The following is a 57,671-nucleotide window of genomic DNA, read 5'->3' on the forward strand; positions in this document are numbered from 1 at the left end:
GGCCCAGTTGGTGGTGCCCATCGCCGCGCCGATCTGGCTGGGCGGGCCGCAGTAGGCCGTCTTGCCGCCGGGCGCGACCAGCAGCAGCTGATCGCAGACGTCGAGGTAGGACACCGAGTGCGTCACGACCAACACGACGCGGCCGGCGTCGGCCAGCTGGCGCAGCATCATCATCACCTGGCGGTCCAGCGCCGGGTCCAGGCCGGTGGTGGGTTCGTCGAGGAGCAGCAGCGACGGGCCGGTGAGCAATTCCAGGGCCACCGACGCGCGCTTGCGCTGGCCGCCGGAGAGCTTGTCGACGCGGGTGTCGGCGTGCTTGGTCAGCTCGAGTTCCTCGAGCACCTGCGCGACGACCTGTTCGCGGTCGGCCTTGCTGGTGTCCGGTGGCAGCCGCAACTCGGCGGCATAGCCCAGCGCCTGGTTGACGGTCAGCTGACGGTGCACGACGTCGTCTTGGGGGACCATCCCGATCCGGCTGCGCAGCGAGGCGTACTCCGTATGGATGTTGTGGCCCTCGAACGTGGCCGAGCCGGAGCTGGGGGTGCTGTATCCGGCGATCAGCCGCGACAGCGTGCTCTTCCCGGCACCGGACCCGCCGATGATCGCGGTCAACGTGCCGGGCCGCGCGGTCAACGAGATGTGGTCCAGCAGTTGTTTGCCGTTGTCGACGACGTACTGCACGTCGCGCACCTGCAGGACGCCCGAACGCGTGGCGACCTCGCCCAGCGTGACCAGGGTGCCGTCGCGCACGACCAAATCGACGTTGCCGATGGTGACCACGTCGTCGTCGCTCAAAATCGCCGACCCCACCCGGGTGCCGTTGACGAACGTCCCGTTGATGCTGTTGTCTCGGATCTCGAGCCCCAGCGGTGTGGGCACCAGCGTGGCGTGTTGACGCGACGCCAGGACGTCGGGCACGACGATGTCGTTGTCCGGGGCGCGCCCGATCGTCAGCGCGCCCGCCGTCCCCGCCGCCGACGACGAACGCGGTGAGAGCAGCCTCACAAACCGCGTCGCGAGATTCGACACGTCGGTGGTCTTGGCGTCGATCACGGTGGACTCGGCGGGCGGGGTCGCGTCCCGGGCCGCGTGGACGACGGTGAGTTCCTCGGGCGGTGTCGCGCGCGGGCGTGGCGGCCTGCCGGGATACTTTGGCGGCCTGAGCATTTGGGGCTGCGGTTGCCTGCGCGGCGGCGGGGGCAGCGGCTGCGAGGTGGTGGTCGGTGGGTCGGGCAGCGCGGACCAGGCGATCGTGGGTGGGCCGGATTGCGGCGTCGGCCGCGGCTGCGCTGGGCGGCCGGCCCGGGCCTGCTGCGGACCGACGGCGAAGGTCAGCCGCGGTCCCCGGGGATTGCCGACGTGAATGCTCTGCCCGTCGTGGATATCGACGACCGGCATCCGGTAGCCATTGACGTAGGTCCCGTTCAGCGAGCCGTTGTCGATGGCCAGCCAGCGGCCCTGATCGAAACGCAGGATCAGATGCGCACGGGATATCCGCGGGTCGGCGATGCGCAGATCGGCGTGCTGATCGCGTCCGACGATCACCTCTTGGCCTGCGGCGAAGGTTCTTTGCGACCCGTCGTGCCGAATTGTCAGGACAGGAGGGGCGGGTCGACTCACTACTCAAGTAGGGTCGACTCACTACTCAAGTATCGGTGCGCCGAGTCGGTCCTCCCCATGGGACTCGCCTGTGACTTCGCTTTGTTTGCGTTCGCAGGCTCATAGCTGGTTCATAGTGTCCAGCGGCATTTCGCCTATCCGCGTCCGGCAGGATGCAACGGGGAGCTGTGCCGACGTGCGCACCAATGCCGACACACGAGGGGGCAACCACATGGACGAGCTGAAGCGCCCGACCCGGCGCCTGGGCAGCGGCCGGCGGCTGCTGACAAACCCGCGCCTGGCGCGCGAGGCGCTGCGCGCCAGGTTCGATTCAGCGACCGTCGCACACTTGTTTCGTCATGTCGCCCGGTCAATTCGACTCCGAACCCGGCACCCGCCGAGGACCAGGTCGGCGGGTCGCGCCCGGCGATGGCCAACGGTACGTCCTTCGCGGGCTACACCGTCCTGCGGCCATTGGGCGCCGGCGGGATGGCCGAGGTCTACCTGGCGTTGCATCCGAGGCTGCCGCGTCGCGACGTGATCAAAGTCCTCGCCGAAGCCGTCACCGCCGACAGCGAATTCCGTGAAAGGTTCAACAGGGAAGCCGATTTGGCCGCCACGCTGTGGCACCCGCACATTGTCGGCGTGCACGATCGTGGCGAATTCGACGGTCGGCTGTGGATCTCGATGGATTACGTCGAGGGCACCGACGCGTCCCGGCTGGTGAAAGAGCGCTACTCCGAAGGGATGCCGGTCGGCGAGGTGTGCGCGATTCTCCAAGCCGTCGCGAGCGCACTCGATTACGCGCATGACCGCGGTCTGCTGCACCGCGACGTCAAGCCCGCCAACATTCTGCTCACCCACCCAGGCGATGACGATCAGCGAATCCTGTTGGCGGACTTCGGTGTAGCGCGGCACCTGGGCAATATCAGCGGGATCACCGAGACCAATGTCGCGGTCGGGACGGTCGCCTACGCGGCACCCGAGCAGTTGGCCGGGTCCAACATAGACGGCCGCGCGGACCAATATGCGTTGGCGGCCACGGCATTTCATCTGCTCACCGGTGCCCCGCCGTTCCAGCGCGCCAACCCGATCGCGGTGATCAGCCAGCACCTGCACGAGGATCCGCCGTGGCTCAGCGAATACCGCCCGGAATTGCGTACCTGGACGACGTGTTCGCCAAAGCCCTTGGCAAGAAACCCGCCGAGCGCTTCGAGCGCTGTCGCGCCTTCGCCGCCGCCGTCAGTGAGCGGGTCGACGCCGTCGCCGAAGACCCCGCGGCCACGCCGCACCGGCGGCGTCTGATTGCGGCGGCGTACCACCGGTCCTCGTCGAGGGTTCGCTGGTCGGCCGCGCTGGTTTGCGCGGTGCTGATCGCCGTCGCGGCGACCTGGTCGACGCTGTACTCCTTCCAGCCGGCAAGTCCGCAGCCCCACCCGACGCTGGCCTCGCGGCCGTCGGCGCCCGCCGCCAGCGCGACCCCGCGGCCCGGCGGCCCGGTGCTGGACGGCACCTACCAATTGACATACGACCAGACCAAGCGGACCACCAACGGCATCCCCATCCGCCACGACGGCTCCGGCACGAGCTGGTGGGCATTCCGCTCGGCATGTACCACGAACGGATGCGCGGCCACCGGCACCAAACTGGACGACACCAACCACCAGGTCGCCGGCACCGCCGACGGCGGGGAGACCGACACCTTGCGCTATGTCGGCGGCTATTGGCAGGGGGCCCCGCAGCAGGAGCGGGTCGGCTGCCGGCTGCCCAACGGGCAAGTCCCGGCAACCCAGCAGGAGACCCTCGCCTGGTCGTTCGCGTCCCAGCCGGACGGCACGCTGCGGGGCACCGAAACCGAAACGGTGCTGAGCAACGAGTGCGGTGCGCAGGGCGCCGTGGTGCGGGTGCCGGTGGTGGCAACCCGGGCCGGTGACGCGCCGGTGGGGGTGGCGCTGGCCGATCCCAACCTGGTGATCAGCACCTCGACCGCACCGGCGCACCCGGCGCCCGCCGTGCTCGGCGGGTTGTGCACCGACGTCGACAAGCTCGCCTACGACCCGACCAGCAACGAGCAGGTCGTGTGCGAGGGCAACACCTGGGACAAGGCGCCGATCGCGACCGGGGTGCACGCCGCGGGCAGCTCGTGTGACCTGCCCGACGTCCCGGTGTACGCGATGTCCACTTCGAACGACGGCTATCTGCTGCAATGCGACCCGGTCACCCGGATGTGGACCCGGCACTGAGTAGCGCTGCCGGGCCCGCGGCCTCGCCGAACGTGCTCTCATGGCGACTTTTCCGCTGATTTCCCGCCACCAGAGCACGTTCGGCGGAGCCGGCGGGTACGCCGGCATCGCGACACTTGTCGGTGCGCGCCTCTACCCTGGGGTCATGGCTTTCGCCACGGAACATCCCGTCGTCGCGCATTCCGAGTACCGCGCGGTCGAGCAGGTCGTGCGCGCCGGCGGCCGGTTCGAGGTCGTCAGCCCGCATGCTCCCGCCGGTGACCAGCCGGCTGCGATCGACGAGCTGCAGCGCCGCATCGAGGCTGGGGAGCGCGACGTGGTGCTGCTCGGCGCGACCGGCACCGGAAAGTCGGCCACCACCGCCTGGCTGATCGAACGGCTGCAGCGGCCCACCCTGGTGATGGCCCCGAACAAGACGCTGGCCGCCCAGCTGGCCAACGAGCTGCGAGAGATGTTGCCGCACAACGCAGTCGAATACTTCGTCTCGTACTACGACTACTACCAGCCGGAAGCGTACATCGCGCAGACCGACACCTACATCGAAAAGGACAGCTCGATCAACGACGACGTCGAACGCTTGCGGCACTCCGCGACGTCGTCGCTGCTGTCCCGACGCGACGTCGTGGTGGTGGCGTCGGTGTCGTGCATCTACGGCCTGGGCACGCCGCAGTCCTACCTGGACCGCTCGGTCGAGCTGCGGGTCGGCCAGGAGGTGCCGCGCGACGGGCTGCTGCGGTTGCTGGTCGACGTACAGTACAGCCGCAACGACCTGTCCTTCACCCGCGGCTCGTTCCGGGTCCGCGGCGACACCGTGGAGATCATCCCGTCGTACGAGGAGCTCGCGGTGCGTATCGAATTCTTCGGCGACGAGATCGAGGCGCTGTATTACCTGCACCCGCTGACCGGCGACGTGGTCCGCCAGGTCGACTCGTTGCGGATCTTCCCGGCCACCCACTACGTCGCCGGGCCCGAGCGGATGGCGCAGGCGATCTCCACGATCGAACAGGAACTCGAGGAGCGGCTCGCCGAGTTCGAGAGCCAGGGCAAGCTGCTGGAGGCCCAGCGGCTGCGGATGCGCACCAACTACGACATCGAGATGATGCGGCAGGTCGGTTTCTGCTCCGGTATCGAGAACTACTCGCGCCACATCGACGGCCGCGGGCCCGGTTCGCCGCCGGCGACGCTGCTGGACTACTTCCCCGAGGACTTCCTGCTGGTCATCGACGAGTCGCACGTGACCGTGCCGCAGATCGGCGGCATGTACGAGGGCGACATGTCGCGCAAACGCAACCTGGTCGACTACGGCTTCCGGTTGCCGTCGGCGGTCGACAACCGGCCGCTGACCTGGGAGGAGTTTGCCGATCGGATCGGGCAGACGGTGTACCTGTCGGCCACGCCAGGGCCGTACGAGCTCAGCCAGGCCGCCGGCGAGTTCGTCGAGCAGGTGATCCGCCCGACCGGCCTGGTGGACCCGAAGGTCGTGGTCAAGCCGACCAAGGGCCAGATCGACGACCTGATCGGCGAGATCCGCAAGCGGGCCGAGGCCGACGTGCGGGTGCTGGTGACGACGCTGACCAAGAAGATGGCCGAAGACCTCACCGACTACCTACTTGAGATGGGCATCCGGGTGCGCTACCTGCACTCCGAGGTGGACACGCTGCGCCGGGTGGAGCTGCTGCGCCAGCTGCGGCTCGGCGACTACGACGTGCTGGTCGGCATCAACCTGCTGCGCGAGGGCCTGGACCTGCCCGAGGTGTCGCTGGTGTCGATCCTCGACGCCGACAAGGAGGGCTTCTTGCGCTCGGCGCGCAGCCTGATCCAGACCATCGGCCGCGCCGCCCGCAACGTCTCCGGCGAAGTGCACATGTACGCCGACAAGATGACCGATTCGATGAAGGAGGCCATCGACGAGACCGAACGGCGCCGCGCCAAGCAGATCGCCTACAACGAGGCCAACGGCATCGACCCTCAGCCGCTGCGCAAGAAGATCGCCGACATCCTCGACCAGGTCTATCGCGAGGCCGACGACAGCGAAACCGTCGAGCTGGGCTCGGGGCGCAGCATTTCCCGCGGCCGACGCGCGCAGGGCGAGCCCGGTCGCGTCGTCAGCGCCGGCATCATCGAGGGCCGCGACACGGCCGGCATGCCGCGCGCCGAATTGGCCGACCTGATCGAGGATCTCACCGCGCAGATGATGGCCGCCGCGCGTGACTTGCAATTCGAACTGGCCGCCCGGTTCCGCGACGAGATCGCCGACCTCAAAAAGGAACTGCGCGGAATGGATGCCGCCGGTCTGAAGTAACGCGGCACTCCTCATACGGTGTATGGGTGACTGACACGGCGAGCGACACCGGCAGTTGGCGCGAACTGCTGGGCGGCTACCTCGGAACGTCCACCGTCCTGGCCGGTGGGGTTCTGCTGTACGCGACCACCGAGTTTCTGACCACCAGCCTGCTCCCGACCACAGTCGCCGAGATCGGCGGCGGCCGGCTGTATGCGTGGGTGATCACCCTGTATCTGGTCGGGTCGGTGGTGGCGGCGGCGACGGTGAACACCCTGCGGTTGCGCATCGGCGCGTGCTCGGCGTTCCTGTGCGGCCTGGCCGTCTTCGGCATCGCGAGCGTCGTGTGCGCGGCGGCGCCGAACATGCCGGTGCTGATCGCCGGCCGTGCCCTGCAAGGCGTGGCCGGCGGGCTGCTGGCCGGGCTGGGCTATTCGCTGATCAACATCGCTCTGCCGCGGTCGCTGTGGACCCGCGGCTCGGCGCTGGTATCGGCGATGTGGGGCGTCGCGACCCTGGTCGGGCCCGCGATTGGCGGCCTGTTCGCACAGTTTGGGCTGTGGCGGTGGGCATTTGGGGCCATGGTCGTCCTGGCCGCGCTGATGGCGATACTGGTCCCGCGAGCCCTCAGCAACGCCGACATCGTCGCCGGTGACGCGCCGGGGATCACCAAGGTGCCGGTGTTGTCGCTACTGCTGCTGGGCGCGGCCGCGTTGGCAGTCAGCGTTGCGGAGTTGCCGCACAATGCTTTCGCGATGGCCGGACTGCTGGCCGCCGGTGCGGCGCTGGTCGGACTGTTCATCTACGCCGACTGGCGAATGAGCGCAAAAGCGTTGCCGAACAGCACCTTTGGCAGTGGTCCGTTGAAATGGATCTACCTGACGGTGGGGATTCAGATGGCGGCCGTGATGGTCGACACGTATGTGCCGCTGTTCGGTCAACGGTTGGCGCATCTGACGCCGGTCGCGGCGGGCTTCTTGGGCGCGGTGCTGGCCATGGGGTGGACGATCGCCGAGCTCACCAGCGCCTCGCTGAGCAACCCGCGCGTCGTCGACCGGGTGATCGCGGTCGCGCCGTTGGTGATGGCCTCGGGTCTGGTCCTGGCCGCGGCGACCCAGCGCACCGACGCGCCGATCGCGGTCGTTGTGGTGTGGGCAATCGGGTTCTTGATCGGCGGTATCGGGATGGGCATGACCTGGCCGCATCTGTCGATGCGGGCCATGGACACCGTCGACGATCCGTCCGAGGGAGGTGCGGCGGCCGCGGCGATCAATACGGTCCAGCTGATCTCCGCGGCGTTCGGCGCCGGGCTGGCGGGCGTGGTGGTCAACAACGCCGCGGGTGGGGACTTGGCGGCGGCTCGCTGGCTCTACGCCGTCATCGCGGCGCTGGCGGCGACGGCCGTCGTCGCGTCCACGCGGGCCGGCCGGCGGGTCGTCGCGCCCGCCGATGATGCTTTGCTGACGAAACACGCGCTCTGCCCCATACGGTATATGAGTGACCGTCACGACGGACGAGGCCGGTAGTTGGCGCGAGCTGCTCGGACAGCATCTGGGAATGTCGACGGTGCTGGCCGGCGGCATTCTGCTGTACTCCACCAACGAATTCATGACGGTCAGCATGCTGCCGACCATCATCGCCGATATCGGCGGAGCTCGGCTGTTTTCCTGGGCGACGACGCTGTATCTCATCGGATCCGTCGTCTCCGCCTCGGCAGTCCACCCGGTGGTGCAACGGATCGGGGCCCGACGCGCATAGCTGCTCGGGCTCAGCGTGTTTGCCCTCGCCAGCGTGGTGAACATGTTGGCGCCCAGCATGGCGGTTCTGGTCGCCGGACGGGCGCTGCGCGGCGTGTCCGGCGGGCTGTTGGCCGGCCTGGGCTACGCGCTGATCAACTCCGCCCTGCCGCGTTCGCTGTGGACCCGCGGCTCGGCGCTGGTGTCCGCGATGTGGGGGTCTCGACGCTGATCGGCCCGGTGGCGGGCGGGATCTTCGCCCAACTCGGGCTGTGGCGGTTGGGGCAAACCGCGACGGGCATTGGGGCCGGGCTGATGGCGATATTGGTGCTGGCTGTCTTGCAGCCCGGCCGGGTGGCGCGGGAGCACCCGCTGACACCGGTCCGCAAGGTGCCCGTTTGGTCGCTGTTGCTGATGAGTTCGGCGGCGTTGACCGTGAGCATCGCGGCGCTTCCGCACCACGTGGTGCGGAACCTGGGGTTGCTGTTCGCGGGCGTGATGTTGATCGTCGCCTTCGTCGTCGTCGACCGGCGCTTGGACGTAGCGGTGTTGCCGCGCAGCGTATTTGGCCGGGGACCGGCCAAGTGGATCTTCCTCACCATGTCGGTGGAGATGGTCGCCGCGATGGCCAATATCTATGTGCCGTTGTTCGGCCAGAAACTGGCGGACCTGAGCCCGGTGGAGTCCGGGCTGCTCGGTGCGGGGCTGGCCACCGGATGGACCGGCAGCGAGATCGTCAGCGCGTCACTGACCGAACGTCGCGCGATCCGGCGCGTCGTCGTCGCCGGCCCGTTGGTCATGGCCGCGGGCCTGGCGCTGGCGGCGGTGGCTCAGCGCGCGTACGCCCCGCTCGGGTTCGTCGCGCTGTGGGCACTGGCGCTGCTGATCACCGGGGCCGGCATCGGGATGGGCTGGCCGCACCTGGTGGTGCGCGCGATGGATTCCGACGACCCGGAACAGGGCAGTGCGGCGGCCGCGTCGATCAACACCGTGCAGCTGATCTCGGCGGCGTTCGGGGGTGGGCTGGCGGGTGTGGTGGTCAACCTGGCGGAGGCCGACGACGCGGCGGCGGCCCGCGCGTTGTATCTCGTTTTCGCGATGGTGGCGGCCAGCGCCGTGCTGGCCGCCTACCGCATCATCCGGCGCCGACTAATCCGCGTCGTCCTCGGCGCGCAGGATGGCGATGACACCGTCGATGGCCGCGAAAGCCTTTGGCGCCCTTCCCATTTGCGCACCCGCCAAGGTCATCGTCACGCGGACTTCGCCGTCGTCGATGTCGTGGGTGTCGGCGTCGAGCTCGGTGAGCTGCCACTTGCGCTGCCCGCACACCCGCAGCACCTCGCGCAGCACGCCTCGCCCGTTCTCGTAGATGATGTGCAGCCGGGCGGTCCCGTGCAGCCTGGCGCCGAGTTGACGCTCGACGGCGCTGAACGCCAGCGCGCTGACGAAGTGCAGCACTACGACGGCGATGGCCAGCAGCAGGCCGGCGCCCGACGCCATGCCGACGGCGGCCGATTCCCAAACCGCGGCGGCGGTGGTGAGTCCGTGCACGGCGCCGCGCCGGGTGGTGGTGATCCCGGCGCCCAAAAACCCGATACCGGAAACGATTTGGGCGGCGACCCGGGACGGATCGAGCACCACCGTGCCGGCGTTCAGGACATTGTCGAAACCGTACTTACTGATCAGCATCACCAACGCCGACGACGTGCCGACGATCGTCTGGGTCCGCAGACCCGCGCTCTTGCCCTGAACGGTTCATTCCAGGCCGATGAGGGCGGTTAGGCCGAACGCGGCGAACAGCTCGACGAGGTGCCGCAGGTTCTGCACGTCGCCGCCCAGCAGGTCGCCCATCAACCCGGAATGCACGTCCCTGAACTACCCGGAACCGGCGCCTTTACTCCTCGTCAGCGCGTCGACTTGACGACCTGCGAGTAGTGGAATTGCCACCGCTCGACGATGTGGAAGCCGAGGTAACCGGGGAACCGATACGCCGGCGTTCGGCCGAATGCCCCCGGCGGCAGCGACTGTCCCGACTGATGCTCGGGGAACGACTTGTCGTAGTTGGTGATGGTCCACAGCGTCGTGCACTTGTTGATCTTGGCCGTCGTCAGCCACACCGCGACGTGGCCGTCCCACAACGAGCCGACCTTGGGCCCGTACGCACCGCGCTCGACGTCGATCAGCGATCGAAACGCCGCCGGCCGGGTGGCCAGCAGCGCGCGGATCGGCCCGGGACGCCACGGCACGGTGTTGTCCGTCAGCAGGCAGTCGCCGGGCGCGGCGTGTGAGCTGATCAGGTCGGCCACCTGGCTGTAGTCCCAGCCCTCCTTGGCGTACGGCCAGCGCTGGGCGAACAGATAGTCGGGCACCGCGGCGACCGCGAACAGCAGCACGACCCCGACGACGGCCCACCGCCGGCGCGCCACCGTGATGATGCAGACGGCCAACAAGACGGCCATCGCGGGCGTGGTCAGGATCAGATAGCGCGGAAAGTACATGGGCTCGCCGAACTGCGAATAGATCACCACGGCGGCGGTCGGCAGCACGACCCAGCCGATGCAGATGATCACCAGGCGGCGCATATCGCCGGCCGGGCCGGGAGCGCCGAAGCGTCGGGCGACGATCGCGGCCGCCATGATCACCCCGCTGAGCACCGCGAACGGAACGCTGTGGTCGAAGTACTGGCGCTGGACGATGTCGAAGGCGTAGTGCCAGCTGATCGGGAACAGCCAGTTGACCTGGAACGCCTGACCGTGCACAAACAGGATGAACGGTGTCATGCCGCCCAGTGCGACGGCCGTGCCGACCGCCCACCGGACGACCGGGGACTTCCGGGATCCCTTGGGCGCCAACAACGGCAGCATCACCGCGTAGACCCCGACCAGCAGCACCAGGTTGAGGCTGAGCAGAATCGACACCATCAGCCCCACGGCGTAACCCGCCCACAGCCGGAGCCGATTGCGCCGCACGGCGGTGACCAACAGAACGGTCAGCCAGATCGCGGCCGCCACCGACATGGCATAGGGGCGCGCCTCGATACCCGCCCAGGTGGTGCGCGGCAGGATCGCGAACATGATGCCCGCGCACAGCGCGGTGCCGCGTCCCGGGGTGAACTGCCGGGTGAGCACGACGACGCCGGCGGCGGCCACCCCGATCGCCAACGCGCTGGGCACCCGTGACCAGAACTCGGTCGGCGGGAAGACGGCGAACCACCCGTGCATCACCAGGTAGTACAGGCCGTGCACGGCATCGATGTGGCCCAGCAGCCGCCATAGTTCGGGCAAAGTCCGGCTCGCCGCGGCCGAGATGGTGGCGCCCTCGTCGAACCACAGCGAAGGCCGACAGGCCCAGGCGCCGCTGAGGACGGCAGCCAGGGCGGTGACCGCCCAGGGGTCGAGCAACCTGCCCCGTGCGGGCCCGCGCCCGGACTCGACGGTGACATCCGGGGAGTGCTGCTCGAGGGCGGACGTAGCCATGCTGCCTGTCACTGTAGGGCGCACCCGATCGGCCTGGTCACCAGCGGTCCGGCCGGCGAGCCGAAACAGGCCGTGCGGGGCTGGACGGGTTCGCGTGCCGCGTCCGAGGCCCCTGGGAAACGCCGCCACGCAACGCCTTCCGGCCGGGGCGGGCGCATGCCATGGCCTCATTATCGCCGGATCGAGGCCGTTGCCGCAGCGTGGCGAGGCAAATGCAGGCTTGCGCCACACCGCTTCGGTGTGGGTAATCTGACCCATCCAGATCGGACAACGCGCTACTGTCTTGTGTTGGCCTGGCAAACGATACTGGGAGGGTAAATGTCCGCATATCGGACCGTGGTGGTCGGCACTGACGGCTCGGACTCGTCGTTGCGTGCCGTCGAACGTGCGGCAACCATCGCCGGGCCGGACGCCAAGCTGATCGTCGCGTCGGCGTATCTGCCGCAGCACCAGGACGGCCGGGCCGCCGACGTGCTGAAGGACGAAAGCTACAAGGTGGCGGGCACCGCCCCGATCTACGCGATCTTGCAGGACGCCAAGGAGCGGGCACACAAGGCCGGTGCGAAGAACGTCGAGGAGCGCCCGATCGTCGGCGCCCCCGTCGACGCCCTGGTCAACCTGGCCGAAGACGTCAAGGCCGACCTGCTGGTTGTCGGTAACGTCGGCCTGAGCACGATCGCGAGCCGCCTGCTGGGCTCGGTCCCGGCCAACGTGTCCCGCCGCGCCAAAGTCGACGTCTTGATCGTGCACACCACGTCGTAGCCGGGTTTTCCTTACTCCGCGGATCCTCGGGCCCACAGGGCCAGGGACCGCATCAGCACATCGCGCTCCAGTGCCAGGTCGGAGATCTGTTTGCGCAGGTCGTTGATTTCGTCGCGGAGGGTTTCGGCCGTCATGCCGTCCCCGTCGGACGCGCGCTGACCGGTCGGCATCGCCGGGCCGGGCAAACCGTCGGGCGGCCCCCCGCGGCGCGTCACCTGCGGAATCACCGCGGGTGAGGCGCCGTATCGGGCGGGTGTCCCGGGTGCGACGGTCGCGCCGCGCTGACACGTGGCGCCGGCCCGGGTGGCCGCGAATCCGCCGCCCGCCGCGCCGCCGCCACCGGCCGCCGCGGCCATCAGGCTGCCCGGCAGCAACGCGCCGGCGCCAGGCCCGAACCCGTCGATCGCGGCTTCCGGCAGTCCGGCCAGGGCGGCCTCCGGCAACACCCGCACCGAGCTGGCGAGCACCGGTGCGGCTTCGGCCCAGGCCGGCGGGACCGACAGCGCGCCCACCGGGAGGGCGCGGCCGGCGCTGGCCAGCACACCGCCCGACATCCCCAGCCCCGACGCGGCCGGCGCGGTGTCGTTGAGCAGGCCCGCCGCGGCACCTGCCGCGCCCAACGCCGGGGCGGCCGCGCCGAGGATCGTGGGCGGCAGCACCGCATTGACCGGGCCGGTCAGCCACGGGCCGAGGATGAACAGCACCCCGCTGGCGACGTACGTGGCGCTCGCGGTGACGTTGAACATGTCCGACAGGGTCGGATCGCCCGGCGCACCGGCCAGCGTGTCCAGCATCTTGGGCACCGTCTGCAGCACCTGCGTCAGGGCTTTGGGGCTGGCCGTGGCCGACGTGGCGGCCTTGCTCACCGCAGCGTCCTGCGCGCCGGCCCCGGACAGATCGGTGGTCTGCGGTGGGTCGCTGAACGGCGTCAGCCGTGACGCGGCCGCCGACCCGCCCGCGTAGGCATACATGGTCGTCGTGTCCTGGGCCCACATCTCGCCGTACTGCGTCTCGGCGGCCGCGATCGCCGGGGTGTTCTGACCGAACAGGTTGGTCGCGACCAGCGCCAGCAGCAGCGCGCGGTTCTCGGCGATCACGGCCGGCGGCACCGTCGCGGCGAATGCCGTCTCGTACGCCATCGCCGCCGCCGGCGCCTGCCGGGCGGCCATCTTGACCTGCTCGGCGGTGTTGCCCAGCCATGACGCGAAGACGATCGCGGCGGCCCGTATCGACATCGACGCCGGACCCAGCCACGCTTCCCGCGTCAGCCCGGACACCACCGACCGGTACGCCGCGGCCGCGGAGGTCAGTTCCGCGCCCAACCCGTCCCAGGCCGCCGCCGCTGTCCACATCGGCACGGACCCCGCTCCGTGCGTACATCCGGCCGGAGTTGACCTCCGGCGGTAACGCCGCATAATCCATTTCCGTTCGCCAATCAGTCAATTGGGCACGACCGCCTGCGCGGCTGGTGTGGGTAGACGTGATCGGCTCGCATGCTACCGAGCCACGCCGGCGGGGGAGGGCGTTTCGGGCGTTGCTCGACCGGGATTCCGCGACCCCGGTGCGGCCGCCGTGGTCGCGCGCGCTCAGCGCCGCCGTCGCGCGACCCGGATCATGTTCTGCGGCAAGCCAATTGACCGGCGGCTACCAGCCTCGTTCGCGCCATTCGGTCAGATGCGGGCGTTCGGTGCCCAGCACCGTGTCGTCGCCGTGGCCCGGATAGACGACGGTGTCGTCGCCGTACACCTCGAACACCCGGCTGGTGACGTCGTTGAGCAACTGGGTGAAGTCGCCCTCCTGCCACGTCTTGCCCACGCCGCCGGGGAACAGGCAGTCGCCGGTGAACAGCTGCGTGACGCCGCCGGTGGCCGGGCCGTCGAGGGCCAGCGCGATCGAGCCCGGGGTGTGCCCGCGCAAGTGGATGACGTCGAACGTCAGCTTGCCGATCTGCACCTTGTCGCCGTTGGCCAGGAACCGGTCCGGTTTGACGGGCAGCGGTTCGGCGTCGATCTTGTGGCAGGCGGTGGGCGCACCGGTGGCGGCGGCCACGGCCTCCAGCGCCTGCCAGTGGTCGAAGTGCTGATGGCTGGTCACGATCAGCACCACGTTCGGGGCGTACCGTTGGACCAGGTCGATCAGGACGTCGGCATCGTTGGCGGCGTCGATCAGCAGTGTTTGACCGGTCTGCGAACAGGTCACCAGGTAGGCGTTGTTGTCCATCGGGCCGACCGACGCCTTCACGATCGTGGCGCCGGGCAGGGTGCGGCGGGCAGCGTTACCAGGGTCGACGTGTCCGGTGTAGTTATCGTCCACGACGGTCATGCGCGGCTCCTTTGGTCCCGGCGGGCGCCGGGAGCATCGTCGCCGGCGCGAGTCCTAGCGGCCACGTTACTGCTCTCCGGGCTGGCGTGGGTGTCTTGTCGGTGGGGGCACCTAGCATGGAATGCGCCGTGCGCAGTAAACGCCGTACAGGCAAGCGAGAATTTTATGAGAGAGGCAGCGTGGCTGACCGCCTAATCGTCAAAGGTGCCCGTGAACACAACCTGCGCGGCGTCGCCCTCGACCTGCCGCGCGACTCGTTGATCGTCTTCACCGGGTTGTCGGGATCGGGCAAGTCGTCGCTTGCTTTCGACACCATCTTCGCCGAGGGCCAGCGCCGCTACGTCGAGTCGCTGTCGGCCTACGCCCGCCAGTTCCTGGGGCAGATGGACAAGCCCGACGTCGATTTCATCGAGGGCTTGTCGCCGGCGGTGTCCATCGACCAGAAGTCGACCAACCGCAACCCCCGATCGACGGTCGGCACGATCACCGAGGTGTACGACTACCTGCGGTTGCTCTACGCGCGCGCCGGCACGCCGCACTGCCCGGTCTGCGGGGAACGGATCGCCCGCCAGACCCCGCAGCAAATCGTCGATCAGGTGCTGGCGATGGAGGAGGGCACCCGATTCCTGGTCCTGGCCCCGGTGGTCCGTACCCGCAAGGGCGAGTTCGCCGACCTGTTCGACAAGCTCAACGCGCAGGGCTACAGCCGGGTCCGGGTCGATGGGGTGGTGCACCCGCTGGCCGACCCGCCAAAGCTGAAAAAGCAGGAGAAGCACGACATCGAGGTGGTGGTGGACCGGCTCACCGTCAAGACCGCCGCCAAGCAGCGGCTCACCGACTCCGTGGAGACCGCGCTGAATTTGGCCGACGGCATCGTGGTGCTGGAATTTCCCGACGACCGCGACGAGCGCGACCACCCGCGCGAGCAGCGCTTCTCCGAGAAGCTGGCCTGCCCCAACGGGCACCCGCTGGCCGTCGACGACCTGGAACCCCGCTCGTTCTCGTTCAACTCGCCTTACGGTGCCTGCCCCGAATGCGTCGGGTTGGGCATCCGCAAAGAGGTGGACCCCGATCTGGTGGTGCCAGACCCCGAGCGCACCCTGGCCGAGGGCGCGGTGGCGCCGTGGTCGGCGGGGCACACCGCGGAGTACTTCACCCGGATGATGGCCGGCCTCGGCGAAAAGTTGGGATTCGACGTCGACACGCCCTGGCGCAAGCTTCCGGCCAAGGCCCGCAAGGCGATTCTGGAAGGCTCCGACCATCAGGTGCACGTGCGGTACCGCAACCGGTACGGCCGAACTCGTTCGTACTATGCCGATTTCGAAGGCGTGCTGGCGTTCCTGCAGCGCAAGATGGAGCAGACCGAGTCCGAGCAGATGAAGGAGCGCTACGAAGGCTTCATGCGCGACATCCCGTGCCCGGTGTGCGAGGGCACGCGGCTCAAGCCCGAGATTCTGGCGGTGTCGCTGGCCGCGGGGGACCGTGGCTCCAAGTCCATCGCCGAGGTCTGCGACCTGTCCATCTCGGACTGTGCCGACTTCCTCAACGCGCTCACCCTCGGCGTGCGCGAGCAGGCGATCGCGGGGCAGGTGCTCAAGGAAATCCAGTCGCGGCTGGGATTTTTGCTCGACGTCGGGCTGGAATACCTGTCGCTGTCCCGGGCCGCCGCCACGCTGTCCGGCGGTGAGGCCCAACGCATTCGGCTGGCCACCCAGATCGGCTCCGGACTGGTCGGCGTGCTCTACGTGCTCGACGAACCGTCCATCGGACTGCACCAGCGCGACAACCGTCGCCTCATCGAAACCCTCACGCGGCTAAGGGCTTTGGGAAACACACTGATCGTCGTCGAGCACGACGAGGACACCATCGCCCACGCCGACTGGATCGTCGACATCGGGCCCGGCGCCGGCGAGCACGGCGGCCAGATCGTGCACAGCGGCACCTACCAGGAGCTGCTGGCCAACCAGGACTCGATCACCGGTGCCTACCTGTCGGGCCGGGAAAGCATTGCCACGCCGGCGATTCGACGTCCCGTCGACCGCAAGCGTCAGCTCACCGTCGTAGGGGCCCGCGAGCACAACCTGCGCGACATCGACGTGTCGTTTCCGCTCGGCGTGCTGACCTCGGTGACGGGCGTGTCCGGATCCGGCAAGTCGACATTGGTCAACGACATCCTGGCGGCCGTACTGGCCAACCGGCTCAACGGCGCTCGGCAGGTCCCGGGACGGCACACCCGGGTCACCGGGCTGGAGCACCTGGACAAGCTGGTGCGGGTCGACCAGTCGCCGATCGGGCGCACACCGCGCTCCAACCCGGCCACCTACACCGGGGTGTTCGACAAGATCCGCACCTTGTTCGCCGCGACCACCGAGGCGAAAGTCCGTGGCTACCAACCGGGTCGGTTCTCGTTCAACGTCAAGGGCGGTCGCTGCGAGGCGTGCACCGGCGACGGCACCATCAAGATCGAGATGAACTTCCTGCCCGACGTGTACGTGCCGTGCGAGGTGTGCCAGGGCGCCCGGTACAACCGGGAAACCCTCGAGGTGCACTACAAGGGCGAGACCATCTCCGAAGTGCTGGACATGTCCATCGAGGAAGCGTGCGAGTTCTTCGAACCGATCAGCGGCATCCACCGCTACCTGCGCACCCTGGTCGACGTCGGCCTGGGCTACGTGCGGCTGGGCCAGCCCGCGCCCACCCTGTCCGGCGGTGAGGCGCAGCGGGTCAAGCTGGCCTCCGAACTGCAGAAGCGGTCGACCGGGCGCACCATCTACATCCTCGACGAGCCCACCACCGGATTGCATTTCGACGACATCCGCAAGCTGCTCAACGTGATCAACGGCCTGGTGGACAAGGGCAATACGGTCATCGTGATCGAACACAACCTGGACGTGATCAAGACGGCGGACTGGATCGTGGACATGGGCCCCGAGGGCGGCGCCGAAGGCGGAACCGTTGTCGCCCAAGGCACTCCGGAGGACGTCGCCGCGGTGCCGGAAAGCTACACCGGCAAGTTCCTCGCCGAGGTCGTCGGGCGCACCACCGTGTCGGCGACCAAACCGCGGTCCGCCCGGCGGCGCAAGGTCAGCGCCTAGCGACATCCGCGCGGCTACGTGGCAGCCTCGCCGCGCAGCCGCGCCAGACGCGTCGTGCTGGTCTCTTCGAGGTCCACCAGCTCCGACCGGGACCTCAGAAAGTCGCTGAACGATTTGAAACCCAGGGACTTCTCGTTGAATGACGGGTCCATCCGTTTCATCTGAGCTTTGACCGCCGAGTTGTGCAGCCACTCGGTGTCGTCCTTCTCCAGGCCGATGCGCAGCGCGCGTTCGAGCAATCCGGTGGCCGCGGCCTGCGCATCGGCGGGTGCGTCGTCGGCGTCGTTCTTCGGCCGTCCCCCACGCTTCTTGGGTCCGCTGGATTGCGCTGCGGCAGTGGGGATCCCGGGCAACGCGTCGTAGCTGACGAATTCGTCGCAGGCCGCGGCCAGGGATCGGCTGCTGGCACCGGCCACACCGATGCCAACCACGTAACGGCCGAGGCGCTTGCACCGCTGAGCCAACGCGATGTAATCCGAATCGCCGCCCACGATCACCACATGGGTCAGGTCGGGCAACCGGAACATGTCCTCGACCGCGTCGACCGCCAGCCGGATGTCGGCACCGTTCTTGCCGTACGCTGCCGCCGGAAAGAGCTGGACGAGATCGACTGCGCGACCGACAAGTTGGCCGTGGTAAGCGGCGTTGACGTCGGCGGACCAGTCCGCGTAGGCGCGGGTCAGCACCAGGGTGCCGAACGATGACGCGAAGTCGATGATGGCGCCGACGTCGACGGTGGCCGACTGCAGCCGGTCCGTCGCGAGTCCCTTGGCCTTGTCCTTCTGGAACGAGTTGCGCCCGTGTACCTGGTCGTAGCGCGAGATCACGATGTTGTCGAAGTCGAGGTAGACAGCGACGCGGGTGGATTCGGTCATCGTGCGTTCGCCTCCTGATCGGCCCTCAACGGGGCAACCGGTCCGCCATCATATTGGCGATCTGCCTGGCCTGGTTGATCGTCCCCGGCGCACAGACGTTGACGTCGAAGACCACATTGGACACCACACTGATCACGTGCTGGCACACCACCGGGCTGTTGCCCAGCGTGTGTTACAGGGCGATGTTGGGTGGATTCCCGCTGACGTCCCCGAATGTCCATTGGGAGGTGACTCCGTCGGACACCTGGGTCACGGTTCGCCCGGCGCACTCCCGATACCGGGGCAGCTGGGAGGTCACGAACGCCCGGGCCTGGTCGGCGGAGGCGAATACCACCGCGCCCTGGACCACGGCGTAGCCGGGGTGGCTGTTCGGCTTCTTCAACAACTGGGCCAGCATCCCGGTGTAGCCGCTGCTCTGGTACGTCGGGGTTTGGAAACCGATCAGCGCGCCGAGGCAGTCGTCGTCCGACAACGTGTTGGACGGAGTGGGGTCGGTCATCACGGTGCTGTTGTGGTCGACGACGCTCCCGGTGGTGCCGACGATGGTGTTGATCTGCTCCACCGGAACCAGAACCGAATGCAGTTGTGCGGGAGCAACATTCGCGACGGCAGTGCCACCGGGCGGCGCGGGGCTCGGAGTAGCGGACTCGACGGCGCTGGTAGCCGGGCGCGACGCGGCGGGTTGACGTACGGCCGCCCAGATCCCGGTGCCCGCGACGGCCGCGCCGACGATCACGATCGCGCCGACGATCAGCCCCAGTCTGGGCTTGGGCGGCGGGGGCGGCGTCCATGGCGGCGGGCTGGCGACCCAGGCCGGCGGGACGGGTGCCGGTGGGGGCGGTGGGGCGAAGTGTCGGCTGTGCTGGATCAGGTCGGTGGCCCGGTCTTGGTCGGGAGTGCTCAGCGCGTGCAGGGCGGCCTGCGCGAGATCGCCGGCGGTGGCGTAGCGGGCGAACGGGTCTTTGGCCATGCCCTGTGCGATGACTTCGTCGAATGCGGTGGGCACGGCGGGATTTCGCTGGCTGGGCCGCGGTACTGGCTCCATCAGGTGCGCGGCCATCAGTCTGCTGAGACTCTCGGTCTGGAAAGGTGTTGCGCCCGTAAGGCATTCGTAGAGCAGGCAGGCCAGGCCATAGATGTCGACGCGGTAGGTGGGGTCGTCCTTGCCGAACCGCTCGGGCGCCATGTAGTTCCAACTACCCATGGCGGCAACGGTTTTCGTCACCCTCTGGTCGGTAGCGGCGGCGATACCGAAGTCGACCAGGTACGCGAAGTCGCCCTCGGTGAGCAGGATGTTCTCGGGCTTGATGTCACGGTGAATCACCCCGGCGCGGTGGGCGGCGTCCAGCGCGTACGCCACCTGCTCGACGATAACGACTTCTCGCGGCGGCGGCAGCGGCCCGGTGCGGTTGAGCACGGAGCCGACGTCCTGGCCTTCGACGAAGCGCATGTCGATGAACAGCTGGCCGTCGATTTCGCCGTAGTCGTGGATGGGCACGATGTGCGGTTCTTGCAGCCGGCCCGCGGTCTGCACTTCCCGCTGCATGCGCCGGCGGAAGACGTCGTCGGAGCTGACCTGCTCGGACACCAGCTTGAGCGCCACCACGCGGTCCTTGACCGAGTCGTAGGCCTCGTACACCTCGCCCATCCCGCCGCGGCCCAGCAGCCGGCGCAGGTGGTAGTGCCCGAACCGGGTACCCACCCGCGTTTGCCTCATCGATCTCCCCCCCGGCCCCACGCCGTCCCCGCTAGCCCTCATCGGTGCGCATCGACTCGCGGATCTGCGCCAGCCGTTCGGCCGCGGCGCGCCGGCGTTCGTCGTACTGCTCGTCGACGGAGCGGCCCTCCGGTGAGTCGGCGTCGAGTTCCGTGTCGCCCAGTGACGCGGCGTATCGGGTTTCGATTTTCTCACGCACCGATTCGAAGGTCGGTACGCCCGCGCTGTCGTACCCGGGGTCGGGTGGGGCGGCGCCGAGGTTTGCTGGTTCGTCGGGCATGGTTGCCACGCTACTGCGGCGAGGCGGGGTCCTGGTGTTCGCGCTCGAGATAGCGCACCATCTGCTCCCAATAGAGGTGAGCGACATTTGCAGCACGGTGGCGACCGCCGCGGGTCCCAGCGCCGATGCCGGCGCGCGGCCACCAGAGCGACCAGCGCCGTCGCCGACGCCAGCGCGCTGACCACGGCGGCCCCGTCGCGGGGGCGGCGGCTGATCCACAGTTCCTCGCCCAGCATCGCGCGCTTCGACCAGGCGCGCAGCTGCCGGGGCTTGCCGAAGACGAACGGGTTGACCGCCAGCCACAACCGCCAGCCAGAACGCGTGGCTGCGCCGCCGCGTCCACGCCGGCACCAGGATCAGCGGCGTGCTGGCCCAGCGCGTCCACGCGCTGCACGGGTCGTAGCCGTGCGATGGACCCCACTGCCGGTTACCTCGGTGCGGCGTTGGCATGCTGTGCCGGGATCACCACCGGCGCAACCGAAGACGCGGGCGAAGTGCCGGGCAGCGGGGCCCGCGGTACGCCGGGGGTGCCCAGCTGGCCGGCCAGCCACGGCAGCGCCGCGGCGAAGACCCGGTCGGCGAACTGCCAGTCGTGCTTACCGGGCTGGGGGAGCACCGCGCAGTCGATGCCATGGGCGCGGCCCAGCGCGCACAGCGAGTAGGCCGCGGCGGTCTGGTTGCTCGGGTTGGCGGCGGCGTCGCGTTCGGCCAGCCGCATCGCGGCGGTGTCCGCGATCGAGACGTCGCGGTGCGGCGCGGGCGGGCCGTCCGACGAGATCGCGAACCAGCCCGACACGTCGTGGTTCTGGCCGTGCCGGATGATCACGGTGCTCGGGTCGAACGACGCCCACGCCTCGGCATTTCCACCGAACAGCCGGCTGATGGTTTGCGCCTTGTTGCCGGCGTTGGGGAAGAAGTCACCGGCGACGTCGACGAACGCGCTGAACATGTCCGGGTGCATGACGGTCAGGTCCACCGCGCAGGTGCCGCCCATCGACCAACTCGTCACCCCCCAATTGGCCCGGTCGGGACTGACACCGAAGGTCGAAATCATATAGGGGACAACATCTTTGATGAGATGGTCGGCGGCGTTGCCGCGGATGCCGTTGACGCATTCGGTGTCGTTGTTGAACGCCCCACCGGAGTCCACGAACACCAGCACCGGAGCCGCCCCGTTGTGGGCGGAGGCGAAGTCGTCGATCGTCTTGATCGCGTTGCCCGCACGTGTCCAGTCCGCCGGGGTGTTGAACTGCCCACCGATCATCATCACCGTCGGCAGGGCCGGCGGCGGGCTGTTGGCGAACCACTGCGGTGGCAGGTACACCAGCTCGCCGCGGTGCTTGAAGTGCGAGGCGGACGAGGGGATGGCGACCGGCACCACGCTGTCGTGTGCCGGCCGATTTCCCTTGGCCGCCATGGCGGTAACGGTCGCCTGATCGGTCTGGTCGGGCAGCGGGCCGGAGGTCAGCTGGCCCCACGCGGACTGGACGGTGGGGAAGTAGCCGACCCACAGATTGAGCATCAGCACCGCGCACAGCAGACACAGCGGCACCGACACCACCGCGGCACCGCGTCGCCAGCCGCGCGCCCCGCGCCAGCCCAGCACCAGCACCGCCCCGGCCATACCGGTGACCGCGGTCCACAACCACAGCGCGACCGGTGCGGGTTCCTCGGACAGGCCCTGATCGACGATGTATCAATGGGTTCCGTATGCCGTGGCCGCACCGATCGCGACCGCCAGCGGCAGGCATACCGTCCGCCAACGCCGTGATCGCCAGCCGACGGCCAGCGCCAGCACGATCGCGGTGACGGCCTGGACCGTGATCGGCACCCAGCCGTGCATCAGCGAGGTATGACCGCTTGCCAAAAACTGCCCGGTGGCATCGGGCACGGGCGCTGTCACGCGATCCATTGTGATCGATTCTTAACCGCGACGGAACATGTTCACCCGATGTTCGCGGTGGCCGCGCCGCGGCTCGCGACACCCGGCTAATGCGGCTTGGCCAGGGGAAACGGCAGGGTCTCACGGATGCTGCGACCGGTTATGAGCATCACGAGCCGATCGATACCCATCCCCAGCCCGCCGGTCGGCGGCATCGCGTATTCCATGGCCTGCAGGAAGTCTTCGTCCAGCTCTATCGCCTCCGGATCGCCGCCTGCGGCCAGCAGCGACTGCGCCAGCAGCCGGCGGCGCTGCTCCACCGGATCGGTGAGCTCGCTGTAGGCGGTGCCCAGCTCGACACCCCAGGCCACCAAATCCCACCGCTCGGCGACGCCGGGTTGGCTGCGGTGCGGCCGGGTCAGCGGCGAGCCCGACGTCGGAAAGTCGATATAGAAGGTGGGCGCCTCGGTACGTTCTTCGACCAGGTGCTCGTAGAGCTCGAGCACCACCGCGCCGGCGTCCCAATGGTCCCGATACGGGATGCGGGCACGGTCGGACAGCTTGCGCAGCTCGCCCAGCGACGTGTTCGGGTTGATGTGTTCGCCGAGCGCTTCGGAGACGGCGTCGTGCACGCTCTTCACCGGCCACTCCCCGGAGATGTCGACGGGTTCGAGGTGGCCGTCGCCGTGCTCCGGGTGGGGCCGCAGCACGGTCGGCGCGCCGTTGGCGGCTTCGGCCGCGTTTTGGATGAGCTCGCGGCAACCGTCGATCCACACCCGATAGTCGGCGTGCGCTTGGTAGGCCTCCAGCAGCGTGAACTCCGGGTTGTGGCTGAAATCGACGCCCTCGTTGCGGAAGGCCCGGCCCAGCTCGAACACCCGCTCCACGCCGCCGACGCACAACCGCTTCAGGTAGAGCTCGGGCGCGATGCGCAGGAACAGGTCCATGTCATAGGTGTTGATGTGGGTGACGAACGGGCGCGCGGCCGCCCCGCCGTGGATCGGCTGCAAGATCGGGGTTTCCACCTCGATGAAATCTTTGGCGAACAACGTTTCTCGCACCGAGCACAGTACGTTGCTGCGCGTCGTCACCAGATTGCGTGACTCGGCGTTGACCGCGAGGTCGACGTAACGGGTGCGCACCCGTGCCTCCGGGTCGGTCAGTCCCTTCCACTTGTTGGGCAACGGCCGCAAGCACTTTCCGACCATGCGCCAGTCGCCCACGATCAACGAGCGGGTCCCGCGCTTGCTGAATCCCATCCGCCCGGTCATCTCGACCAGGTCACCGAGATCGATGGCCGCGGTGAAGTCGGCGGTCCGGCCGGACTCCAGGCGCGAATTATCCAGCAGCACTTGCATTTCGCCGGACCAGTCGCGCAGTTCGGCGAACAGCACACCGCCGAAGTCGCAGATCCGCAAGATCCGGCCCGCCACCGACACGGTGTCCTGGTCGTCGCTGTCGAGGGCCTGCGCGACGGTGTGGGTGGGCGCCGAACCCACCGGATAAGCATCAATTCCATTGTGCTGCAACGACTTCAGTTTTTCCAGCCGTACTCGCACCTGTTCGGGTAGCCGGCGGTGGTACTCCTCGGAGTCGACTTCGTCGCCGCGCTTGAGGCCGCTGACGTCGGGCGCGGATCCGTCTTCGTGCAACAACCCGGATTCCGCCAGCCGGGCCGGCACGGCGGGGTGGTGCCCGGTGTGCACCTTGTCGCGGCGGCTGAACGGCAGCACCAGGAAGCCTTCGGCCATGGCCGACGCCACGCCCACCCGCGGGATCAACCGGGCGTCCTCGTAGCAGGCGTAGCGCGGCACCCATTCGGGTTGATACTTCATGTTGGAGCGGTACAGCGTCTCCAGCTGCCACCACCGGGAGAAGAACAGCAGCAGGCCGCGCCACAGCCGCGCGATCGGGCCGGCGCCGAGTTGGGCGCCTTGCTCGAACGCCGACCGGAACATGGCGAAGTTCAACGAAACACGGTTGATACCAAGGCTTTCGGCGTTCAGGGCAAGTTCGCTGACCATGAATTCGTTGGTGCCGTTGGGGGATTGGGGCGAGCGGCGCATCAAGTCCAGTGACACCCCGGTGCTTCCCCACGGGACCAGCGACAGCATCGCGACCACCTGCTCGTCGCGGTCCAGCGCCTCCACCAACAGGCATTCCCCGTCGGCCGGATCGCCCAGGCGCCCCAGCGCCATCGAGAAGCCGCGCTCGGACTGGGTGTCGCGCCAGGCGTTGGCGCGCGCGATCGTCTCGGCCATCTCCTCGGCCGTGATGTCCCGGTGCCGCCGGATGCGTACCGTCAACCCCGCCCGCCGGGCCCGCGTCACGGCCTGGCGCACCCCGCGCATGTTCGGGCCGGACAGCCGGAAATCGGAGGTCCGCAGAATGGCCTCATCTCCGAGTTCGAGCGCGTTCAGGCCGCGCTCGCGATACGCCTGCGCGCCTTGGGAACTGGCGCCCATGACTCCGGGTGCCCAGCCGTAGGTCTTGCACAGCGCCAGCCACGCGTCGACGGCCTGCGGCCAGGCCCGGGGATCGCCGACCGGGTCGCCGCTGGCCAGGCAGACGCCCACCTCGACCCGGTAGGTGATCGCGGCGCGGCCGCTGTGCGCGAAGACCACCGACTTGTCGCGGCGGGTTGCGAAGTAGCCCAGGGAGTCGTTCTTGCCGTACAGCTCGAGCAGCCCGCGGATCGCCGACTCGTCCTCACCGGTGAGTGCGTTGTCGGCGCGCTGGGATTGGAACAGCACGATCGCGGCCGCGATCAGGGCCAGCGCGCCGAACAATCCGAAGATCGCGTTGAGCAGGACGTGCGGCTTGCCGGTGAACAGGTCGGGGTCGGCCAGGGCGAACCCGACTACCCGGTTGGCGACGTATCCCAGCCGATCCTGCCGGGCCAACGATCCGGGGAAGAGCTCGACCAGACCCCAGGACAACAGGATTCCGATCACGTCTCCGACGACGAGGACGGCGGCCGCTTTGAACAGCGCGGCCCGGCGGACCTTGGCCCAGAACTCCCGGTAGCTCAGCACCAGCAGCACGATCACGACGATGTGCATCGCGAAACCGAGGTTCTCGCCGAACGTCTCGGCCGCGGTGTTGTCGCCGGCGGCGATATCGGCGGCGTTCCAGAACGCGGCCAGCACCATTTGGCCGAGCAGCACCCACCAAGCGATGCGCTTGCGAGCGGTCAGCGCCGCCGCCAGCAGCGCCAGCACGAAGGACCACGCGATGCTGGTGTCGGGGAAGTTGAACAGGTAGTCGTTGATGAACTCCCGTGGAGCCTTGACCAGCCACCGGATCAGGGGCGACACGCTGCCGATCAACGACAGGGTGGCGATGACGCCAACGGTCCAGCCGGCCGCTGCCGGTACCCACCAATACCGGGAACTCGACCGGCTGCCCGAACGAGGCCTCGAGGCAGCAGAAGCGAGAGTCACAGACCGCGAGGATAAGCCTTTCCTCCGTGAAATGCCTGGCAAAGCGCCAATCGGCGGCGAGACGAATTGTCGGTCCGGGCGGGCGCGAGCACCCCGGCCGAGCAGCTCAAATGCTCGAAGACGCCCGATGGCTGCTAGACTTGCGCGGCGACCATCCCGGCCTCGGCCTGGGACAGTTAAGTGGAGTCCCGCTCCCACCGCGAGCCGCGAATCATTTCAAGGCGCAGCGGTCCGGTCACCGGCATCGCGAGATGCCTGTTTCGCGCATGGCGCGGACGGCTTGGAGGTATTTCGGGCCGTGATCGGTCGGCATTGGGCCCTGCTGCTGCAGGGCTTTTTGCTGATGGTGTGGTGTTCCACCGCTGAATCCCAACGGGCCGGACCTCGGTCGCAGCGCGACCACGAAAGCCCAACAAGGGAGGCCCCATCAGCACTGAGACCCGCGTCAACGAGCGCATCCGCGTACCTGAAGTTCGACTGATCGGCCCAAGGGGGGAGCAGGTAGGCATCGTGCGCATCGAAGACGCATTGCGCGTCGCCGCGGACGCCGATCTCGACCTCGTCGAAGTTGCCCCGAACGCCAGGCCACCGGTCTGCAAGATCATGGACTACGGCAAGTTCAAGTACGAGGCGGCGCAGAAGGCGCGCGAATCCCGCCGCAACCAGCAGCAGACCGTTGTCAAAGAGCAGAAGCTGCGACCCAAGATCGACGATCACGATTACGAGACCAAAAAGGGTCACGTGATCCGCTTCCTGGAGGCGGGGTCGAAGGTGAAGGTCACCATCATGTTCCGTGGACGCGAGCAGTCGCGCCCCGAGCTGGGCTACCGATTGCTCCAGCGTCTGGGCGCCGACGTCGCCGAATACGGATTCGTCGAAACGTCGGCCAAGCAGGACGGCCGCAACATGACGATGGTGCTGGCACCGCACCGCGGCGCGAAGAGCCGCGCCAGGGCGCGGCATCCCGAAGCGCCGGGTGCCGGGCCGGCACCCGAAGCACACGACGCCGAAGCAACCGGCGACAGCGCGGCTTCACCGAACTGACCTGACCGCGAAACTAAGAACTAGAGGAAACATGCCCAAGACCAAGTCCCACAGCGGGGCGACCAAGCGGTTCCAGCGTACCGGGACCGGAAAGATCGTCCGCCAGAAAGCCAACCGTCGCCACCTGCTCGAGCACAAGCCGAGCAAGCGCACCCGCCGGCTCGACGGCCGCACCGAGGTCGCGGCCAACGACACCAAGCGCATCAACGCGATGCTGAACGGCTGACCAGCCGACCGCCGGCACCCGACCATTTACGTCTGAACGAGAGTAGGAATATCCATGGCACGCGTGAAGCGGGCAGTCAACGCCCACAAGAAGAGGCGCAGCGTCCTGACGGCCTCGAAAGGCTATCGTGGCCAGCGGTCTCGGCTCTACCGCAAAGCCAAAGAGCAGCAACTGCATTCGTTGCAGTACGCGTATCGCGACCGCCGGGCGCGCAAGGGCGAGTTCCGCAAGTTGTGGATCTCGCGGATCAACGCGGCGGCACGCGCCAACGACATCACCTACAACCGGCTGATCCAGGGCCTCAAGGCCGCCGGGGTGGAAGTCGACCGCAAGAACCTCGCCGACATCGCGATCACCGACCCGGCCGCGTTCGCCGCGCTGGTCGACGTCGCCCGGGCGGCACTGCCCAAAGACGTCAACGCGCCCTCCGGAGAAGCTGCCTAACCCCCGTGCTCACCGAGCGCTCGGCCCGGGTGGCCGCGGCGGTCAAGTTGCATCGCCATGTCGTGCGGCGGCGCGCGAACCAGTTCCTGGCCGAGGGCCAAAACCTGGTCGAGGCCGCGTCGGCGCGCGGATTGATCCGCGAGGTGTTCGTCACCGAACTCGCCGCGCAGCGGCACGCGACATTGCTGGCCGCCCAGCAGTGTCCGATCCACGTGGTCACCGAGCGTGCGGCAAAAGCCTTGTCCGACACCGCTACTCCGGCGGGCCTGGTGGCTGTGTGCGACCTGCCGGCGACCGGCCTGCAGCAGGCGCTGGCCGGCTTACCCCGGCTGGTCGCGGTCGCCGTCGAGATCGGCGAGCCGGGCAACGCGGGCACGCTGATCCGCCTGGCCGACGCCATGGGTGCGGCGGCGGTGATCCTCGCCGGGCACAGCGTGGACCCCTACAACGGCAAGTGCCTGCGCGCGTCGGCCGGCAGCATCTTCTCGCTGCCGGTCGTCGCCGACCCCGACGTCGACGCGGTGCTGGCCGCGGTCCGCGCCGCCGGGCTGCAGGCGCTGGCCACCACCGTTGACGGCGGCACCCGCCTGGACGAAGCCGGCGAGCTGCTGGGCAGGCCGACGGCGTGGCTGTTCGGCCCCGAATCGCACGGCTTGCCCGAAGAGATCACCGACCAGGCCGACCACCGGGTGCGTATCCCGATGTCGGGCGGTGCGGAGAGCCTGAATGTGGCTGCTGCCGCGGCGATCTGCCTGTACCAGAGCGCGCAGGCGCTGGGCGTGTTGCAGGGTTTTTGAGCGGCCCTACGCCGCCCTTTTGCGGCCGCCGGCGGGGCGCAGCCCGGCCAGCGACAGCGTGGTGTGCATCAGCGAACCGGCCCGCTCGATCAGCGACTTAGTGCGAAGGGAACCCGGGGGCCAATAGTGCATCGGCAACCCGCGGCGATCCCGCGGCGGCGCCATGAACTCGGGCGCCTCGACCAGCGGCGCGTCGATCGGAGCCCGGCCCTCGGCGCGGCGGTAGGCGGCCAACGCCCGCGGGTGCAACCGGATTTCGTCGGGCACCGCCAGGAACGCCAGCTCGATCAGCTTGCCGAAGATCCGCAGCAGGATCTCGTCACCGGGCGTCCAGCGCAGGCCCGCCTTCTCGCGCACCGGAGGGTCGAACAGCCCGGCCGCGATCCAGCGCTGTCCGGCCACCAGCGGCTTGAAGATCTGGTCCCAGATCGGCGTGGGCATCAGCACGAACTTCGGTTTCGGGATGCGGGTCCGCAAGATGTCCAGCGTCGCCTGGTTGATCTCCAGCTCGTCGCGGCAGACCCGGTCCCAGTACTCCTGGAATTCCTCCCACGACTTGGGCACCGGCCGCATGCTCATGCCGTACATCGGGTACCACTGCACGTGTTCGTCGAACAGCTGCCGCTTCTCGGCCTCGGTGAGGCCGCCGCAGAATTACTCGGCGACCTTGACGATCAGCATGAAGAACGTGGCGTGCGCCCAGTAGAAGGTCTCGGGGTTCAGCGCGTGGTAGCGACGCCCTTCGGCATCAATTCCCTTGATGGTGTCGTGGTAGCGCTTGATCTGCTCACCGGTCAGGGCCGCGCGATCGCCGTCGTAGACCACACCCATGATCGGGTACACCGACCGCGCCACCCGCTGCAGCGGCTCGCGCAGCACGATCGAGTGCTCCTCGACGCCCGCACCGAGCTGGGGGTACATGTTCTGGATCGCCCCGATCCAGAAGCCCATCATTCCGGTGCGCAGGTCGCCAAAGTACTTCCAGGTAAGGGAATCTGGCCCCAGTGGGTCGGCGGACGTAGTCGATGCGATCGTCATCACGACCTCCTACTTCCTGACTGAGCCCACGATAAATTTGACAACGCACGTTGTCTACGATTTCGGCGGGTGCGGCGCCAAGGCGTTACCGAGATTCCACGCCCGCGTCGCAGCGGCTTAATCAGTCGCTTTGATGCGACGTCTGACACAAACCGGACGCGCGTCATTGCCCGGCTTCGGTGAAACTACTTACCCTTGCCGGGTGGAACTCGCGCCGCGCGATCCCGAACCGGAGGAGTCCTTCGACACGGACCCGGAATCGGCGGCGACGACGTCTCCCTGGCGCAACCTGGTGACAGAGCGCCAATCGCAGCCCGGGCGTGGTGGCGTTCACCCGGCGGGCGCGACGAATGCTGCCCGGATCCCGAATTCGGTGACCCGCTCTCGACGGCCGGCGACGGTGGCCCGCGCGCCGCGGCCCGAGCCGCCGATCGGCTGCTGGGGGATCGCGACGCGGCGTCGCACGAGGTCAGTTTGAGCGTGCTGCAGGTCTGGCAGGCGCTGACCGAGGCGGTGTCGCGCCGGCCGGCGAATCCGGAGGTGACGCTGGTCTTCACCGACCTGGTCGGCTTCTCGACGTGGTCGCTGCAAGCCGGTGACGACGCCGCGCTGACCCTGCTGCGCCGGGTGGCGCGCGCCGTCGAGCCGCCGCTGGTCGACGCGGGCGGGCACATCGTCAAACGGATGGGCGACGGCATCATGGCGGTGTTCCGTCATCCGGACGTCGCGGTGCGGGCCGTGCTGGCCGCCGACCGCGCGATGCGACAGGTCGAGGTCGATGGCTATCGGCCGCGGATGCGGGTCGGGATCCATACCGGCCGGCCGCAGCGGTTGGCCGCCGACTGGCTCGGCGTCGACGTCAACATCGCCGCTCGGGTGATGGACCGGGCCACCAAAGGCGGGATCATGATTTCGGGTACGGCGCTGGACCTGATCGGACAAACCGAGTTGGACGCCCTGGGCGTCGTCGCCAAACGTGCACGTAAATCCGTGTTTACGCCCAAGACGCCGGGCGTCCCGCCGGACTTGGCGATCTACCGTCTCGAATACTCTTAGCAACTTGACAGCGTCCCATCACGGGGACGAAACAATTTAGCCCGCATAATGGATTCAATGCTTGGGGGATTGCTATCCCGGCTGGGCCGGGTCCGTTTCACCGTGGGGTATGTCGCGGTCTTGTTCGCGGTCAGCTGTGCCATCCTGCTGCTCGGCCAGCACGCGCACGACGTCATCGTCCAGCGCGCCAGCACCAACCTGCACAACTTGGCGCACGGACACATCGGCACGTTGCTGGGCAGCGCGCTGGTCGTCGACGCCGGCCCGCTCTATTTCTGGCTCCCGTTTGACCTGCCTACTGGCCCTTGCCGAGCTGCATTTGCGGACCATCCGGCTGGTGATCGCGTTTCTGGTCGGCCACATCGGCGCGACCCTGGTGGTGGCCGCCGCGCTGGCCTGCGCGGTCGAGTTCGGGTGGCTGCCGATCTCCATCGCCCGGGCCAGCGACGTCGGCATGAGCTACGGCGCGCTGGCGGTGCTCGGCGCGATGACGGCGGCGATCCCGTCCCGCTGGCGTCCGGCCTGGGTCGGCTGGTGGATCTCGGCGGGGGTGACCTCGGCGATCATCGGCGCGGACTTCACCGACGCCGGGCACACCGTCGCGGTGATCCTGGGCGTAATGGTGTCCGCCCGGTTCCGGCAACCGATCCGTTGGACACCGGTGCTGGGTGCGATGCTGGTGGCCTCGTCGGGCTTCGGCTTCCTGGTGCTGGCTCACCACTGGGGCACGATGGCCGCGGCCCCGGTCGTCGGGGCTCTCGGCGCGTCGGTGGCGTACAAGATCGCCCAGTTTAGGGCCGCCCGCGCGGCCGCGGACGGCGACGCGGAAGTGCTGCCCGGCCTGCGGCCGGCGCTGGTCGGCTAAACCTTCGGCGCGTTCGGTTCGCCCGACGCGGTCACATATGATCGGCACTCGACCCGTGCCTGTTTTCAGCACCGCTGGCCGGCAATACGGGCAGCCCGTACAGCCTCGTCAGCAAGGAGAGTGTCGCCGCGTGGGTGATCAACCCGTCGACCTGTCGCCGACAGCGTTGGACAACGCAGTCGCCGCCGCCCGGCACGCCATCGGGCTCGCCGACACCCTCGACGCGCTGGCGCAAACCAAGACCGAGCACCTCGGCGACCACTCACCGGTGGCGCTGGCGCGACAGGCGCTGGGCAGCTTGCCCAAGGAGCAGCGTGCCGCGGCCGGCAAGCGGGTCAACACCGCGCGCGGCGAGGTGCAACGTGCCTACGATGAACGGTTGGCGGTGCTGCGCGCCGAGCGCGACGCGGCCGTGCTGGTCGCCGAAAGCATCGACGTCACCCTGCCGTCGACGCGGCAGCCCCCCGGCGCCCGGCACCCGATCACGATCCTGGCCGAACACGTCGCCGACACGTTCGTCGCGATGGGGTGGGAGCTGGCCGAGGGCCCCGAGGTCGAAACCGAACAGTTCAACTTCGACGCGCTGAACTTCCCGCCCGACCATCCCGCGCGCAGCGAGCAGGACACCTTCTACGTCGCGCCGGAGGATTCCCGGCAGCTGCTGCGCACCCACACCTCTCCGGTTCAGGTACGGACCCTGCTGGAGCGCGAACTGCCGGTCTACATCGTCTCGATCGGCCGCACCTTCCGAACCGACGAACTCGACGCCACCCACACCCCGGTGTTCCACCAGGTCGAGGGCCTGGCCGTGGACCGCGGTCTGTCGATGGCGCACCTGCGCGGAACCCTGGACGCGTTCGCGCGCGCGGAGTTCGGGCCCGAGGCACGCACCCGGATCCGGCCGCACTTCTTCCCGTTCACCGAGCCGTCGGCCGAGGTCGACGTGTGGTTCGTCGGCAAGAAGGGCGGCGCGGGCTGGGTGGAATGGGGCGGCTGCGGCATGGTTCATCCGAACGTGTTGCGCGCCGCGGGAATTGATCCCGAGGTTTACTCGGGCTTCGCATTCGGGATGGGCCTGGAACGTACCCTGCAGTTCCGCAACGGCATCCCCGACATGCGCGACATGGTCGAGGGCGACATCCGGTTCTCGGTGCCATTCGGGGTGGGTCTGTAATGCGAATTCCGTACAGCTGGCTGCGTGAGGTCGTCGCCACCGGGGCGCCGGGCTGGGATGTCGGTGCCGCCGAACTCGAGCAGACGCTGGTGCGCATCGGCCACGAAGTCGAGGACGTCGTCACGCTGGGCCCGGTCGACGGCCCGCTGACGGTCGGCCGGGTGTCGGCCATCAAGGAGCTCACCGAATTCAAAAAGCCGATCCGGGCCTGCCTGGTCGACGTCGGCGAAGGCGAAGATCGCGGAATCGTATGCGGTGCAACGAACTTCGCGGTCGGCGTTCTGGTGGTGGTGGCGCTGCCCGGCACCACGCTACCCGGCGGCTTCGCGATCACCGCCCGCAAGACCTACGGCCGCAACTCCGACGGCATGATCTGCTCGGCAGCCGAACTTGGTTTGGGCGCAGACCGTTCCGGCATTCTGGTGCTGCCACCGGGAACCGCCGACCCGGGCGATAGCGGCGCCGACGTGCTCGGACTAGACGACGTGGTCTTCCATCTGGCCATCACCCCCGACCGCGGCTACTGCATGTCGGTGCGCGGCCTGGCCCGCGAGATCGCCAACGCCTACGACTTAAACTTCGTCGATCCGGCGTCCGATGCCATGGTCAAGCCGTTGCCGGCCGACGGACCGGCGTGGCCGTTGACCGTGCAGGCGCAGACCGGGGTGCGACGGCTCGCGTTGCGGCCGGTCACCGGGATCGATCCGGCCGCGGTGTCGCCGTGGTGGCTGCAGCGCCGGCTGCTGCTGTCCGGCATCCGTGCCACCTCCCCGGCCGTGGACGTGACCAACTACGTGATGGTGGAGCTGGGTCACCCGATGCACGCCCACGACCGCAACCGCATCACCGGGGAGTTCAAGGTGCGTTTCGCGGAGCCCGACGAGACGGTCGTCACGCTGGATGACGTTGAGCGCAAACTAGATCCGACCGACGTGCTGATCGTCGACGACGTCGCGACCACCGCGATCGGCGGCGTGATGGGCGCGGCCAGCACCGAGGTGCGCGCGGATTCCACCGACGTGCTGTTGGAGGCCGCGGTGTGGGACCCGGCCGCAGTGTCGCGCACCCAGCGGCGGCTGCACCTGCCCAGCGAGGCCGCCCGCCGCTACGAGCGCACCGTGGACCCGGCCATTTCGGTGGCCGCCCTGGACCGCTGTGCGGCGCTGCTGGCCGACATCACCGGCGCGGCGGTGTCGCCCACCCTGACCGACTGGCGCGGGGATCCACCGCGCGACGACTGGTCGCAGCCGGCGATCTCGATTGCCGCCGACCTGCCCGACCGTGTCGCGGGCGTGACCTACGCTGCGGGCACCACCGCCCGGCGGCTCACCCAAATCGGCGCTGTGGTAACCGAACACGGCGACACGCTGACCGTGACACCGCCCAGCTGGCGGCCCGATCTGCTGCAGCCCGCCGACCTGGTCGAGGAGGTGCTGCGGCTGGAGGGGCTGGAAGTCGTCCCGTCGGTGCTGCCGTCGACGCCGGCCGGCGGCGGCCTGACGCCGACGCAGAAACGCCGGCGCGCGATCGGCAAGGCGCTCGCGCAATCCGGGTACGTCGAGATCCTGCCGACCCCGTTCTTGCCGGCCGGCGTGTTCGATCTGTGGGGCCTGCCGGCCGACGATCCGCGCCGCACGGCGACGCGGGTGCTCAACCCGCTGGACGCCGATCGTCCGGAGCTGGCTACCACGCTGCTGCCCGGATTGCTGGAAGCATTGGGGCGCAACGTGTCCCGTGGGCTGGTCGACGCCGCGCTGTACGCCGTCGCGCAGGTGGTGCAGCCGACCGCGCAGACCCGCGGGGTCGCGCTGATCCCGGTCGACCGCCGCCCGACCGATGATGAGATCGCGATGCTCGACGCGTCGCTGCCTCGCCAGCCCCAGCACGTCGCCGCGGTGTTGGCCGGGCTGCGCGAACCGCGCGGCCCGTGGGGGCCGGGCCGTCGCGTCGAGGCCGCCGACGCCCTGGAGGCGGTGCGAATCATCGCCCGCGCCAGCGGAATCGACGTCACCCTGCGGTCGTCGCAGTACCTGCCGTGGCATCTCGGGCGGTGCGCCGAGGTCCTCGTCGGACAGACCGTCATCGGCCACGCGGGTCAGCTGCATCCGGCCGTCATCGAGCGGGCCGGTCTGCCGAAGGGGACCTGCGCCCTGGAACTCAACCTCGATGCGCTGCCGATCGCCGAGCTGCTGCCGGCGCCGAAGGTGTCGCCGTTCCCGGCCGTCTTCCAGGACGTCAGCCTGGTGGTGGCCGCGGACGTGCCCGCCCAGGCGGTGGCCGCCGCGGTGCGCGAGGGCGCCGGCGACCTGCTGGAAGACATGCAGCTGTTCGACGTGTTCACCGGGCCGCAGATCGGCGAGGACCGCAAGTCGCTGACCTTCGCGCTGCGGTTCCGCGCGCCGGATCGCACGCTGACCGAAGACGACGCCAGTGCCGCCCGCGATGCCGCGGTGCGCCACGCCGCCGAGCTGCTGGGCGCCGAAATACGCGCCTAGGCACGGGCGACGGCGTCGCGCAGTTGCGCGCCGGGCAGCCGCCACAGCACGGTGCCGGCCGCGGCGGTGGCGGTCGCGGTGCGGGTCGCGCCGGGCCGCAACACGGCGACTTCGCCGAAGATGCTGCCCGGGCCCAGCGCGCGAATGCGTTCGCCGCCCCGATCGAAGTCGACGCGCCCGTCCACGATGAAGTACGCGTCGTGGGCGGGATCGTTCTCGCCGAACACCACGGTCGCGGTGTCGTATCCCTCGGTGGTCGCCGCGGCCGCCAGGTCGCGGATGGCGGCGGCCGGCAGGGCTGCCAACAGCGGCGCATCCGCCAGAGCCGCGTCACGGTCGGCGGTGGCGGGCATGTTCGCTTGTCGCTCAACGGATGCCGTGTTGATGGTTTGACCGGTCGGGTCGAATCCGGTCAGCACCGTCAGGAAGGCCCGGCGCGGCAAGACCCAGAGTCGGCAGTCGGACGTCGCGCGCACGGTCGCGGTGCGGGGGGTGTCGCGCAGCAGCGCGAGTTCGCCGAAGAAGTCGCCCGCCCCCAGCGTGCGGACGTGGCGTCCGTCCACGCACACGTCGAGCGTGCCGGCCTCGACGATGTAGAAGGAATCGCCGTATTCACCTTGGTCGGTGACGACTTCGCCGGCGCCGACCATCTCGCGGTGAATCTGGGTGGCGATCCGTTCCCGCAGCACGTTGGTCAGCGGCGCAAACAGTGCGATCTCGTCGAGCGCGTCCACCGGCTGCCGGGTCGCCGCCACCCAGGCGTCGGTTTGCAGCAACGAGCGCGCCACGGCGACCGTGGCCGACACCACGAGCACCGCCAGCGCCAGCAGGCTGGTGCGCAGTGACCACCCCTGGGTGACGCGCGTGGTGGCCCACGCTCCCGCGGCCATCGCGAACTGGCTCAGGCCCTCCATCGCCCCGAGCACCCGACCCCCCGCCGACAGCGGAATGAGACTTTGGATCTGTACCTGGCCGGCCATCACCACCAGGGCACTGCCGGCGCCGAACGCGATGGTGGCGGCGAGCACGACGGCGTAGTGCGGCGCGGCCGCCATCAGCGTCAGCGCGAGCGCCATCACCACCCCGGCGACGACGAACCACGGGCCGAGCCGGCACTTGCCGATCGCGCCGAGCGTCAACCCGCCGAGCAGACCGCCGCCGGCGATCAGCGCGGTGAGCACACCCGGTCCGGCCTGTCCCCAGTGCAGCAGGTCGATGGCCATCGGCACGACGAAAACTTCGCTGGCCGCGAGCATCAGGAACGCCAGCGCGGTCACGACCACGATCGAACGCACCTGGGGGCCGACGACGGTGCGGACCCCTTTGACGGTCTCGCCCAGCGCATTCCGGGGACCGTCACCGGGAGCGCCGCGCACCCGTTCCGCACCACCCACCCGCACGGTCGTGACGGCGGCCACGCCACCCAGGGCGAGCACCGCGGCCACGCTGAGCGCGGCGGTCGGGGAGGTGGCGGCCAGCATCAGCCCACCCGCGACCGGCCCGACCAAGATGCCCAGTTTGTCGGTGGTGCCCAGCGCCGCGTGGGCACGAACCAGGTCGTCGGGTCGCTGCGTGATGGCCGGCAGCATCGCCGCGGTGGTCGGTCGCACGAACATGTGGTGGTGCCCTCGACCGCGATCACCGCGACCAGGATGGACACCGCCGGAAAGAATGCCGCCGAGACCGCCGTGATCACGACGGCAGCCAGGCGCGTGGCAAACACCCCGGTGAGGATGCGTTCGTGCGGGAATCTGTCGATGACGTAGCCCAGCGTCGGCGACAGCAGCGCGGGGGGTAACACCGCGGCGACGCTGATGGCGCCGACCGCGCCCACGCCCGAGAGGGTGAACGCGTACACCGTCGTGACGGTGTACCACATCCATTCCGCGGTGGTCACCAGCCCGCGTCCCACTACCAGCCCACGCAGCTTGGTGTTCCGCGCCGGGGGCGCGGCGGCGCGCAGGTGCATCAATCCCAAATACCGTGACCGGGTAACGCGGACGTTCACGACAGGCGAAAACGAGACACGAGTTGGGGGGCAGTGTCGGCTGGGGAATGAATTTGCAAACAAGCGCATAACCATGCAGAATGGGTGGAGTGGCCGACGTGACAAGGGTGGCAGTTGCCGGTGCGAGCGGCTATGCGGGCGGGGAGATCCTGCGCCTGTTGCTCGGGCACCCGGCCCACGCCGACGGCCGGCTCACGGTCGGTTCGGTGACGGCCGCGGCCAGTGCCGGTAGCACGCTCGGCGAGCACCATCCACATCTCACGCCGCTGGCCCAGCGCGTGGTCGAGCCCACCGAACTGGACGTGTTGCGCGGCCATGACGTGGTGTTACTGGGATTGCCGCACGGGCATTCGGCGACGTTGGCCGAGCAACTCGGCCCGGAGACCCTGGTCATCGACTGTGGGGCGGACTTCCGGCTCACCGACCCCGCCGCCTGGGAGCGGTTCTACGGCTCCCCGCACGCCGGCAGCTGGCTCTACGGCCTACCGGAGTTGCCGGGCAATCGGGAGCGGCTGCGCGGCGCCCGGCGGATCGCGGTGCCGGGCTGTTATCCGACCGCGGCACTGCTGGCATTGCTGCCCGCGGTGGCCGAGGACCTGATCGAGCCCGCGGTCACCGTGGTCGCCGTCAGTGGCACCTCCGGAGCGGGCCGCGCGGTCAAGCCCGACCTGCTCGGCGCCGAGGTCATCGGATCGGTCCGGGCCTACAACATCGCCGGCGCCCACCGGCATACCCCCGAGATCGCCCAGGGGCTGCGCGCGGTCACCGATCGCGACGTCAGGGTGTCGTTCACCCCGGTGCTGATCCCGACCTCCCGCGGCATCCTGGCCGCCTGCACCGCGCGCACCGGGGCGCCGCTGTCGCAGCTGCGGTCGGCCTACGAAAAGGCTTACGACGCTGAGCCTTTCATCTACCTGATGCCGGAAGGTCAGCTGCCCCGCACCGGCTCGGTGATCGGCAGCAACGCCGCGCACGTCGCCGTCGCGGTCGACGAGGACGCCGAGACGTTCGTGGCGATCGCCGCGATCGACAACCTGGTCAAGGGCACCGGCGGCGCCGCGGTGCAGTCGATGAACCTGGCGCTGGGCTGGTCGGAGACGGAGGGACTTTCGGTGGTCGGAGTGGCGCCGTGACCGACATCGCGCCCGAAGAGCAGGCGTCCGCTGCCCGACTGGTCCGCACGCAGGGTGTCACCGCGGCCGCCGGCTTCCGCGCCGCCGGAATCGCGGCCGGGATCAAGGCTTCCGGGGCGCGTGACCTGGCGCTGGTCTTCAACGAAGGACCCGACTACGGCGCCGCCGGGGTGTTCACCCGCAACCAGGTCAAGGCCGCGCCGGTGCTGTGGACCCAGCAGGTGCTCACCACCGGGTCGCTGCGCGCGGTGATCCTCAACTCCGGCGGCGCCAACGCCTGCACCGGGCCGGGCGGCTTCCAGGACACCCACGCCACCGCCGAGGCCGTCGCCGCCGCGCTGTCGGACTGGGGGACCGAGACCGGGGCCATCGAGGTCGCCGTGTGCTCCACCGGGCTGATCGGCGACCGGCTGCCGATGGACAAGGTGCTCGCCGGCGTCACGCACATCGTGCACGAGATGCACGGCGGCCTGAGCGGCGGCGACGAGGCCGCGCAGGCCATCATGACCACCGACACCGTGCCCAAAAAGGTTGCGCTGCATCATCAGAACAACTGGACGGTCGGCGGAATGGCCAAGGGTGCGGGCATGCTCGCGCCGTCGCTGGCCACCATGCTGTGTGTGCTGACCACCGACGCGGTCGCCGACGTTGCGGCCCTCGACACGGCGCTGCGCGCCGCGACCGCGCGTACCTTTGATCGGCTCGACATCGACGGCTGCTGTTCGACCAACGACACCGTGCTGCTGCTGGCCTCCGGCGCCAGCGGGATCGCCCCGTCGCAGGTCGAGCTCGACGACGCGGTGCGGCGCGTCTGCGACGACCTGTGCCTGCAGCTGCAATCCGACGCCGAGGGCGTGACAAAGCGCGTCACCGTGACGGTGACCGGGGCGTCGTCGGAGTCCGACGCGGTGGCGGCCGCCCGCGCCATCGCCCGCGACAGCCTGGTCAAGACCGCGATGTTCGGCTCGGACCCCAACTGGGGCCGCGTGGTGGCCGCCGTGGGCCTGGCGCCGGGGGTGTTCGTCGATCCCGACCGAATCACCGTGTCGTTCAACGGGTTTACCGTGTGCGTCAACGGGACCGGCGCTCCGGGTTCGCGCGACGTGGATCTGTCCGGGACCGACGTCGACGTCACCGTCGACCTCGGCCTCGGCGACGGCACGGCCGCCATCCGGACCACCGACCTGTCGCACGCCTACGTCGAAGAGAACTCGGCCTACAGCACATGACGATCAGCACCGACGAGTTGCCCACCGGAGTCAAGGCGCAGGTGCTGGCCGAAGCGCTGCCCTGGCTCATCCAGCTGCACGGCAAGATCGTCGTGGTCAAATATGGCGGCAACGCGATGACCGACGAGGCGCTGCGGCAGGCGTTCGCCGCCGATATGGCGTTTCTGCGCAATTGCGGCATCCACCCCGTCGTTGTGCACGGCGGGGGCCCGCAGATCACCGCGATGCTGCGCCGGCTCGGCATCGACAAGGGCGACTTCAAGGGCGGATTCCGGGTCACCACGCCGGAAGTGCTCGACGTCGCGCGGATGGTGCTGTTCGGGCAGGTGGGCCGCGAACTGGTCAACCTGATCAACGCGTACGGGCCGTACGCGGTCGGCATCACCGGCGAGGACGCCCAGTTGTTCACCGCGGTGCGGCGCAGCGTCACCGTCGACGGCGTGGCCACCGACATCGGCCTGGTCGGCGACGTCGACACGGTGAACACCGCCGCGGTGCTGGATCTCATTGCGGCGCGGCGTATTCCGGTGGTGTCCACGCTGGCGCCCGATGCCGAGGGGGTGGTGCACAACATCAACGCCGACACCGCCGCGGCTGCGCTGGCCGAGGCGCTGGGCGCCGAAAAGCTGTTGATGCTCACCGATGTCGAGGGCCTGTACACCAGCTGGCCGGACCGCGATTCGCTGGTCAGCGAAATCGACACCGCCACATTGGCGCAACTGCTACCCACGTTGGAGGCGGGCATGATCCCGAAAATTGAGGCCTGTCTCAGGGCAGTCTCGGGCGGCGTGCCCAGCGCCCACGTCATCGACGGCAGGGTTGAGCACTGCGTGCTGGTGGAGTTGTTCACCGACGCGGGCACCGGCACGAAGGTGGTGCCGGCGTGAGCAACACCGAGACCATGCGGCAGCGGTGGGAAGCCGTGATGACGAACAACTACGGCACCCCGGCACTGGCTTTGGCCAGCGGTGCGGGCGCCGTGGTCACCGACGTGGACGGCCGCAGCTACCTCGATCTGCTGGCCGGCATCGCCGTCAACGTACTCGGCCATGGCCACCCGGCCGTGATCGAGGCTGTCACGCAACAGATGTCGACGCTGGGCCACACCTCGAACCTGTACGCCACCGAACCCGGCATCGCGCTGGCCGAGGAGTTGGTCGCCCTGCTCGGCATCGACACCACGACCCGGGTGTTCTTCTGCAACTCGGGCACCGAGGCCAACGAGATGGCGTTCAAGCTGTCCCGGCTCACCGGCCGCACCAAATTAGTTGCCGCGCAAGAAGGTTTCCACGGCCGAACGATGGGTTCGCTGGCGCTGACCGGCCAGCCGGCCAAGCAGGCCCCGTTCGAGCCGTTGCCGGGCGACGTCACGCATGTGCCCTACGGCGACGTCGACGCGCTGGCCGCCGCCGTTGACGATGCCACCGCCGCGGTATTCCTGGAGCCGATCATGGGAGAGAGCGGTGTGGTGGTTCCGCCCGCCGGCTATCTGGCCGCGGCCCGCGAGATCACCACCCAGCACGGCGCCCTGTTGGTGCTCGACGAGGTGCAGACCGGAATCGGGCGCACCGGAGCGTTTTTCGCACACCAGCACGACGGCATCACCCCCGATGTGGTGACGCTGGCCAAGGGCCTCGGCGGTGGGCTCCCGATCGGGGCGGTGCTGGTCGTCGGGCCCGCGGCCGACCTGCTGACGCCGGGCCTGCACGGCAGCACCTTCGGCGGCAACCCGGTGTGCACCGCGGCCGCCCGGGCGGTGCTGCGGGTGCTCGTCGACGACGACCTGCTGCGGCACGCCGAGGAGTTGGGAAAGTTGTTGCGCCACGGCATCGAATCGCTGGGCCACCCGCTGATCGACCACACCCGCGGCCGCGGCCTGTTGTGCGGCGTGATGCTGACCGGCCCGCACGCCAAGGACGTCGAAGCCGCCGCGCGCGAGGCCGGATTCCTGATCAACGCCACCGGCCCCGACGTGATCCGGTTGGCGCCGCCGCTGGTGATCACCGAGGCCCAGGTCGACAGCTTCCTCACTGCGCTGCCGAGCATCCTGGACAAGGCCGCGGCATGACCCGACACTTCCTGCGCGACCACGACCTGTCCCCGGCCGAACAGGCCGAGGTGCTCGAGCTGGCCGCGGAGCTGAAGAAGAATCCGTTCAGTCGTCGGCCGCTCGACGGCCCGCGTGGCGTCGCGGTGCTGTTCGACAAGAACTCCACTCGGACCCGGTTCTCCTTCGAGGTGGGCATCGCGCAGCTGGGCGGGCATCCCGTCGTCGTCGACAGCGGCAGCACCCAGCTGGGCCGCGACGAGACGCTGCAGGACACCGCGCGGGTGCTGTCCCGCTACGTCGACGCGATCGTGTGGCGCACCTTCGGCCAGGAGCGGCTGGAGACCATGGCCTCGACCGCGACGGTGCCGGTGGTCAACGCGCTCTCCGACGAGTTCCACCCCTGCCAGGTGCTGGCCGATCTGCAGACCATCGCCGAGCACAAGGGGTCGCTGTGCGGGTTGTCGCTGTCCTACTTCGGCGACGGCGCCAACAACATGGCGCATTCGCTGATGCTCGGCTCGGTGACCGCCGGCATGCACGTCACGATCGCGGCGCCCGAGGGCTTCACGCCGAACCCGGGGGTTCTCGTCGCCGCCGAGCAGCGCGCCGCGCAGACTGGCGGTTCGGTCACCGTGACCGCCGACGCGGACGCGGCAGCCGCGGGGGCCGACGTCCTGGTGACCGACACCTGGACGTCGATGGGACAAGAAGCCGACGGGCTCGACCGGGTCAAACCGTTCCGGCCGTTTCAGATCAACGCCAGGCTGCTGAGCCTGGCAAACGCGGAAGCCATTGTGCTGCACTGCCTTCCGGCCCACCGCGGCGACGAGATCACCGACGAGGTGATGGACGGGCCGGCCAGCGTGGTGTTCGACGAGGCCGAGAACCGGCTGCACGCCCAAAAGGCGCTGCTGGTGTGGCTGCTGGAGCGATCCCGATGACGCGCACCAAGCCGACCACCGACGTCACCCGCGCGGGGCGTCAGGCCCGCATCGTGGCGATCCTGTCGTCGTCGTCGATCAGCAGCCAAAGCGAGCTGGCGGCCCGGCTGGCCGACGAAGGCATCGACGTCACCCAGGCCACGCTGTCGCGCGACCTCGAAGAGCTCGGTGCGGTGAAGCTGCGCGGCGCCGACGGCGGCGTCGGGGTCTACGTCGTCCCGGAGGACGGCAGCCCGGTCCGGGGTGTATCCGGCGGCACCGCACGGCTGTCGCGGTTGCTCAGCGAATTGCTGGTATCCACCGACGCCAGCGCGAATCTCGCGGTGCTGCGCACCCCGCCGGGGGCGGCCGACTATTTGGCCAGCGCCATCGATCGCGCCGCGTTACCGTACGTCGTCGGCACCATCGCCGGCGACGACACCCTCTTCGTGGCCGCCCGGGAGCCGATGATCGGCGCCGAGCTGGCCCGCACGCTGGAAAACCTGAAATAGGAGATTGATTCATGTCAGAACGGGTCATCCTGGCGTATTCGGGTGGTCTGGACACCTCGGTGGCGATCAGCTGGATCGGCAAGGAGACCGGCCGTGAGGTGGTAGCGGTCGTGATCGACCTCGGCCAGGGCGGCGAGGACATGGACGTCGTGCGTCAGCGGGCGCTGGACTGCGGCGCGGTCGAGGCGGTCGTGGTCGACGCGCGCGCGGAGTTCGCCGAGGGTTACTGCCTGCCGACCATCCTGAACAACGCGCTGTATATGGATCGCTACCCGCTGGTGTCGGCGATCAGCCGGCCGCTGATCGTCAAGCACCTGGTCGCCGCGGCGCGCAAGTTCGGCGGCGGCATCATCGCGCACGGCTGCACCGGCAAGGGCAACGACCAGGTCCGGTTCGAGGTCGGATTCGGTTCGCTGGCACCGGATTTGGAGGTGCTCGCACCGGTTCGCGACTACGCGTGGACGCGGGAGAAGGCGATCGCCTTCGCCGAGGAGAACGCCATCCCGATCAACGTGACCAAGCGCTCGCCGTTCTCGATCGACCAGAACGTGTGGGGCCGCGCGGTGGAAACCGGCTTCCTGGAACACCTTTGGAACGCGCCCACCAAGGACGTCTACGACTACACCGAGGACCCGACGCTCAACTGGAGCACGCCCGACGAGGTGATCGTCGGTTTCGAACAGGGTGTCCCGGTGTCGATCGACGGCAAGCCGGTGACCGTGCTGGAGGCCATCGTGCAACTCAACGCCCGCGCCGGCGCCCAGGGGGTCGGGCGCCTCGACGTCGTCGAGGACCGCCTGGTCGGCATCAAGAGCCGCGAGATCTACGAGGCGCCCGGCGCGATGGTGCTGATCACCGCGCACACCGAGCTCGAACACGTCACCCTCGAGCGCGAGCTGGGCCGGTTCAAGCGCCAGACCGACCAGCGCTGGGCCGAGCTGGTGTACGACGGGCTGTGGTTCTCGCCGCTGAAGACCGCGCTGGAGAGTTTCGTCGCCAAGACTCAAGAGCACGTGTCCGGTGAAATCCGAATGGTGTTGCACGGCGGGCACATTGCGGTCAACGGCCGCCGCAGCTCGGAATCGCTCTACGACTTCAACCTGGCCACTTACGACGAGGGCGACAGCTTCGACCAGTCGGCGGCCAAGGGATTCGTCTACGTGCACGGGCTGTCGTCCAAGCTGTCGGCCTGCCGCGACCTGGCGACCGACGACGCGTGAGCACTCGCGAGGGAGCATTGTGGGGCGGGCGGTTCGCCGACGGACCGTCGGACGCGCTGACCGCGCTGAGCCGCTCCACGCACTTCGACTGGGTGCTGGCGCCCTACGACATCACCGCGTCGCGTGCGCACACCATCGTGTTGTTCCGGGCCGGGCTGCTCACCGAAGAGCAGCGCGACGGCCTGCTGGCCGGGCTGGACAGCCTGGCCGAAGACATCGCCGACGGCAGTTTCGGCCCGCTGGTCACCGACGAGGACCTGCACGGCGCGCTGGAGCGCGGACTGATCGACCGGGTCGGCGCCGAGTTGGGCGGCCGGCTGCGGGCCGGCCGGTCCCGCAACGACCAGGTGGCCACGCTGTTCCGGATGTGGCTGCGCGACGCGATGCGCCGGGTCGCCGACGGGGCGCTGGACGTGGTCGGCGCGCTGGCCGCCCAGGCGCAGGCCCACCCGACGGCGATCATGCCCGGCAAGACCCATATGCAGTCCGCCCAGCCGATCCTGCTGGCCCACCAACTGCTCGCGCACGCCCATCCGTTGCTGCGCGACGTGGACCGCATCGCCGACTTCGACAAGCGCGCGGCGGTGTCGCCGTACGGGTCGGGGGCGCTGGCCGGCTCGTCGCTCGGCCTGGATCCCGACGCGATCGCCGCGGACCTCGGTTTCGCAATCGCCGCCCCCAATTCCGTCGACGCCACCGCCGCCCGCGACTTTGCCGCCGAAGCGGCGTTCGTGCTGGCAATGATCGGCGTCGACCTGTCCCGGCTGGCCGAGGACATCATCATCTGGAGCTCGACGGAGTTCGGCTACGTCACGTTGCACGACTCCTGGTCGACCGGCAGCTCGATCATGCCGCAGAAGAAGAACCCCGACATCGCCGAGCTGGCCCGGGGCAAATCGGGGCGGCTGATCGGGAACCTGGCCGGGCTGCTGGCGACGCTGAAGGCGCAGCCATTGGCCTACAACCGTGATCTGCAGGAAGACAAGGAGCCGGTGTTCGACTCGGTGGCGCAGCTGGAACTGCTGCTGCCGGCGATGGCCGGGCTGGTGGGCAGCCTGACGTTCCACGTCGAGCGGATGGCGGCGCTGGCGCCGGCCGGCTACACCCTGGCCACCGACATCGCCGAATGGCTGGTCCGCCGGGGTGTGCCGTTTCGGGCCGCGCACGAGGCCGCCGGCGCGGCCGTCCGCGCCGCGGAGGGCCGGGGTATCGGGCTCGAGGAGCTGACCGACGACGAGCTCGCGGCCATCAGCCCCGAACTGACGCCGCAGGTCCGGGACGTGTTGACCATCGAGGGCTCGGTGGCCTCCCGCGACGCGCGCGGGGGCACCTCGCCCGGCCAGGTCGCCGACCAACTACGTGGTGTCCTGGACAGCCGCGAACAGCTGCGGGCGCGGCTGCGGCTGTCATTCGAAAGCTGACGCGTAACCCCGATTTGCTGTGGGCATTGTCTCAGGTCAGGGCATTATTGCGGCGGCGCTGCCCTCGAAGGAATAAGCTTGCAGCTCGAAGCCTCCGGCTTGAACCCGTCGACCTGCATGTTCGTCACCAAGGGGTGGGACCAATGAGCGTCATCGCAGGCGTATTCGGTGCGTTGCCGCCGTATCGCTATTCCCAGCGGGAACTCACTGACTTTTTCCTGAGCATTCCGGGCTTCGAGGATTACGAGGACATCGTCCGGCAGCTGCACACCAGCGCCAAGGTCAACAGCCGCCACCTGGTCATTCCGTTGGAGCGCTACCCCCGGCTGACCGACTTCGGGGTCGCGAATCAGATCTACATCGAAAACGCCGTCGAGCTGGGCTGCCAGGCGCTGTCCGGCGCGCTGGAGGAAGCGGGTTTACGGCCACGCGACCTCGACGTGCTGTACACCACGACGGTCACCGGGTTGGCGATCCCGTCCATCGACGCCCGGATCGGCGGGCGGCTGGGGCTGCGCGACGACGTGCGGCGGGTGCCGCTGTTCGGCCTGGGCTGCGTGGCCGGTGCGGCCGGTGTGGCCCGGCTCAACGACTACCTGCGCGGCGATCCGGACGGCGCGGCCGCGCTGATCTCCGTCGAGCTCTGCTCGCTGACCTACCCGGGTTACAAGCCCTCGCTGGCCGGTCTGGTCGGCAGCGCGCTGTTTGCTGACGGCGCCGCATCCGTGGTCGCCGTCGGGGAGCGTCGCGCCGCGCAGATCGGCGCCGGCGGCCCCGACGTTCTCGATTCGCGCGGGCATCTTTACCCGGACTCGCTGCGCACGATGGGCTACGACGTGGGCACCGAGGGCTTCGAGCTGGTGCTGTCCAAGGACGTCGCCGCGGTCGTGGAGCAATACATCGAAGACGACGTCGCCGTCTTCCTCGGCGCGCACGGCCTGACGGCGTCCGACATCGGCGCGTTCGTCAGCCACCCCGGCGGCCCCAAGGTCATCGAGGCGATCACCGCGGCGCTGAGCCTGCCACCGGACGCCCTGGAGCTGACCTGGCGCTCGCTCGGCGAGATCGGCAACCTGTCGTCGGCGTCGGTGCTGCACGTGCTGCGTGACACCATCGCCAAGAAGCCGCCCAGCGGCAGCCCGGGTCTGATGCTCGCGATGGGGCCCGGCTTCTGCTCGGAGCTCGTACTGCTGCGCTGGCACTGATGCGGGCGTATGGACCCTGCCTCGTCTGCGCGCCGACATGACGGCGATGGCGCATCGGCACCGTGCGAAAGGTGCGCTGGTTGCCCATGAGTAGCACTGCTGACGAACTGGTCAAGGCGCTGCGCGCGTCGCTGAAGGAAAACGAGCGGCTCAAACGCGAGAACCGCGAGTACCTCGCCCTGATTTCGGAAGGGGCGACCGAGCCGGTGGCCGTGGTGGGGATGGCCTGCCGGTACCCGGGTGGAGTGGACTCCCCGGAAGCCTTGTGGCAGATGGTCGTCGAGGGTCGCGACGCCGTGTCGGACTTTCCCTCGGATCGGGGCTGGGACGTCGCGGGGTTGTTCGACCCGGATCCCGATGCCCCGGGCAAGATGTACGTGCGGCAGGGATCGTTTCTCGCCGACGCCGGCGATTTCGACGCCGGGTTCTTCGGGGTCGGGCCCAGCGAGGCGCTGGCGATGGATCCGCAGCAGCGGCTGATGCTGGAGTTGTCGTGGGAAGCCTTGGAGCGCGCGGGAGTCGACCCGCTGGGATTGCGGGGTTCGGCCACGGGAGTGTTCGCCGGCGTGATCCATGCCGGGTACGGCGGGCAGGTGGAAGGCGAGCTGGAAGGTTATGGCCTCACCGGTTCGACGTTGAGCGTGACCTCGGGGCGGGTCGCGTACTCGCTGGGCCTGGAAGGCCCGGCGGTGTCGGTGGACACGGCGTGTTCGTCGTCGCTGGTGGCGCTGCATCTGGCCGTGCGGTCGCTGCGGTCCGGCGAATGCGATTTGGCTTTGGTCGGTGGTGTCACGGTCATGGCCACGCCCGCCGCTTTCGTCGAATTCAGCCGCCAGCGCGCGCTGGCCCCCGATGGTCGCTGCAAGGTGTACGCCGGGGCCGCCGATGGCACCGCCTGGTCGGAAGGCGCCGGTGTGTTGGTGGTGGAGCGGCTGGCCGATGCGCGGCGACTCGGTCACCGGGTATTGGCGGTGGTGCGCGGTTCCGCGGTCAACCAGGACGGCGCCTCCAACGGGCTGACCGCCCCCAACGGACCCTCCCAGCAGCGTGTCATCCGCGCGGCGCTGACCAGCGCGGGCCTGACCGCGTCCGACGTCGACGTAGTCGAGGGGCACGGCACCGGCACCGTCCTGGGCGATCCGATCGAGGCGCAAGCGTTGTTGGCGACCTATGGCCAGGATCGGCCGGCGGACCGCCCGCTGTGGCTGGGCTCGATCAAGTCCAACATCGGCCACACCTCGGCAGCTGCGGGCGTGGCCGGAGTCATCAAGATGATCGAGGCGATCCAGCACGGCGTGCTGCCGCAGAGCCTGCACGTGGATGTGCCTTCCCCGCATGTGGATTGGTCGGCGGGCGCGGTGTCGCTGTTGACGGAGTCGCGGGCCTGGCCGAGCGGGGACGGGCCGCGCCGGGCCGGGATTTCTTCGTTCGGGATTAGCGGGACCAATGCCCACGTGATCATCGAGCAGCCGCCGGCATCGGAGGCGCAAGAGGTTATCGCCGAACCGGATTCGATCCAAACGGCGTGGGCGTTGTCGGCCCGTTCCGAGCGGGCGCTGGTTAATCAGGCCAAGCGGCTGCTCGCGCACGTGACCGGCGATGCGAAGCTCAACCCGGTGGACGTGGCGTGGTCGTTGGTGACGACGCGCGCGGTGTTCGACCACCGGGCCGTGGTGGTCGGTGCGGACCGGGACCGCCTGATCACCGGATTGAGCAAGTGGGTCGCCGGTGAACCGAGCGCGGATGTCACGGCGGGCCGGGTTCGCTCGGCGGGCAAGACCGTGTTCGTGTTTCCCGGCCAAGGGGCGCAATGGCTGGGGATGGGCGAGCAGCTCTATGAGCGCTTCGCAGAATTCGCCCAGGCGTTCGACGAGGCGGTCGCCGCGCTGGATCCGCATCTGCGATTGCCGCTGCGACAGGTGATCTGGGGCGAGGACGCCGAGTTGCTGCAGAGCACGGAGTTCGCGCAGTCGGCGCTGTTCGCCGTCGAGGTGGCGGTCGCGGCGCTGCTGCGGCACTGGGGGGTGCTGCCCGACGTGGTGACCGGTCATTCCGTGGGCGAGATCACCGCGGCCTATGTGGCGGGCGTGCTATCACTGTCGGATGCGGCCAAAGTGGTTGCGGGGCGGGGCCGGTTGATGGCGGCGTTGCCGCCCGGGGGCGCGATGGTGGCGGTGGCCGCCGGCGAGGACGACGTCGCACCGTTGCTGACCGCGGACGTGAATCTCGCCGCGGTCAACGGTCCGAACGCCGTGGTGATTTCGGGTCCCGACGCCGCGGTCACCGCGGTTGCTGACGAGCTCGCGCGGCAGGGCCGGCGGGTGCACCGGCTGGCCGTGTCGCACGCGTTCCACTCCGCGTTGATGGATCCGATGCTCGACGAGTTCGCCCGGCTGCTGGCCGACGTGTCGCCCGAACCACCACGAATCGACTTGGTGTCCAACCTGACTGGGCAACTGGCCGGGCCCGGCTACGGGTCGCCGCAATACTGGGTCGAGCACGTGCGCCGGCCGGTACGGTTCGCCGACGGGGTGCGCGCCGTGGAGTCGTTGGGTGCCCGGGTCTTCGTGGAGGTCGGTCCCGGCCGCGGTCTCACCGCTGCGGTGGAGCAGTCGTTGACCACCGAGCAGGCGGCATCGGTGGTCACGCTGGCCAAGGATCGCCCCGAAGCGGAGTCGGCGCTCGCCGCGCTCGGGCAGTTGTTCACCACCGGCCTGGCCGTGGATTGGCGCGCGGCGCTGGGCAGCGGTTGACGCGTCGACTTGCCGACGTACGCCTTCCAGGGCCGTCGATTCTGGTTGCCGCCGATGGGCGTTGCTGGTGCGGATCTCGGTGGCCTCGGCTTGGCCCGGGCCGCGCACCCGTTGCTGGGTGCGGTGGTGGAGCGGCCCGATTCCGGAGCCGTGGTGCTGACCGGCCGGCTGTCGTTGGCGGCACAGCCGTGGCTGGGTGATCACGCGGTGGCCGGGGTGGTGTTGTTCCCCGGCGCCGGGTTCGTCGAGCTGGCGTTGCGGGCCGGCGACGAGGTCGGCTGTTCGGTGGTCGACGAGTTGACGCTGTTGGCGCCGTTGGTGTTGCCGGCGGCCGACGCGGTCCAGGTGCAGGTCGTGGTCGGCGCAGCAGCTAGTTCGGGGGGTAATGCGAACCGCCGCTCGGTGTCGGTGTATTCGCGTGGCACGCAATCGGATTCGGACTGGGTGTTGCATGCCGAGGGCGGGTTGAGCACGGACGCGGGCAATCCGGTCGCGGACTTGTCGGTGTGGCCGCCGGTCGGCGCGATCGCGGTGGACGTCGCCGACGCGTACCAACAGCTGACCGGGCGAGGTTACTAGTACGGTCCGGCGTTTCAGGGTCTGCAGGCCATGTGGCGTCGCGGCAATGAGGTCTTCGCCGAAGTGAGCACCGGCGAGGGCGTGACGATGGGCGGCTTCGGGATCCATCCGGTGCTGGTCGATGCCGCGTTGCACGCGATGGGTGTGGTCGGTGACCAGTCCGAGACCATGCTGCCGTTTTCCTGGCAGGGCGTCTGCCTGCATGCGGCCGGGGCATCCCGGGCGCGGGTGCGGATCGCGCCGGTGGGGGTGAGCGCGGTGTCGGTGGACCTGGCCGACGGGACGGGTTTGCCGGTGTTGTCGGTGCGGGAGTTGGTGGTTCGGCCGATCTCGATCGGCGCGTTGTCGGCCGCATTGGCCGCCGCTGCCGGTGGAGGTGGTGGGCTGTATGAGGTTGTATGGTCGCCGGTTTCGGTGGAGCCCAACGTTATTGGTGACGATGCTATGACGGTGTGGGAGCCGGGTCCCGGTGACACGGTGGAGTCGGTGTACGCGGCGACTCATGAGGCGTTGGGGGTGTTGCAGTCCTGGCTGGCCGGAAGTGACGCGGGGCCGTGTGTGGTGCTGACCCGTGGCGCGGTGGGCGTGGCCGGTGCGGAGGTCACGGATCTGGCGGGCGCGGCGGTGTGGGGGTTGGTGCGCTCGGCGCAGGCCGAGCAGCCGGGCCGGGTGGTGCTGGTCGATTCGGACGGGTCATTGGACCTGGGCGAGGTAATCGCCTGCGGTGAACCGCAATTGGTGGTGCGCGCCGGGGTGGCGCACGCAGCGCGGCTGGGCGCGGTCGGGGCCGGTGCGGTGCTGGAGTTGCCGCCCGGCAGCTGGCGACTGGCCGCGGGCGGTGGCGGCACCCTGGAAGATGTCGTGGTCGCGCCGGCCGGCCCGGTGGAGCTGGGGGCTGGGCAGGTGCGGGTGGCGGTGGCCGCGGTCGGGGTGAACTTCCGGGATGTGTTGGTGGCGTTGGGGATGTATCCCGGCGGCGGCGAACTCGGCGTCGAGGGTGCCGGCATCGTGGTCGAGGTCGGCCCGGGCGTTCAGGGGTTGGCCGTCGGTGATGCGGTGGCGGGCTTGTTGGGGGTGGTCGGGTCCGAGGCGGTGGTGGACGCGCGGCTGGTGACCGCGGTGCCGGCCGGGTGGTCGCTGGTTGAGGCGGCCGGCGTGCCGGTGGTGTTTTTGACCGCCCTGTATGGCTTGTCCGAGCTGGCCGGGGTTAGGGCCGGGGAGAAGGTGTTGGTGCACGCCGCTACCGGAGGGGTGGGCATGGCGGCGGTGCAGCTGGCCCGGCATTGGGGTGCCGAGGTGTTCGCCACGGCCAGTCGCGGCAAGTGGGACACGTTGCGGGCGATGGGTTTTGACGACGACCATATCGGTGACACCCGCACGGTGGATTTCGAGCAGAAATTCCTCGCCACCACCGGTGGTGCCGGGGTGGATGTGGTGCTCAACTCGCTGGCCGGGGACTTCCTCGACGCCTCGCTGCGGCTGCTGGTCGGGGGTGGGCGTTTCATCGAGATGGGCAAGACCGATCTGCGCGACCCCGCATCCATGCCGGCGGGTGTGCACTATCGGGCCTTCGATTTGATGGAGGCCGGTCCGGACCTCACCGCGACCATGCTCGGTGACCTGATGGCGATGTTCGCAACGGGCGTGTTGACACCGTTGCCGGTCAAGGCGTTTGACGTGCGGTGTGCGTCGGTGGCGTATCGGTTCGTCAGCCAGGCCCGCCACACCGGCAAGGTGGTGCTGACCATCCCCGACGGGCCCGCCGACGCGGTACTGGCGGGTTCGGGTTTGGCTGGTGGTGCGGTGTTGATCACGGGGGGCACGGGGATGGCCGGCTCGGCGGTGGCCGCGCATTTGGTGGCGCGCTACGGGGTGGCCCAGGTGGTGTTGGTCAGCCGCAGCGGCGCGGCCGGTGACGGGGTGGCCGAGTTGGTGGAGCGGCTCACTGGCGCCGGGGCCGAGGTGTCGGTGGCGGCCTGTGATGTGGCCGATCGAGAGGCGTTGGCGGCGTTGATCGCTGGATTGCCCACGAAATACCCGCTCCGGGGTGTGTTCCATGCCGCCGGGGTGCTCGACGACGGGCTGATCTCCTCGCTGACCCCACACCGGATTGACATCGTGTTGCGCAGCAAGGTCGACGGCGCGTGGAACCTGCACGAGCTCACCCGCGACATGGACTTGTCGGCGTTTGTGATGTTCTCCTCGATGGCCGGCATCGTGGGCTCCCCGGGACAGGGCAACTACGCCGCGGCCAACAGCTTCCTGGACGGCCTGGCCGCTTACCGCCGCGCCCACGGCCTGGCCGGCTTGTCGGTGGCCTGGGGACTATGGGAACAAGCCAGCGCCATGACCGGCCACCTCAGCGACCGCGACAAATCCCGGATGAGCCGCAGCGGATTGGCGCCCCTGTCCACCCCGCACGCGCTGCAGCTGTTCGACGAGGCCATGCTCGCCGACCGCCCGCTGCTGGTGGCGGCTCGCATCGACTCGGCAGGCCTGGGTGGGACCAGCGTAGTCCCGCCGGTGCTGAGTCAGCTGGTCCGCCGGCCGGGGCGGCGTGTCATCGACGAGTCGGACACCACGTCGGCGTCGGGGTTGGCCGCCCGCCTGCAGGGGTTGTCCGCCGAACAGCGACACTCCGAGCTGGTAGACCTGGTCTGCACCAACGCGGCCACCGTCCTGGGCAGGTCCAACGCCGACATCGAAGCCCAACTGCCGTTCCAGGACCTCGGCTTCGATTCGTTGACCGCTGTGGAACTGCGCAACCGGCTCAAAACCGCGACCGGGCTTACCCTTTCACCGAGCCTGATCTTCGACTTCCCCACACCGGCGGCGCTGGCCGAACATATCGACGAACAGCTCGGTTTGGTGACCACCCCGGAAGCAGCCGCGAGTGGGCCGGACCAGTTGGCGCGCTTCACCGACATCACCCGCGAGCTGCAAACACTGGTCAACCAACCCAATTGGACGGCGGAGGACAGAACCCGCTTGGCCGCTCGCATCCGGGCCATCGCCAGCGAGCTGGAAACCCCCCTGCCGCAAGAATCGCACGCCGTCGAGGACGACATCGCCACCGCCACCGAACGTGAACTCTTCGCGATCCTCGATGGCGACCTCGGCCCCTGATGGCACCCGCTGACGTCGCAATCATCGGCCTCTCCTGCCGGTACCCCGGCGCTGCCGGCCCGCGCGACTTCTGGCGCGTCGTTCGCGACGGGCTGGAGGAATCCCGGCTCCCCGGCGATGTCGCCGAGTTCGATGCGGACTTCTTCAACCTGTCGCCGCGCGAGGCCAGCGCGATGGACCCGCGGCAACGGGTTGCGCTCGAATTGGCGTGGGAACTCTTCGAAGACGCGTTTCTGGTACCGGAAACCGTGCGGGGCGAACAGGTTTCCGTCTTCCTCGGGGCGATGACCGACGACTACGCCGTGCTGACCCTGCGCGACGGTGCGGACAACCTGGATCACCACTCGTTCGGCGGGGTCAGCCGCGCCATGATCGCCAACAGAATCTCCTATGCCCTCGGGTTGCAGGGTTCCAGCATGATCGTCGATTCCGGTCAATCGTCCTCTCTGGTCGCGGTGCACCTCGCCTGCGAAAGCCTGCGCGCGGGCGAGGCGCCGCTGGCGATAGCCGGCGGGATTCACCTCAACCTGGCCGACGAAACCGCAATGCTGGAAACGGAATCCGGCGCGATCTCGGCGTCCGGCCACACCTACGCGTTCGACGGGCGCGCCGATGGCTACGTGCGGTCCGAGGGCGCCGGCCTGGTCCTGCTGAAGCCGTTGGCCGCCGCACTCAGGGACGGCAACCGAATCCGCGCCGTGATCCGCGGCAGTGCCGTCGGCAATGCCGGACACAGCTCCACCGGCCAGACCGTGCCCTCGGTCCCGGGCCAAGTCGACGTCATCCGCCGGGCACTCGCCCGCGCCGCACTGTCCGCCGACGACATCGACTACGTCGAGGCACACGGCACCGGAACCGAAGTCGGCGACCCGGTCGAGGCACGGGCACTCGGCGAAATATTCGCCGGGCGGCGGCAGCGCCCGGTCCTGGTGGGATCGGTCAAAACCAATATCGGCCACACCGGCAGCGCCGCCGGCGTCGCGGGACTACTCAAAGCAGTACTGGCCATCGAAAGCGGCATGCTCCCGCCAAGCCTCAACTACGACAGCACCGCTGGCGACAATGACCTGAAAAGCTATGGGCTGCGAGTCAACACCGCGCTGACGGCGTGGCCGGACCGAGACCGGCCGCGGCGGGCCGGGGTGTCGTCGTTCGGCATGGGTGGAACCAACGCGCACGTGATCGTCGAGCAGGCCCCGACGCAGCCGGAAACCGTTGTGGCCGAACCACGTCAGGGCATCCCGCTGCCGTGGGTGCTCACGGCGCGTTCGAAGCAGGCCCTGATTAACCAGGCCACCCGGCTGGCCGCCCACCTCCGCTCCCACGACGACCTGACCGCGACGGACGTGGCCTGGTCGCTGGCCACCACCCGCTCGGCCTTCGAACATCGCGCGGTGCTGCTGGGCAACGATCGTCAAGCTCTCACATCGGGTTTGACACGATTGGCCGCCGGAGAGCCGGACGTGGTCGCCGGCCGGGCGAGAGCAACCGGCAAGACCGTCTTCGTGTTTCCCGGCCAAGGTTCACAATGGCTCGGCATGGGCCGCGAACTCTGCGAGCGCTTTCCGGTGTTCGCCGGGGCTTTCGACGAGGCCGCCGCCGCGTTGGATCTGCAGCTGCGTTCGGGTTTGCGCGACGTGCTCTGGGGTCTCGACCCGGAGCTGCTGGAAAACACCGAGTTCGCGCAGCCGGCACTGTTTGCCATCGAGGTGGCACTGGCGGCATTGCTGCACAGCTGGGGAGCCGAACCCGATCTGGTGATGGGTCATTCGGTGGGGGAGATCACCGCCGCCCACGTCGCGGGCGTGCTCACGCTTGACGACGCCGCGCGGCTGGTAGCGGCACGGGGCCGGTTGATGGCGGGCCTGCCGGCCGGCGGCGTGATGATCGCGGTGGCAGCCGGCGAAGCCGACGTGACCCCGTTGCTCACCGACGGTGTGGCCATCGCGGCGGTCAATGCGCCGACCTCCGTGGTGCTTTCGGGTGCCGAGGCGCCGGTGGGTGCCGTGGCCGATCGGTTGGCGCAGCAGGGAGCTCGACTGCATCGGTTGGCGGTGTCGCATGCGTTTCATTCGCCGTTGGTAGAGCCCATGATCGACGAGTTCGCCCGTCTGATCTTCGACATCAAGGCCGACCAGCCGCGGATTGACCTGGTGTCCAACGTGACTGGTCAGTTGGCCGGTGCAGACTACGGGTCGGCTCGGTATTGGGTGGACCATGTGCGCCGGCCGGTGCGTTTCCTCGACGGTGTGCGGCTGGCGGAATCGTTGGGGGCCAACGTGTTTGTCGAGACCGGCCCGGCCGCCGGGCTGAGCGCGGCGGTGGAGCAGTCGCTGAGCGCCGAGCACGCCGTCGCGGTGGCGACGTTGGTCAAGGAGCGGCCCGAAGACGACGCGCTGCTCACCGCGGCCGCGAAACTCTTCGTCAACGGCGTGGCGGTGGACTGGTCGTCGGTGCTCAACGGCGGTCGGCGCGTCGAGCTGCCAACGTATGGCTTTGCCCGGCAACGTTTTTGGCTGGGCTCACGCGCGGATGCCCCGATGCCGTTGCGGGACCGGGCCGCGGATCTGGCCGAGCGGCTGGCAGCGCTGGCCCCCGAAGGCCAGCACCGGCAACTGCTGGAACTGGTATGTGCCCACGCGGCAACGGTGTTGGGACATTCCAGCGGTCGCGACATCGATGTCGAGCGCGCCTTTTCCGACATCGGCTTTGAATCGCTGACCGGCGTCGAACTTCGCAACCGCCTCAAGGCCGCTACCGGGTTGGCCTTGTCGCGCACGCTGATCTTCGACTTTCCCACTCCGTCGGCGCTGGCCGAACAACTGCATCGGCAGCTGCTGCACGGGATCGCCATGACTCCGAGGACGAGCAGACCTGGACTGCGCTGCGGAAAATTCCGCTGCGCGAACTTCGCCGAACCGGCCTGTTCGACAAGCTCTTGCTGCTGGCCGGCGAGTCCAAACTGCCACTTGCCGATCCGGAGAGCGACATCGATTCGTTGAGCCCCGATGCGCTGATCGCTATGGCCTTGGAATCGGAAAGGGCCGACGAGGCCGATGATGGTGAATGACGAAATCCACGCTGGTGGGCCCGATTACGCAGCCTGTATCCGACACATGTTAAATAGCCGTATTTTTGCGGGCCCGAACCGGACCACATAAACTTTCGTGCAATGGGGGGCCATCGCTTTCGGTAGAGGTTGGGTATGAGCGTCATCGCAGGTGTGTTCGGTGTATTGCCGCCGCACAGCTACACCCAGGGCGAGATTACCGACCAGTTCGTCAACTTCCCGGTTCTCAAGGAACACGAAGAGGTCGTTCGCCGTCTGCACGCCGGAGCGAAGGTGAACAGCCGCCACCTCGTACTGCCCTTGGAGCGATACCTGTCGCTGACCGACTTCACCGAAACGAACGAAATCTTCATCGAAAACACCGTCGAGCTCGGCTGCGAGGCGTTGCTGGGCGCTCTCGACGAGGCGGGTTTGCGGCCGCGAGACGTCGACATGATCGCCACCACGACCGTCACCGGCGTCGCGGTGCCCTCGCTGGATGCCCGCATCGCCGGACGGATCGGTCTGCGCCCGGATGTGCGCCGGCTGCCGCTGTTCGGTCTGGGCTGCGCGGCCGGTGCGGCCGGGGTGGCGTCGCTGCGGAACTACCTGCGGGGCGCGCCCGACGGCGTCGCGGCGCTGGTGTCCGTCGAGCTGTGCTCGCTGACCTTCCCGACGGTCAAGCCGACCGTGTCGGGGCTGGTTTCGACCGCGATGTTCGGTGACGGGGCGGCCGCGGTCGTCGCCGTCGGCGATCGTCGGGCCCAGCAGGACCGGCCGGGCGGTCCCGACATCGTCGATTCGCGGACCCGGCTCTACCCCGAATCGCTGCACATCATGGCGTGGAATGTCGGACCCGCCGGCCTGCAGCCGGTGTTCTCTCCGGAGCTCGCCACGGTCATCGAGCGTCACCTGGCCGGTGACGTCGATCGATTCCTTGCCGGACACGGCTTGACCAGGGCCGACATCGCGGCGTGGGTGGCGCATCCGGGTGGTCCCAAGGTGATCAGCGCGATCGGCAAGAGCCTCGAGCTGCCGCCCGAGGCGCTGGAGCTGACCTGGCGCTCGCTGGGCGAGATCGCCAACCTCTCTTCGGCCTCCGTGCTGCACGTGCTGCGCGACACCATCGCCAAGCCGCCGGCCAGCGGCAGCCCGGGCCTGATCGTCGCCATCGGTCCCGGATTCTCATCCGAGCTCGTCCTACTGCGCTGGCACTGAGTCGGCGACGTCGACGAGGAGCCCCGGTATGGGGCGCCGCGCGGCCAGGTGGGCCGCGCGGATCCGCTGAGCAGGCAACCGCAGCGTCGTTCGCGCCACCAGCCGGGCCAGCATGACCGTCATCTCGGTCGTGGCCATCACCGCCCCGATGCAGCGGTGCAGCCCGCCGCTGAACGGAATGAACTCATGCGGTGCGGGCTTGCGGTAATCCGGTGCGTCCGGGTCCCAGCGGCCCGGCCGGAACTCGCGTGGATCCGGCCATATTTCGGGCAGCCGGTGGGTGACGTACGCGCTGAAGATCAGCAGTCGGCCGGCGCGGATGCGGCGCCCGTCGAACCACAGGTCGCGCATCACCCGGCGGGCGGAGATCACGCCGGGGGAGTACAACCGCAGCGTCT

29 protein-coding genes and 11 pseudogenes (1 of these 40 running past the window's edge) are annotated in these 57,671 nt (G+C 69.0%); 26 read left to right on the top strand and 14 right to left on the bottom strand.

Going from position 1 to position 57,671, the window contains the following annotated elements; genetic code table 11:
- Positions 1–1,620, bottom strand: a 1,620-nt coding sequence (locus T428_RS0100005; protein WP_156942806.1) for an FHA domain-containing protein, incomplete at its 3' end; no start/stop codon positions are given.
- A gap of 211 nt (positions 1,621–1,831) precedes the next feature.
- Here T428_RS0100005 and T428_RS35205 point away from each other — a divergent pair.
- The 4 genes and pseudogenes from T428_RS35205 to T428_RS24525 all read left to right on the top strand — a co-directional run.
- A pseudogene (locus tag T428_RS35205) lies at positions 1,832–3,842 on the top strand (serine/threonine-protein kinase).
- A gap of 145 nt (positions 3,843–3,987) precedes the next feature.
- A complete protein-coding gene (uvrB, locus tag T428_RS0100015) occupies positions 3,988–6,144 on the top strand; it encodes an excinuclease ABC subunit UvrB (RefSeq protein ID WP_025734872.1) in 2,157 nt (718 codons plus the stop codon).
- 26 nt (positions 6,145–6,170) lie between these two features.
- A pseudogene (locus tag T428_RS0100020) lies at positions 6,171–7,556 on the top strand (MFS transporter); the annotation flags it as partial.
- Positions 7,557–7,620: 64 nt separating this feature from the next.
- Positions 7,621–9,005: pseudogene (locus T428_RS24525) on the top strand (MFS transporter); the annotation flags it as partial.
- A gap of 3 nt (positions 9,006–9,008) precedes the next feature.
- Here T428_RS24525 and T428_RS24530 read toward each other — a convergent pair.
- Both T428_RS24530 and T428_RS0100035 read right to left on the bottom strand, forming a co-directional pair.
- Positions 9,009–9,710, bottom strand: a pseudogene (locus T428_RS24530) (MgtC/SapB family protein).
- Positions 9,711–9,763: 53 nt separating this feature from the next.
- Positions 9,764–11,335, bottom strand: a complete 1,572-nt coding sequence (locus T428_RS0100035) for a mannosyltransferase (protein WP_156942807.1) — start codon at positions 11,333–11,335, stop codon at positions 9,764–9,766.
- A gap of 318 nt (positions 11,336–11,653) precedes the next feature.
- Here T428_RS0100035 and T428_RS0100040 point away from each other — a divergent pair, with 318 nt between their 5' ends.
- Entirely contained in the window at positions 11,654–12,097 is a 444-nt protein-coding gene (locus tag T428_RS0100040; protein ID WP_025734875.1) for a universal stress protein, read from the top strand.
- Between the two features lie 11 nt (positions 12,098–12,108).
- Here T428_RS0100040 and T428_RS24535 read toward each other — a convergent pair whose 3' ends face one another.
- Together T428_RS24535 and T428_RS0100050 are read right to left on the bottom strand one after the other, a co-directional pair.
- Positions 12,109–13,449: a PPE family protein gene (locus T428_RS24535; RefSeq protein WP_245604730.1), complete on the bottom strand. Its 1,341-nt coding sequence runs from the start codon at positions 13,447–13,449 to the stop codon at positions 12,109–12,111.
- A 292-nt stretch (positions 13,450–13,741) separates the two neighbouring features.
- The gene (locus T428_RS0100050) at positions 13,742–14,419 is read right to left on the bottom strand and encodes an MBL fold metallo-hydrolase (protein ID WP_025734876.1); all 678 of its coding nucleotides are present in this window, start codon (positions 14,417–14,419) and stop codon (positions 13,742–13,744) included.
- A 179-nt stretch (positions 14,420–14,598) separates the two neighbouring features.
- Between T428_RS0100050 and uvrA the strand changes: the two genes are divergently transcribed.
- Entirely contained in the window at positions 14,599–17,514 is a 2,916-nt protein-coding gene (uvrA, locus tag T428_RS0100055) for an excinuclease ABC subunit UvrA (protein WP_025734877.1), read from the top strand.
- Between the two features lie 14 nt (positions 17,515–17,528).
- On the opposite strand, the gene T428_RS0100060 is transcribed toward uvrA, so the two are convergent.
- From T428_RS0100060 to lysX, 5 genes and pseudogenes are all read right to left on the bottom strand, one after another.
- The gene (locus T428_RS0100060) at positions 17,529–18,389 is read right to left on the bottom strand and encodes an NYN domain-containing protein (protein ID WP_025734878.1); all 861 of its coding nucleotides are present in this window, start codon (positions 18,387–18,389) and stop codon (positions 17,529–17,531) included.
- A gap of 25 nt (positions 18,390–18,414) precedes the next feature.
- A pseudogene (locus tag T428_RS24540) lies at positions 18,415–20,148 on the bottom strand (serine/threonine-protein kinase PknH/PknJ).
- Positions 20,138–20,386: a hypothetical protein gene (locus T428_RS0100070; RefSeq protein WP_025734879.1), complete on the bottom strand. Its 249-nt coding sequence runs from the start codon at positions 20,384–20,386 to the stop codon at positions 20,138–20,140. Before T428_RS0100070 ends, T428_RS24540 begins: the two are co-directional and overlap by 11 nt.
- A gap of 427 nt (positions 20,387–20,813) precedes the next feature.
- A pseudogene (locus T428_RS24545) lies at positions 20,814–22,298 on the bottom strand (alpha/beta hydrolase).
- A gap of 77 nt (positions 22,299–22,375) precedes the next feature.
- Complete coding sequence (lysX, locus tag T428_RS0100080) at positions 22,376–25,744, bottom strand: bifunctional lysylphosphatidylglycerol synthetase/lysine--tRNA ligase LysX (RefSeq protein WP_084298607.1); 3,369 nt, start codon at positions 25,742–25,744, stop codon at positions 22,376–22,378.
- A gap of 393 nt (positions 25,745–26,137) precedes the next feature.
- On the opposite strand from lysX, the gene infC reads away from it, so the two are divergent.
- From infC to T428_RS0100100, 4 genes are read left to right on the top strand one after another with little or no spacing between them, the layout of a single operon-like run.
- On the top strand, positions 26,138–26,755 hold the full coding sequence (infC, locus tag T428_RS0100085; protein WP_084298567.1) for a translation initiation factor IF-3: 618 nt from the start codon (positions 26,138–26,140) through the stop codon (positions 26,753–26,755).
- Between the two features lie 31 nt (positions 26,756–26,786).
- Positions 26,787–26,981 (top strand): 50S ribosomal protein L35, encoded by a 195-nt coding sequence (gene rpmI, locus T428_RS0100090; protein WP_025734882.1) that lies wholly within the window; start codon positions 26,787–26,789, stop codon positions 26,979–26,981.
- A gap of 54 nt (positions 26,982–27,035) precedes the next feature.
- Positions 27,036–27,425: a 50S ribosomal protein L20 gene (gene rplT / locus T428_RS0100095; RefSeq protein WP_025734883.1), complete on the top strand. Its 390-nt coding sequence runs from the start codon at positions 27,036–27,038 to the stop codon at positions 27,423–27,425.
- Positions 27,426–27,430: 5 nt separating this feature from the next.
- Complete coding sequence (locus T428_RS0100100) at positions 27,431–28,222, top strand: TrmH family RNA methyltransferase (RefSeq protein ID WP_025734884.1); 792 nt, start codon at positions 27,431–27,433, stop codon at positions 28,220–28,222.
- A 6-nt stretch (positions 28,223–28,228) separates the two neighbouring features.
- Here T428_RS0100100 and T428_RS24550 read toward each other — a convergent pair.
- Positions 28,229–29,260, bottom strand: a pseudogene (locus T428_RS24550) (oxygenase MpaB family protein).
- 320 nt (positions 29,261–29,580) lie between these two features.
- Here T428_RS24550 and T428_RS24555 point away from each other — a divergent pair.
- From T428_RS24555 to pheT, 4 genes and pseudogenes are all read left to right on the top strand, one after another.
- Positions 29,581–30,316, top strand: a pseudogene (locus tag T428_RS24555) (adenylate/guanylate cyclase domain-containing protein).
- Positions 30,317–30,373: 57 nt separating this feature from the next.
- Positions 30,374–31,181, top strand: a pseudogene (locus T428_RS24560) (rhomboid-like protein).
- Between the two features lie 130 nt (positions 31,182–31,311).
- Positions 31,312–32,355, top strand: coding sequence for a phenylalanine--tRNA ligase subunit alpha (gene pheS / locus T428_RS0100120; RefSeq protein ID WP_025734885.1), 1,044 nt, complete (start codon positions 31,312–31,314; stop codon positions 32,353–32,355).
- A complete protein-coding gene (pheT, locus tag T428_RS0100125) occupies positions 32,355–34,850 on the top strand; it encodes a phenylalanine--tRNA ligase subunit beta (RefSeq protein WP_025734886.1) in 2,496 nt (831 codons plus the stop codon). Before pheS ends, pheT begins: the two co-directional genes overlap by 1 nt.
- On the opposite strand, the gene T428_RS0100130 is transcribed toward pheT, so the two are convergent.
- Positions 34,847–36,439 (bottom strand): MFS transporter, encoded by a 1,593-nt coding sequence (locus tag T428_RS0100130; protein ID WP_025734887.1) that lies wholly within the window; start codon positions 36,437–36,439, stop codon positions 34,847–34,849. The two genes, pheT and T428_RS0100130, sit on opposite strands and share 4 nt — an antisense overlap.
- Positions 36,331–36,819, bottom strand: a complete 489-nt coding sequence (locus tag T428_RS33810; RefSeq protein ID WP_169733600.1) for an MFS transporter — start codon at positions 36,817–36,819, stop codon at positions 36,331–36,333. The genes T428_RS0100130 and T428_RS33810 overlap by 109 nt, the downstream gene beginning before the upstream one ends.
- Before the next feature lie 119 nt (positions 36,820–36,938).
- On the opposite strand from T428_RS33810, the gene argC reads away from it, so the two are divergent.
- The 12 genes and pseudogenes from argC to T428_RS0100195 all read left to right on the top strand — a co-directional run bounded on the left by argC (position 36,939) and on the right by T428_RS0100195 (position 57,273).
- The gene (gene argC / locus T428_RS0100140) at positions 36,939–37,991 is read left to right on the top strand and encodes an N-acetyl-gamma-glutamyl-phosphate reductase (RefSeq protein ID WP_036466737.1); all 1,053 of its coding nucleotides are present in this window, start codon (positions 36,939–36,941) and stop codon (positions 37,989–37,991) included.
- A gap of 5 nt (positions 37,992–37,996) precedes the next feature.
- Complete coding sequence (gene argJ, locus T428_RS0100145) at positions 37,997–39,220, top strand: bifunctional glutamate N-acetyltransferase/amino-acid acetyltransferase ArgJ (protein ID WP_036466944.1); 1,224 nt, start codon at positions 37,997–37,999, stop codon at positions 39,218–39,220.
- Positions 39,217–40,107, top strand: a complete 891-nt coding sequence (argB, locus tag T428_RS0100150; RefSeq protein WP_025734891.1) for an acetylglutamate kinase — start codon at positions 39,217–39,219, stop codon at positions 40,105–40,107. The genes argJ and argB overlap by 4 nt, the downstream gene beginning before the upstream one ends.
- Complete coding sequence (locus T428_RS0100155) at positions 40,104–41,288, top strand: acetylornithine transaminase (protein ID WP_025734892.1); 1,185 nt, start codon at positions 40,104–40,106, stop codon at positions 41,286–41,288. The genes argB and T428_RS0100155 overlap by 4 nt, the downstream gene beginning before the upstream one ends.
- Positions 41,285–42,211 (top strand): ornithine carbamoyltransferase, encoded by a 927-nt coding sequence (argF, locus tag T428_RS0100160; protein WP_025734893.1) that lies wholly within the window; start codon positions 41,285–41,287, stop codon positions 42,209–42,211. The genes T428_RS0100155 and argF overlap by 4 nt, the downstream gene beginning before the upstream one ends.
- Positions 42,208–42,702, top strand: coding sequence for an arginine repressor (locus T428_RS0100165; RefSeq protein WP_025734894.1), 495 nt, complete (start codon positions 42,208–42,210; stop codon positions 42,700–42,702). Before argF ends, T428_RS0100165 begins: the two co-directional genes overlap by 4 nt.
- A gap of 11 nt (positions 42,703–42,713) precedes the next feature.
- Positions 42,714–43,922: an argininosuccinate synthase gene (locus T428_RS0100170; protein WP_025734895.1), complete on the top strand. Its 1,209-nt coding sequence runs from the start codon at positions 42,714–42,716 to the stop codon at positions 43,920–43,922.
- Positions 43,919–45,343, top strand: a complete 1,425-nt coding sequence (argH, locus tag T428_RS0100175; RefSeq protein WP_025734896.1) for an argininosuccinate lyase — start codon at positions 43,919–43,921, stop codon at positions 45,341–45,343. The genes T428_RS0100170 and argH overlap by 4 nt, the downstream gene beginning before the upstream one ends.
- Before the next feature lie 143 nt (positions 45,344–45,486).
- Complete coding sequence (locus tag T428_RS0100180) at positions 45,487–46,548, top strand: type III polyketide synthase (protein ID WP_025734897.1); 1,062 nt, start codon at positions 45,487–45,489, stop codon at positions 46,546–46,548.
- A gap of 86 nt (positions 46,549–46,634) precedes the next feature.
- Positions 46,635–53,006, top strand: a pseudogene (locus T428_RS24565) (SDR family NAD(P)-dependent oxidoreductase).
- Positions 53,006–56,076: pseudogene (locus T428_RS24570) on the top strand (type I polyketide synthase). Before T428_RS24565 ends, T428_RS24570 begins: the two co-directional pseudogenes overlap by 1 nt.
- A 135-nt stretch (positions 56,077–56,211) precedes the next feature.
- On the top strand, positions 56,212–57,273 hold the full coding sequence (locus T428_RS0100195) for a type III polyketide synthase (RefSeq protein WP_025734898.1): 1,062 nt from the start codon (positions 56,212–56,214) through the stop codon (positions 57,271–57,273).
- On the opposite strand, the gene T428_RS0100200 is transcribed toward T428_RS0100195, so the two are convergent.
- Positions 57,256–57,671, bottom strand: partial view of a cytochrome P450 gene (locus T428_RS0100200; RefSeq protein WP_025734899.1) — the final stretch only. It continues 868 nt past the right edge of the window; only the last 416 of its 1,284 coding nucleotides appear in the window; its start codon lies beyond the right edge, outside the window — the gene reads right to left on this strand; it ends in the stop codon at positions 57,256–57,258. The genes T428_RS0100195 and T428_RS0100200 overlap by 18 nt on opposite strands.

Source organism: Mycobacterium genavense ATCC 51234, from assembly GCF_000526915.1.
GTDB classification, from domain to species: Bacteria; Actinomycetota; Actinomycetes; order Mycobacteriales; family Mycobacteriaceae; genus Mycobacterium; species Mycobacterium genavense.

What these genes read in the sequence shown, in the direction of transcription:
- uvrB (WP_025734872.1), top strand. Translation starts at nt 3,988, where the DNA reads ATGGCTTTCGCCACGGAACATCCCGTCGTCGCGCATTCCGAGTACCGC.
- T428_RS0100035 (WP_156942807.1), bottom strand. Translation starts at nt 11,335, where the DNA reads ATGGCTACGTCCGCCCTCGAGCAGCACTCCCCGGATGTCACCGTCGAG.
- T428_RS0100040 (WP_025734875.1), top strand. Translation starts at nt 11,654, where the DNA reads ATGTCCGCATATCGGACCGTGGTGGTCGGCACTGACGGCTCGGACTCG.
- T428_RS24535 (WP_245604730.1), bottom strand. Translation starts at nt 13,449, where the DNA reads ATGTGGACAGCGGCGGCGGCCTGGGACGGGTTGGGCGCGGAACTGACC.
- T428_RS0100050 (WP_025734876.1), bottom strand. Translation starts at nt 14,419, where the DNA reads ATGACCGTCGTGGACGATAACTACACCGGACACGTCGACCCTGGTAAC.
- T428_RS0100060 (WP_025734878.1), bottom strand. Translation starts at nt 18,389, where the DNA reads ATGACCGAATCCACCCGCGTCGCTGTCTACCTCGACTTCGACAACATC.
- T428_RS0100070 (WP_025734879.1), bottom strand. Translation starts at nt 20,386, where the DNA reads ATGCCCGACGAACCAGCAAACCTCGGCGCCGCCCCACCCGACCCCGGG.
- rpmI (WP_025734882.1), top strand. Translation starts at nt 26,787, where the DNA reads ATGCCCAAGACCAAGTCCCACAGCGGGGCGACCAAGCGGTTCCAGCGT.
- rplT (WP_025734883.1), top strand. Translation starts at nt 27,036, where the DNA reads ATGGCACGCGTGAAGCGGGCAGTCAACGCCCACAAGAAGAGGCGCAGC.
- pheT (WP_025734886.1), top strand. Translation starts at nt 32,355, where the DNA reads ATGCGAATTCCGTACAGCTGGCTGCGTGAGGTCGTCGCCACCGGGGCG.
- T428_RS0100130 (WP_025734887.1), bottom strand. Translation starts at nt 36,439, where the DNA reads ATGCTGCCGGCCATCACGCAGCGACCCGACGACCTGGTTCGTGCCCAC.
- T428_RS33810 (WP_169733600.1), bottom strand. Translation starts at nt 36,819, where the DNA reads ATGCACCTGCGCGCCGCCGCGCCCCCGGCGCGGAACACCAAGCTGCGT.
- argC (WP_036466737.1), top strand. Translation starts at nt 36,939, where the DNA reads ATGGGTGGAGTGGCCGACGTGACAAGGGTGGCAGTTGCCGGTGCGAGC.
- argB (WP_025734891.1), top strand. Translation starts at nt 39,217, where the DNA reads ATGACGATCAGCACCGACGAGTTGCCCACCGGAGTCAAGGCGCAGGTG.
- argF (WP_025734893.1), top strand. Translation starts at nt 41,285, where the DNA reads ATGACCCGACACTTCCTGCGCGACCACGACCTGTCCCCGGCCGAACAG.
- T428_RS0100165 (WP_025734894.1), top strand. Translation starts at nt 42,208, where the DNA reads ATGACGCGCACCAAGCCGACCACCGACGTCACCCGCGCGGGGCGTCAG.
- T428_RS0100170 (WP_025734895.1), top strand. Translation starts at nt 42,714, where the DNA reads ATGTCAGAACGGGTCATCCTGGCGTATTCGGGTGGTCTGGACACCTCG.
- T428_RS0100180 (WP_025734897.1), top strand. Translation starts at nt 45,487, where the DNA reads ATGAGCGTCATCGCAGGCGTATTCGGTGCGTTGCCGCCGTATCGCTAT.
- T428_RS0100195 (WP_025734898.1), top strand. Translation starts at nt 56,212, where the DNA reads ATGAGCGTCATCGCAGGTGTGTTCGGTGTATTGCCGCCGCACAGCTAC.